We start from the raw sequence: 57671 nt of genomic DNA, 5'->3' as shown, positions 1-57671 counted from the left end.
GCCTGGCTGGCCCGCACGGCCAGGGAGCACGGCCTTCCGCTGAGGGCCGGGCAGATCGTCCTGTCGGGCGCTCTGGGCCCGATGGTCCCGGTGTCGCCCGGCGTCCGGATACGCGCCGAGATCAGCTCGCTGGGCACGGTCACCGCGCTGTTCTCCGCGCGGCCGCAGGAGCGTCACCAGCCCGAGGAGGAGGACGCGTGACACGAACCAAGGTGGCCGTCATCGGATCCGGCAACATCGGCACCGACCTGATGATCAAGATCCTGCGTCTGTCGGACACGCTGGAGATGAGTGCCATGGTCGGCATCGACCCGGACTCCGACGGGCTCGCCCGTGCCGCCCGCCTGAAGATTGCCACCACCCACCAGGGTGTCGAAGGGCTGATCGCGCTCCCCGGTTTCGAGGACATCGGCATCGTCTTCGACGCGACCTCGGCCAAGGCCCACATCGCCAACGCAGCCCGGCTGGCGCCGTACGGGAAGCGGCTCATCGACCTCACCCCCGCCGCGATCGGCCCGTTCGTCGTACCGCCGGTCAACGGGGACGCCCAACCGGACGCCATGAACGTGAACATGGTGACGTGCGGCGGCCAGGCGACCATCCCCGTGGTCGGGGCGGTCTCGGCGGTGACCCCGGTCCACTACGCGGAGATCGTCGCCTCCATCGCCTCCAGGTCGGCGGGGCCGGGCACGCGGGCCAACATCGACGAGTTCACCGAGACCACCTCCCGCGCCATCGAGTCCGTCGGCGGCGCCGCCCGGGGCAAGGCGATCATCGTCCTCAACCCGGCGGAGCCCCCGCTCATCATGCGGGACACGGTGTTCTGCCTCATCGGGGACGCCGACCACGAGGCCGTACGCGCGTCGGTCGAGACCATGGTCGGCCGTGTCGCCCAGTACGTCCCCGGCTACCGCCTCAAGCAGCAGGTGCAGTTCATCCCGGTGGACGGCACCGAACCGGTGCACACCCTGGTGCCGCCGGGCGCGGGTCCGGTGCGCACCCGGGTGTCGGTCTTCCTCGAAGTCGAGGGCGCCGCCCACTACTTGCCCGCCTACGCCGGAAACCTCGACATCATGACGTCGGCCGCCCTGCGGGTCGCCGAGTCGATCGCCCGGCGCGACGCCGTTCCCCCGGAGGGCCGCCCATGACGCACAAGCTGTACATCCAGGACGTCACCCTGCGGGACGGCATGCACGCCGTCCGGCACCGCGTCGACCCCGTCGACGTCGGGCGGATCGTCGCGGCGCTCGACGCCGCCGGGGTCGACGCGATCGAGGTCGCCCACGGCGACGGGCTGGCCGGCGGCTCGCTCAACTACGGGCCGGGCAGCCACACCGACTGGGAATGGATCGAGACGGCGGCGGCACACCTGACCGACGCCGTTCTCACCACGCTCCTCCTGCCTGGCATCGGCACCATCGCCGAGCTGGAACGCGCCCACGCCCTCGGCGTCCGTTCGGTGCGCGTCGCCACCCACTGCACCGAGGCCGACATCTCCGCGCAGCACATCGCCAAGGCCCGTGACCTCGGCATGGACGTCGCCGGGTTCCTGATGATGAGCCATATGGCCCCGGCCGTCGAACTCGCGGCCCAGGCACGGCTGATGGAATCGTTCGGAGCGCACTGCGTGTACGTCACCGACTCCGGCGGCCGGCTCACCATGAACGGCGTGCGCGAGCGGGTCCGCGCCTACCGGGACGTGCTGGACCCGGCCACCGAGATCGGTATCCACGCACACGAGAACCTGTCCCTCTCGGTCGCCAACAGCGTGGTCGCCGTGGAGGAGGGCGTCACCCGCGTCGACGCGTCCCTCGCCGGGCAGGGCGCCGGTGCCGGCAACTGCCCGATCGAGGCGTTCGTGGCGGTCGCGAACCTTCAGGACTGGAAGCACGGCTGCGACCTGTTCGCCCTCCAGGACGCCGCCGACGACCTGGTGCGGCCGTTGCGGGACCGCCCGGTCCAGGTCGACCGGGAGACACTCACGCTCGGCTACGCGGGCGCGTACTCCTCGTTCCTGCGACATGCGGAGAGCGCCGCCGGTCGTTACGGGGTCGATGCCCGCGCGCTGCTCCTGGAGGTGGGCCGCCGGGGGCTCGTCGGCGGGCAGGAGGACATGATCGTCGACATCGCCCTCGATCTGGTGTCGGCGCGGATCCCCACCCGCTGATCCCACGCACGGTATGCCGCCCGTCCCTCCGGCCCAGGGAGCGACGGGCGGCATACCCGGAAAAACATGCCTATTGCATGCGCTTGACCGTGTCTCCCCGGCGCGATCGGCCGCTGTTCCACAAGGCGGCACAGCCGAGCGCGACGGACGGCCGGGCTTCCTACAGTCCACGGCATCAGTCCCCTTGTGGCCCGTATCACTCCGAGACCCGGGCCTGTCGGAGGTGAACCGCTCCATGTCCGAGACCAGCAGCGACGCCGCGGTCGGTACCGTCGCACCCCCAGCCCCGCCGCACGAGCCCAGGGAGAACGTCGCGCGCGTCGCCGTCGCCAGCCTCGTCGGCACCACGATCGAGTACTACGACTTCGCCGTGTACGGCACGGCCGCCGCGCTCGTCCTGGGCCCCGCCTTCTTCCCGTCCACCAGTTCCACGGGCTCGACCCTCGCGGCCTTCCTCACCTTCGCCGCCGCGTTCCTCGCCCGCCCCGTCGGCGTCGTGCTGTTCGGGACGATCGGCGACCGGCTGGGCCGCAAGCGGGCCCTGGTGACCTCGCTGGTCCTCATGGGCATCGCCACGGTCGGGGTCGGCCTGCTGCCGACGTACGAGACCGTGGGCGTCCTCGCGCCGGTCCTCCTGGTGGCCCTGCGGCTGCTGCAGGGCGTCAGCATGGGCGGCGAGTGGGGCGGCGCCGTCCTGCTGGCCGCCGAACACGCTCCGCCGGGGCGGCGCGCGGTGTACGCGTCCATACCCCAGATCGGCGCGCTGCTGGGTTTCCTGCTGTCGAGTGCCGTGATCCTGCCGACGATCGCGGTCGCCGGGCGGGACGGCTTCGCCGCCGGGGCGTGGCGGGTGCCGTTCCTGCTGAGCACACTGCTCATCGTCGTCGGGTTCTGGGTGCGTACCCGGGTCAGCGAGTCACCCGTGTTCAGGACCGGGCCCCAGGGCGACCGCCCTGCCGCCCCGCGGTTCCCGCTGGGCGCCCTGGTCAAGGAGTACCCGGGGCGGCTGCTGCTCGGCATCGGCGCGGCGGCCGGCGGCTCGGCCGTCTACTACCTGACGATCGTCTACAGCCTGTCGTACGGGCCGAAGGCGCTCGGCATCGCACAGAACACGATGCTGGCCGCCGCGAGCGTGGCCGCCGGCGTCACGGCCGCCGCGGTGGTACCCGTCGCCCGGCTGGCCGACAGGGTGGGGCGGCGGCCGGTCATCATGGCCGGGGCGATCGGGTGCGTGGTGTGGGCGCTGCCCATGTTCGGCTCCATGGGGACCGGCAACGGGCTGGTCATCACGGGCGCGTTCACCGTGGGACTGGTGCTGTTCATCCTGATGTTCGCGCCGATCGCGGCCTTCCTGCCGGAACTGTTCCCGGCCCGGCTGCGCTACACGGGGGCCTCGGCGACCTTCATCCTCGCCAACACCCTCGGCGGCGGGTTCGCTCCACTGGTCGCGACCTGGCTGAACTCCCACTGGAAGTCGCCCCTGGTTCTCGGTGTCTACGCGGGAGGACTGTGCCTGGTCAGTCTGCTGTGCGTACTGGCGCTGCCGGAGACGCGCGACCGGGACTTCGCGGCCTGACCGTTCTTCCCGGTGCGTGACTGGGCGCGGTGACCTCGAACGGGGTCACCGCGCCCAGTCACGCACAGAGAACGGTCCATCGGACAGGGGCCAATGGGGCGCTCGGTGTTTCGTACACAGCGGAATTGGCCCCCTCAATTCGGCCCGCACATGGCTCTGTTGCATCATTCGCGCCTTCATTACCTTCATGGCTGAAGGAAGTTCGCATCCGGAGCTCTTCCGGAATGAGGAGGGTCACCGTCATGCGTACCGAAATCGACAGCCAGTCATTTCTCGTATGGAATTCCGGTGCCGGCCTCGTCGCCGAGGAGAATGACAAGGGAATGGTCGTGGCAGATTCCTGGCTCGTCCGGGACGGCCGGGTCCGGAGTCATGAAATGCACTGGGACCGGTTCTCGGACTCGGTCGGCTCCCACGGCGTCGACCGGGGCGAGATCGCCGACTTCCGGGCTGCCGTCACCGCGAGGCTGCCGCGGGCCGGCGCATGGTTCCCCCGGGTCGAACTGCTCGCCGGCCCGTCGCCCAGGCTCGCCCTGCGGCTGCGCCCCGCCCCCGCGCTGCGGGACACCGCCCGGGTCTGGGTGGCCGACGGAGTGGACCCGCGCACGCGTCCCACGGTCAAAGGACCCGACTTCGCGGCCCAGGGCAGGCTGCGCAAGCAGGCCAGACTCCACGGCGCCGACGAGGCGCTCCTGCTCGACGAGGACGGCCACGCGGTCGAGGGAGCCTTCAGCAGCCTGCTGTGGTGGGACCGCGGCGACCTGTGCACCGCCCCTGACGACGGCCGGATCCTGTCCGGCATCACCCGCCGGCTGCTGCTCGACCGCGCCGCCCGGCTCGGGGTCACGGTGCGGCACACGAGGGTGAGCCCCGCCCGCCTCGCCCGCTGCGAGGTGTGGATCACCAGCGCCCTGCACGGCATCCGGGTCGTCACCGGCTGGGCTCCGGGTGGCGCACCGGCGCCGCCCGGCGCCCTCGGGGCGGCCGGCCCCTGGCAGGCCCACCTGGACTCGCTCCTGGCACCACTGCCCCCGGGCTGAGCACCACCGCGTCCCGACTTCCCGGCCTGAACCCCCAACCTCCCACCGCAACCCCCAACACCCCACCCCTGCACCGATGTTCAGCACAGAGTCCCCGCACAGAGTCAAGGAGAGCCGAGATGAAGATCCGATCCCTGCAGCGGCATCTGGCGTCCGTCCGCCGTATGAAGCTGGGCCCTTCGCACCGCGGGCTGCGCGCGCGGCTGGAGTTGGTGTCCGAACGCTCCCTCGGTGTGGGGACCTTCCTCTGGCACACCCTCGACCGGGCCGCGGACCTCGACGCCCCGCTCCTGCACCATCTGCCGCGCGGCGGCGGCGAGAAGGACATCCGCACCTACTCCCTGGCCGATCTGCGGGACGCGACCGAGCGGTACGCGCGCTGGTTCCACGCCGCCGGTGTGGCACGCGGCGACCGGGTCGGCGTCTACAGCGGGGACGGCATCGCCAACTTCGTCCACTTCATGGCCCTGAACAGCATCGGTGCCATCCCCGCCCCGGTGAACCCGAACATGGCGCCCCAGACCGCGGCACGCTACCTGAAGCGGCTGGAGCCGCGTGGCGTCGTCGCCGACGCCGACCGGCTGGAGACCCTGCTGGCGGCCACCGACAGCCCCGAGGGGTTGGGCTTCACCGTCTCGCAGGAGGAGGTGGACTCGGCGGGCCGCGTCGGCCCGCTGCCCGTCGGCTACCCGTACATGCACGGCGACCACGACCCGGTGCTGATCGCGCACTCCTCGGGCACCACCGGCATGCCCAAGGCGCCGATCCTCGGGCACCGCCAGTTCTTCGCGGGCAAGCGCCCCCGCATCCTCACCATGCCGTCCGGCGTCGACGACAAGAACCTGCTGGTGTTCCCGCCGTCCCACGGCTCCGGCCTCAGCTACATGATGATGGCCACCCTGACCGGCGTACCGACCCTGGTGATGGAGGAGCAGCGCGGACCGGCCGTGGCCGAGGTCATGCGCTGGTGGAAGCCGACGGTCGTCATCGCCTTCCCCATCACCTTCGGCGAGCTGGCGGCACTGGGCGTGGAGCCGTCGGCGGCCTCCCGCGTGACCACCTGGCTCAGCACCGCCGACGCCTCGCACGAGGCGCACGTCCGTGAGCTGGTACGGCTGGGCAGGCACCGCGTCGGCGGCAAGTGGCGCCAGGGCTCGCGCTACATCGACGGACTCGCCTCGACCGAGGTGGGCATGGCCGTGTTCCAGAACATCCACGGCCCGGACACCGACGCCTACAAGCGGTGCGTCGGCCACCCGGAACCCATCGTCGAGGAGGCCACCGTCTACGACGAGCACGGCAAGCGGCTGGGCCCGAACGAGATCGGGTTCATCGCGGTCAAGACCCCGACCGAGACCCTGGGCTACTGGAACGACCCCGATCTGACGCACCGTTCGAAGCACGACGGCTTCTGGCTCACCGGCGACATCGGGTACTACGACGAGCAGGGGCGCTTCTACCAGTACGACCGTGCCACCGACGTGATCCACACCGCTCGCGGGCCCGTCTACAGCCTGCCCACGGAGGAGATCGTCCTGAAGGCGTGCCGCCAGGCCGTGGACTGTGTCGTGGCCGCCGCCATCAGCCCCGCCGACGAGGAACTGTCCGAACCCGTCGCCGTGGTCCGGCTGGCCGACCGCTGCGACCTCACCTCGCGGGAGCTGCTGGCCCGGCTCAACGGGGCGCTGCGCAAGTCGGGGGCGCACGAGCTCTCCGCGGTCGTACTGGTCAAGGGCGAGAACGACATCCCGCTCGGCGTGACCGGCAAGGTGCTCAAGCGCGAGGTGCGCACCACCTACGAGAAGGTCCTCCTCTCCGACGACGACCACGGGCTCGACATCGCCCGCACCCGCTCGGCGCGCACCGAACCGAGCGCCCCTGCCCCGGCCTCGCGGCGCCGATCGGCGAAGGCCGCGTAGACCCCGCCCCGCCCCTTCCGCGGCAGTCCCGGTCCTCCCCGCCCGGGACTGCCGCCGGGCAGGGGCCGGGCCGGGTCACGCACCAGTACAGGAGAAGGGACCCTGACACATGATCAGCGTTCTGCCGGGCACCGTGGCGGTCTACGCGGACCTCGCCTGCCCCTGGGCACACGTCGCCGTCGAGCGACTGTGGCGCATCCGCGCCGAGTCGGACCTGGCCGGGACCGTACGGTTCGATCACCGGGCCGTCCTCCTGGAGGTGGTCAACCGGGGCACTCTGCCCAAGCCGGTCATCGACGCCGAGATCCCGGTCGCGGCGGAGATGGAACCCGACGCCGGCTGGCGGCCCTGGACGGAGCCCGACTGGCGCTGGCCGGTGAGCCGGCTGCTCGCGGCGGAGGCGGTGCAGGCGGCGAAGGAGCAGGGGGCGGCGGCGAGCGAAGCCCTCGACCGGGCCCTGCGCAGGGCGTTCTTCGCCGACAGTGCCTGCATCACGATGCGCCATGTGGTGCTGGACGTCGCAGGGTCGGTGCCCGAGGTGGACGCGGCGGCCCTGGGCGAGGCCCTGGACACCGGGCGCGCACGGGCAGCCACACTCGCCCAGGTCGCCGACTTCGCTCCCGGAGGCGCGGTCACCAGCCCGCATCTGTTCACCGCCGACGGCGGCTCCTGGCCCAACCCCGGGGTCGACTACCGGTGGGCGGGCGAGCCCGGCGACAGCGCCGTCGTCCTGAAGTCCGACGATCCCTCGGTCTACCACCGGATTCTGGCGGCGGCGGCGAACTCCGCACGCTGACGAGGGGATCACGACGCCGCCGGCCGGCGTCATGTACGGGCGTCGCCGACCGGTGGCGCTCCCGGCCCGGTGCCCCGGCTCCGCCCGACTGCCGGCGGGCGGGCCGGCCCGGTGCCGAGGCCGGGCTCCGACGTGTCCGTCTGCTTCGGGAGGTTGTCGATGAGCGCTGAGGTGAAGCGCGGCTCGCCCGCGATCCGCTACTGGGATCCGGAGGACGACGCGTTCTGGCGCCGTACGGGGCGGCGCGTCGCGATGCGGAATCTGGCGTTCTCGATACTCGCCGAGCACGTCGGGTTCTCCGTCTGGAGTCTGTGGTCCGTGCTGGTGCTGTTCCTGGGACCGGAGTACGGGCTGTCCCCGGCGGACAAGTTCCTGCTCGTCTCCGTCCCGACCCTGACGGGAGCCGTCCTGCGGATCCCCTACGCGCTCGCCGTGGGCCGGTTCGGCGGACGCACCTGGACCGTGCTCAGCGCGGTCGTCCTGCTGGCGCCCACCGTGCTGGCGGCGGTGTACCTGCGTCCCGGCACCTCGCTGGGCACCCTGCTCATGGTGTCCGCCGTGGCCGGCCTCGGCGGCGGCAACTTCGCCTCGTCCATGGCGAACATCAACGCCTTCTTCCCCGAGCGCCACAAGGGCTGGGCACTCGGCCTGAACGCGGGCGGCGGCAACCTGGGTGTCGCCGTGACGCAGTTGGCCGCCCTCGCGGTCCTGGGAACCTTCGGCGCGTCCGAACCACGGCTGCTGCTGGGGGTCTTCGTCCCGGCGATCGTCGTGGCCGCCGTGTGCGCCGCGCTGTTCATGGACGACCTGCCCGGAAATCGCAACGACACCGACGCGCTCAGGGACGTCCTGAGGGACGCCCACTGCTGGGTGATGTCCTTGCTCTACCTCGGCACGTTCGGCTCGTTCATCGGCTACTGCTTCGCGTTCGGCCTGGTGCTGCAGACGCAGTTCGACCGTACGCCGCTCCAGGCCGCGTCGCTCACGTTCCTCGGGCCGCTGCTCGGCTCACTGACCCGGCCGGCCGGCGGCTGGCTGGCCGACCGGATCGGCGGCGCCAGGGTCACCTTCGGCGTGTTCGTGGCGCTGATGCTCGGTACGGGGGGCGCGGTCGTGGCCTCGCGCACGGACTCGCTCGGTCTGTTCGTCGCCGACTTCATCGTGCTCCTCGCCCTGGCAGGGGCGGGCAACGGATCGACGTACAAGATGATCCCGGCCATCTTCCGGGCGAAGGCACTCCGGGACGGCGCGGCCGACGAGGGCGACGACGGAACCGGCGCCCGGCTGGCGCGGGCCCGGCGGCTGTCGGGCGCGCTCATCGGCATCACCGGAGCCCTCGGCGCGCTCGGCGGTGTCCTCATCAACCTGGCCTTCCGCGCCTCGTTCGCCGGCTGGGGGAGCGGAGTCCCGGCGTTCACCGGCTTCCTGGTCTTCTACGCCGCCTGCGCCACGGTCACCTGGGCCGTCTACCTCAGGCGCCGCCCCCGCCCCCGGACCGCCCACGACTCCCGCCCCGATGCCGTCCTGTCGGTCTGAACCCCGATCCGAGATCCCCGCCCGCACGCCGGTCCGCACCCGGCTCGAAGGAGCAAACATGGCAGTCGCCTCCGACCCCGTCCTCACCTTCCCCCCGGATCAGGTCCCCGATCCGCAGGAGTTCATCCAGGCCGCCATGCGGTGGCACTTCAGCCCGGAGACGGGTTCGCCGTACTGGCTCCGCAGGGCCCGGACCCTGGACTTCGACCCGCGCCGGGACGTACGCACCTTCGACGATCTCCGGCTGTTCCCCAACACGGTCAACGAACTGCGGGACGTGCCCGCCCGGGACCTGGTCCCGCAGGGCTACGGTCCGGCGGCCGAGGTGGTCGGCATCTACGAGAGCGGCGGCACGACCGGTGCCCCCAAGCGCGTCGCCTATCTCGCCGACTGGATGGACCGGTACGTGACCTGGTCCACCCGGCGGATGGACCAGCGCGGCCACCCCCACGGAGCCCACTGGCTGGCCATGATCCCCAGCGGCCCCCATCTGTGGGGAGAGGTCGTGGCCCGGCAGGCCCGCCGCCGGGGCGGCTTCACCTCCACCATCGACCTCGACCCGCGCTGGGTGAAGAAGTGCCTCGCCGAGGGACGCGCCGACGAGGCCGGCCGCTACGTCGAACACCTCCTGGAGCAGGGCCGGTTCCTGCTGGAGACCCAGGACATCGGCGTCCTGGTCATCACGCCCCCGCTGCTGGAACGCCTCGCACAGCACGAGCACCTCGTCAAACTGGTGAACGAGAAGGTCCGGGTCATCATCTGGAGCGGCGCCCACATGGACGCCGACAGCCGGTACCTGTTCCGCACCGAGGTCTTCCCCGACGTCCAGCTGTTCGGGAACTACGGCAGCACCATGATTCTCTGCGGCGCCGTCGAGCGCGCCGACGGCGACGAGGAGTGCGTCTTCGACCCCTTCTCGCCCCATGTCACCTTCTCCGTCGTCGACCCCGGGACGGGAGAGCCGGTTCCCTACGGCGCACGCGGCCAGGTCGTCATGAACCACATCAGCCGAGGCGCCCTGTTCCCGAACAACCTGGAACGCGACGTCGCCACCCGTATCCGTCCCGAGGCCGGACAGCTCGGCGACTCGGTGGCCGACGTCAGCCCCGTCAAGACCTTCGACGACGAGGTCGTCATCGAAGGGGTCTACTGATGAGCGCCCCGACGGGTACGGCGACGCGCGCGCCGGCGGACGCCGCACCGGGCCGCCCGATCCAGCTCGACGCGCTCGGTCCCCGTGGCGCCTTCCGGGCCCGGAACCGGCTGACCGTGGCCGATGTCACCGGGCGGCCGGTCGCGGAACTCAGTCAGGTTCCGAGCCTGTTCGTCCAGCGCGGCCTGTCCGCGCTGCGGGCCGCGCGCCCGGCCGGCCCCGGTGAACTCGCCGAGGTCATCGCCCGGGCGGGGCACACGTTCGCGCACGGCACGGTGGGCGGCCTGTCCGCCCCGGAACATCAGCGCCTGGTGAGTCGGGTCGCCGGTGTGCCGGTCGCGGTGGTGAGGGCCGCCGCCGCCAGGATCGAGCGCGCGGCGGCCGAGGTGGAACGCACCGTGCGCGGTGCCCGCCCCACGGCGACGGCCGGTCACTGGCGGGATCCGCGGACTCGGGGCGGCGGCGCGGTCTGGGCCCGGCGGGGTGACGTCTTCGCCGTGCACGCCGCCGGCAATCACCCGGGCGTGCACAGCCTCTGGCTCGAAGCGCTGATGCTGGGATACCGGGTCGCGGTACGGCCCTCCGGCCGGGAGCCCTTCACCCCGCACCGGCTGGTGACCGCGTTGCGCGAGGCGGGCATCGGCGACGACCGGCTCCTGCTGCTGCCCACCGACCACCACGAGGCCGACGGCATCGTCCGGGGCGCCGACCTGTCCCTGGTGTACGGCGGAGATGCGGTGGTGGAGAAGTACCGGACGCATCCGAACGTGCTGACCCAGGGTCCGGGCCGGTCCAAGATCCTGCTGGCGGACCCGGGCGTGGGCGCCGTGACCGGCGCGGGCGGGGCCGCGGGCAGGTCGTCCGCGCTCGACACGGTGGTCTCCTCGATCCGGGACGAGGGCGGAGTCGCCTGCGTCAACGCCACCGCCGTCCTCGTGGCCGGCGACCCGGGGCCGGTCGCCGAGGCCATCGCCGAGCGGCTGGCCCAGCTGCCCAGCCTGCCGCCGGACGACGACAAGGCCGTCCTGCCCGTCCGCCCCACCGCCGAGGCGCGCGGGCTGGAGAAGTACCTGCTCACCCAGGCGGCCGGCGCTCGCCCGCACCTCGGCGCCGAGGGGATCGCCGACGAACTGGGCGACGGAAGCGCCGCACTGCGGCCCGCCGTGATCCAGCTGGACCGCCCGGACGCACCGCAGCTCGGCATCGAACTCCCTTTCCCCTGTGTCTGGGTCGCCCCCTGGTCGCCCGAGGACGGCATCGGACCGCTGCGCAACACCCTGGTGCTCACCGTCATCGGCCGGGACGGACGGCTCGTCGAGGAACTGGTCGACGAACTGGTCGACGAACCGACCATCGGCAACGTCCATGTCGGAGACCGTCCCACGCACTGGATGGCGCCGGGCGTCCCGCACGACGGCCATCTCGCGGAGTTCCTCATGCGCTCCAAAGCGGTGGTCCGGTGAACGCGGACACGCCCCCGGCCCCCTCACGTCTGCTGCACATCGCCGCCTCCCCCATGGGGGAGCGCTCACAGTCCAGAGCCGTCGCCGAGACCCTGGTCACCGCCTACCGCCGGACCCGTCCCCACGCGACGACCGATGTTCTCGACCTCTGGCGGGAACGCCTTCCCGAGTTCGGCGCGGCGGCGGTCGGGGCCAAGCGGACGGAGGCCGCCGGGGGACGGGCCGACGGCGAGGGCGCCGTGGCGTGGAAGGAGGTCCGGCGCGTCTTCGAACACTTCGACAGCTACGACCGATACGTGTTCAGCGTACCCATGTGGAATTTCGGAATTCCCTATGTACTCAAGCATTTCATCGACGTGGTGAGCCAGGCCCACATGCTCTTCTCCTTCGACCGGGAATCGGGCTACCGGGGTCTGCTCAGAGGCAAGAAGGCGGCGGTCGTCTACACCAGCTCGGTCTACGGGCCGGGTATGCCGACAGAATTCGGCGACGACCACCAGACACCGGCTTTCGACGGCTGGTTGCGGTGGGCGGGGATCACCGACATCTCCACCATTCAGCTGAGAGCGCAGCAGATCGCCGACGACGCCGATGTGCTGCGCCGCGACGCACACGCCCGGGCACAGGAGATCGGCAGAAGATTCTGAGCCGCAGGCCCGCCCCCTCCCGTTTTCGAACAGCGCACGACGCGATGCCGTTCTCGATCCGCAACAGGAGCACCCGCATGCCCGTTCCGCCCCTGCTCGAACCCGTCGGCCCGGCCGACCACGTCCCCGACACCCAGGAGGGCGAGGAGTCCGCGACCGGCCCGAGCGCACCGTCCTGGCATCCGCCCGCCTGGCGGGGCCTGCCGATACGCCAGCAGCCGCAGTGGCCCGATCCCGACGAGGTGGCCGCCGTCACCGACCGGCTCGCCCTGCTGCCGGCCCTCACCACGCCCAGCGACGTCCGCAGCGTCCTCGCGGCCCTCGCCCGGGTGCAGAACCGGGAGGCGTTCGTCCTCCAGGGCGGCGACTGCGCGGAGCCGCTCGGCCCGGCGGCCGTCACCGGCGCCCGGGACAAGCACCGGGTGCTGGGCGCCGTGGCGGAACGCGTCAGCGGCTGCCTGGACCTGCCAGTGGTCACTGTCGGCCGCCTGGCGGGGCAGTTCGCCAAACCCCGCTCGGCCGCCGTCGAGGAGGTGGACGGCCGGCCGCTGCCGGTGTTCCGGGGGCTCACGGTCAACGGGCCCGAGCCGCACGAGGACGCCCGCACCCCCGACCCGTACCGGATGCTGTCCGGCTACTACACGGCGAGGAACGTCCTGCGCGAACTCGGCGCCCTCGCCCACGGGACGGCCAGTTCGTTCGCCCCGCGGGCTTGGGACCCGGCGGCCGCCCGTGAGGTGCCGTGGAACCGGCGCGAGGAGGGCACGCCCGACGGCTCACTGCGCTCGCTCGTCCACGGGTACGGGCAGACCCGCTGGACCGAGGACCGCGGCTGGCTCCACACCGGGCTGTGGACCAGCCACGAGGCGTTGCTCCTGGACTACGAGAGCCCGTTGACCCGCCAGGATCCGGTCACCGGCGAATGGTTCCTGCTCTCCACACATCTGCCGTGGATCGGCGACCGTACCCGCCATGTCGGCGACGCCCATGTGGAGTTCCTGGCGGGCATCGCCAATCCGGTCGCCGTCAAGATCGGCCCCGGCGCGGAGCCCGCCGAGATCGTGCGGCTGTGCGAACGGCTCGACCCGTACCGCAGGCCGGGCCGGCTCACCCTGATCTGCCGGCTGGGGGCCCGGGGACTACGCGGCCGGCTCCCGTCGCTCGTCACGGCCGTACGCGCGGCGGGCCATCCCGTGGTCTGGATGTCGGACCCCATGCACGGCAACACCACGGCCACCGGCACCGGCGTCAAGACCCGTCACCTCAAGGACATGCTGGACGAGGTCACCGACTTCTTCGACGTGCTGCGCGGCCTGGGCGAGTGGCCCGGCGGGGTGCATCTGGAGGCGGCCGCGGCCGAGGTCACCGAGTGTGTGGGCGGCACCCGCGTCACCTGCGAAGCCGAACTGGACGCCGCCTACGAGTCGTTGTGCGACCCGCGGCTCAACAACGAGCAGCTCCTGGCCATGGCGGACATGGTCGTCAAGCTCGCCGTGTGAACCACTCCTCCGACACAACCCCCAGCCGCCGCGCCCTCGGTGAGGGCCGCGCCGTTTCCAGGGAGGCCGCCATGCGAACCCTGCTCGTCGACAACTACGACTCGTACACCTACAACCTCTTCCAGCTGATCGCGCAGGTGAACGGGGCCGAACCCGTGGTCGTGCACAACGACTCACCGGACTGCGCCACGCTCGACCTGAACGACTTCGACAACGTGGTGATCTCTCCCGGGCCGGGCGATCCCACCCGGCCCAAGGACTTCGGCGCCTGCGCGCCGATCATCGAATCCGCCCGGCTGCCCCTTCTCGGCGTGTGTCTGGGCCACCAGGGCATCGCCGCCGGGTCGGGCGCCCGGATCGAGCGGGCACCCGCGGCCAGGCACGGCCACCTCACCGCCGTACGCCACGACGGACGCGAACTCTTCCACGGCCTCCCGCAGGACTTCACCGCCGTGCGCTACCACTCGCTGTGTGTGCGCGAGCCGCTGCCGCCGGAGCTGGAGCCGACCGCGTGGGCCGAGGACGGGGTGCTGATGGGCCTGCGGCACCGGACGCGCCCGCTCTGGGGCGTACAGTTCCACCCCGAGTCCGTCGCCACGGAGTTCGGCTACGAACTGCTCGGCAACTTCCGCGATCTCACCGAGCGGTTCCACCACGAGCGCGGTCGCGCGCGCCGACGTACACCGGCGCGCTCCGCATCCCACCTGGTACCCGTGAAGACCGGCACGCGGCCCACACCCCGGAACGTCGAGCCACGCCCCTACCGCCTGCACACCAGGATCATGGAGTCGGCGGTGGACACCGAGGCCGCGTTCACCCGGCTTTTCGCCGACTCCTCGCACGCCTTCTGGCTCGACAGCTCCCTGATCGACCCGCGGCTGTCCCGCTTCTCGTTCCTCGGCGACGCCTCCGGCCCGCTCTCGGAGATCGTCCGCTACCGCGTCGGTGACGGCGCCGTCGAGGTGACGGCGGCGGGCGGGCAGCCCCAACGCGTCGAGGGCACCGTCTTCGACTACCTCCAGACGGCGTTGCGCGCCCGCCGCGTCGAGAACCCCGCACTCCCCGTCGACTTCTCCTGCGGCTACGTCGGGTACTTCGGCTACGAACTGAAGGCCGACTGCGGCGCCACCACCACACACACCTCACCGACCCCCGACGCGTTCTGGATCTTCTCCGACCGGCTGATCGCGGTCGACCACCAGCAGGGCGCCACTTATCTGCTGGCCCTCAGCGACGGCAGCCCACGCTCCGACCGCGACGCGACGGTCTGGATGGAGAGGACCGCCGCCGGGCTCGCCGCACTGCCGCGCCCCCGGCCCACCCCCGTACCCGACCAGCAGGCCGTCGACAACGCCCTGCTGGAACCGTCGCTGGTGCGCGACCGCGCCCAGTACCTGGCCGACATAGCCACCTGCAAACAGGAGCTGCTCGCCGGGGAGAGCTACGAGATCTGCCTGACCAACGCCGTCCAGGCCCCCCGCCCCGCCGACGGACTGCGCTTCTACCGGAACCTCAGACGCTCCAACCCCGCCCCCTACGCCGCCTATCTGCGCCTCGACGGGATGGAGATCGCCTGCTCCTCGCCGGAGCGCTTCCTGCGCATCACGCGCGACGGCATGGTCGAGACCAAACCCATCAAGGGCACCGCCCGGCGCGGCGCGGACGAGGCGGAGGACGCCAGGCTGCGCCGGGAGCTGACGACGAGTCCCAAGGTCCGGGCCGAGAACCTGATGATCGTCGACCTGCTCCGCAACGACCTCGGCCGGGTGTGCGAGGTCGGCAGCGTCACCGTTCCCCGGCTGATGCGCACGGAGACCTACGCCACCGTGCACCAGCTGGTGTCGACCATCCGCGGGCGGCTCCGTGCCGACGCCGACGCCCTGGACTGCGTCCGCGCCTGCTTCCCCGGCGGCTCGATGACGGGCGCGCCGAAACTGCGGACCCTCGACATCATCGACTCCCTCGAGACCCGGGCACGCGGCGTCTACTCCGGCGCGATCGGCTTCCTCTCCTGCAACGGCACGGCCGATCTGAACATCGTCATCCGAACCGCCGTACTCACAAAGGAGGGCCTGCACGCCGGCGCCGGCGGCGCCATCGTGCTCGACTCCGATCTCGTCGAGGAGTACGAGGAGATGCTGCTGAAGGCGGCCACATCACTGCGGGTGCTGCTCGCGGGCACGTCCGGCCAGGACAGCGCGCCCACGACCGACGGCCCGGCACCGGCACACGCCGCGGAGGGCGGGCTCCGATGACCGGGCGGGCCGGTGCCGTCCGTACGCACTGCCCGTACTGCGCACTGCAGTGCGGGACGGAGTTACGGCCCGACCTGGACGGACCGGCACCGCTCGCGGTGTCCGGGTGGCCGGAGTTCCCGGTCAACCAGGGCGCGCTGTGCGGCAAGGGACAGCACGCCGTCGACCTGCTGGACCCGGCCGGCCGGCTCGGCACGCCACTGGTCCGCGACGGCCGGGGCACACCGCTGCGGCCCGCCACCTGGGACGAGGCCCTCCGGCGCGTGGTCACGGGCATCCGGTCGACGCAGACCGCGCACGGCAGCGACGCCGTCGGAGTCTTCGGGGGCGGCGGACTGACCAACGAGAAGGCGTATCTGCTGGGCAAGTTCGCCCGGGTCGCGCTCCGCACCTCGGCGATCGACTACAACGGCCGGTTCTGCATGTCGTCCGCGGCCGCCGCCGTCAACCGGGCCTTCGGCCTGGACCGGGGGCTGCCGTTCCCGCTCGCCGACATCGCCGGGACCGACTGCGTCCTGCTGGTCGGCGCCAACCCGGCCGACACCATGCCGCCCGCCCTGCGTCACTTCACCCGGCTGGCCGACCGGGGCGGGCGGCTCGTCGTGGTGGACCCGCGCCGCACCCGCACCGCCGCGCGGGCCGACCTGCACCTGCGCCCCCTGCCCGGCACCGACCTCGCCCTCGCCCTCGGCATGCTGCACATCGCGCTGGCCGAGGGGCATGTCGACGAGGACTTCGTCGCCTCCCGCACGACCGGATTCGAGGCGGTGCGGACCACCGCCATGGAGTACTGGCCGGCCCGCGCGGAAGGACTCACCGGCGTACCCGCCCACCAGATACGAGCGGCCGTACGGATGTTCGCCCAGGCGCCCACCGGCATGGTGCTCACCGCCCGGGGCACCGAACAGCACAGCAAGGGCACCGACACCGTCCACGGCTGGATCAACCTCTGCCTGGCCCTGGGCAAGGCGGGCCGGCCGTACAGCGGATACGGCTGCCTCACCGGCCAGGGCAACGGACAGGGCGGGCGCGAACACGGCCAGAAGGCCGACCAGTTACCCGGCTACCGCTCCCTGACCGACCCCGCGGCCCTCGCACACGTCGCCCGTGTCTGGGGCGTCGCCCCCGAGGAACTGCCCGGCCCCGGCACCTCGGCCTACGAGATGCTCGACACCGCCGGTACACCCGACGGGGTCCGGGCCCTGCTCGTCATGGGTTCCAACCCGGTCGTGTCGGCCCCGAACGCCGGCCATGTGGAACGCCGGCTGCGCGCCCTGGACCTGCTGGTGGTCGCGGACGTCGTACGGTCCGAGACGGCCGAACTCGCCGATGTCGTCCTGCCGTCGGCCCAGTGGGCCGAGGAGACCGGCACCCTGACCAACCTGGAGGGCAGGGTGATCCTGCGCCGCAAGGCCGTCGAGCCGCCCGCCCGGGTGCGCACCGATCTGCAGATTCTCTCCGCTCTCGCCGCACGGCTGGGCCGCACCGAGGGCTTCCCCGCCGACCCACGCCTCGTCTTCGACGAACTGCGGGCCGCCTCGGCCGGCGGCCGGGCCGACTACGCGGGCATCAGCTACGAACGGATCAGCGCCGAGAACGGGGTGTTCTGGCCGTGCCCGGCCCCCGGCCACCGCGGAACGCCCCGCCTGTTCCTTGACTCCTTCGCGACACCCGACGGACGGGCCCGCATGGTGCCCGTCCACCACCGGCCGACGGCCGAGACCACCGACGAGCGGTACCCCCTGCACCTGGTCACCGGGCGGGTGCTGGCCCACTACCAGAGCGGGGCGCAGACCCGCCGGGTGGCCGCGTCGAGAGCCGCCGCGCCGGAGCCGTACGTCGAGATCCACCCCACGACGGCCGGTCGGCTCGGGGTGACGGACGGCGAGCCGGTGACGGTGACCAGCAGACGGGGGAGGGCCGTCGCCCCCGCCAGACTGAGCACGGACATCCGCCCCGACGTGGTGTTCATGCCCTTCCACTGGTCCGGGCCGGGACGGGCCAACACCGTCACCAACCCCGCGCTCGACCCGGTCTCCCGCATGCCCGAGTTCAAGGTGTGTGCCGTCCACGTCGCACCGGTGGCCCCGCCCCGTACCCACCCGCCGGGACGGCCGGGTGCGGCGACCGCCGTACAAGCCCTGTGATCATCGCTTCCTGGAGGTACGCATGGGAAGGGAAGACGGCACCGCGCACCGTGTTCTCGTGGTCGGCTGCGGTATGGCGGGAGCGCGTTTCGTCGGACGACTGGCGGCGCTGAACCCCGACGTCCGGATCACCGTCCTCGACGGTGAACACCACCCTGCCCACAACCGCACACTCCTGACCGGCGTCCTCGCCGGCCACCACCGTCCCGAGGACACGGCCCTGCCCCTGCCGCCGGGCATCGACCTGCGAACCGGCGTCCGGGTCGTAGCCGTGCGCCGCGCCACCCGCACGGTCGTCGACTCCACCGGCACCGAACACCCCTACGACGCGCTGGTCCTGGCAACCGGCAGCCGGCCCCGCGACCCCTGGCCACGGTTCCGTCGGGCCTCGGGCGAACACCGTCTCCACACCCTCGACGACTGCCGGCGGCTCATCGCCGACCACGTCGGCACCCGAACCCGCGCGGTCGTCGTCGGAGGCGGTCTCCTGGGCGTGGAGGCCGCCCTCGGCCTCGCCGCCCGCGCCCACCCGGTGACGCTCGTCCACCGGGGCCCCCACCTGCTCCACCGCAGGCTGGACGGCAGGGCCGGAGCGCTGGTCCGCGCTCTCCTGGAGGACGCGGGCGTCACGGTACGCACGGGAACCCCCGCGACGGGTTCGGTCCGCGGCCCCGGAAACCCAGGGATCCTGCTCGGTGACGGCGACACCGTCGGCGCGGACTTCGTCGTGGCCGCCTCCGGGACCCGGCCGTGCGTCGGGCTCGCGCGTGCGGCGGGGCTCCCGGTCGGCGCGGGGGTGAGGGTCGACGACACGCTGGCCAGCGTCGCCGATCCGCGGGTGTACGCCATCGGGGACTGCGCGGAGCACCGCGGGGTCGTGCACGACACGGCCGTGCCGGCCTGGCGGCAGGCCGAAGTCCTCGCGGCGAGACTGTCGGGGCACGACCGGCACGCACGCTTCACGGGAAGCCGCGCCCTCACCCGGCTCATCGCCGGGGACGTCGACCTGGCGGTGTTCGGCGAGGCCACCACCGGCACCGGAGCCGTCCTCCCCGGCGGGGCCGGGACCGATGTCCTCTCGATATCGGACGACCGGCGACACGTCTACAAGAAGATCGTCATCCGGGACGACCGCGTCGTCGGCGGCATCCTGCTCGGCGATCTCGCCACCGTCGACACCGTCCGCCGGGCCTACGAGGCGACCCGGCCCCTGCCACCGGACCGCCTCCACCTGGTCTCGGCACTGGGAGGAGACGGATGAGCGACCGCCTGGTCCTGGTCGGCCACGGCATGGTGGGCCACACCCTCCTGACGGCCCTCGACGCCCGAGGCGCCCTGCGGGACCGCCCGGTCACAGTGGTCGCCGAGGAGTACGTCCCGGCCTACGACCGCATCCAGCTGTCCCGGTACCTCCGCGAGACCGGCCCGGCGGACCACTTGTTCCGGCGCACCGGACCCGCCGGCCTGCTCCTCGGCGGCCCCGGCCCGGGTGACGGCACGGGCATCCGCACCCGCCTCGGGGACCCGGCCGTCGCCATCGACCGCCGCCGACGCCGGGTGACCACGGCCGCCGGCCGCGTCCTCGCCTACGACGCCCTGATCCTCGCCACCGGAGCCCGCCCCCTCGTCCCGCCCGTACCCGGATCCGCTGCCACAGGCTGCTTCACCTACCGGACGGCCGCCGACGTACGGGCCATCCGGGCGCACTGCGACACCGCGGGTGCCGCGGGCTCGGGCGTGGTGATCGGCGGCGGGCTGCTGGGCCTGGAAGCGGCGGGCGCGCTGAGGACCCTCGGACTGACGGTCCATGTCGTCGAGTTCTCCCCCTGGCTGATGCCCCGTCAACTGGACGAGTACGCGGGCTGGACGCTCCGCCGCCACATCGAGAACCTGGGGATCACCGTCCACACGGGCACCCGACTCACCGCCGTCGAGACCGACGCGTGCGACCGGGCCACCGGCGTACGGCTCCAGCCGCCCGACGGCGCACCGCCCCTCGGCGTCGGAGCCGACGTGGTCGTGTTCGCGGCGGGGGTCCGCCCCCGCGACGAACTCGCCCGGTCCTGCGGACTGGCCGTGGGGGAGCGCGGCGGCGTCGTCGTCGACGAGACGTGCCGCACGCGGGACGAGCACATCTACGCCGTCGGGGACTGCGCGCTCCCCCACGACGGACACGCTCACGGACTGCTGGCCCCCGGCAACGCGATGGCACAGGTGGTCGCCGACCGGCTGACCGGCGGCACACGGACCTACACCGGCTGGGACGCGGCGACCCGGCTGAAGCTGCTCGGCGTGGAGGTCGCCTCCCTCGGCGACCGGCCGGAGGAAGCGGCGCCCGGCGCGTACGAGGCCACCCACCTCGACACCCGGGCCGGGGTGTACCGCAGCCTCCGCGTCTCGGGCGAGGGGCGCCTGCTCGGAGGGACGTTCGTGGGGGACACCTCCGGCTACACGACACTGCGCCCCCTCGTGGCCGGCGGCCTGCCGTTGCCCGCCCCCGTCGAGGAACTCGTCGTCCCCGGCGTGCCGCCGGACCGGCCGTCGGCCGTCGGACCGCTCCCGGACGAGACGGTGATCTGCCACTGCCACGACGTCCCGGCCTGCACGGTCCGCTCCGCCGTCCGCGACGGCTGCGCGACCCTGGCGGCGGTACGCCACCGCACCCGTGCCGGCAGCGGCTGCGGCAGCTGCGCGGACACCGTGGCCGCACTGCTCGGTGAAGGGCTCCCCGCCCTCGGCCCCGCCGCGACCACGCCGACGCCTACGGGGAGCCCCGTATGACCGAACGACCGAACCGAGGACCGAACCGACGACCGAACCGACGAGTGGACGGACGGGCGGCCGACCGGACGCCGCTCACCGCCGCGCCGTCCCCGCTCCATGCCCGGCCCGGCCGTCTACCCGTCGAGGCCGTGCCCCGGCCCGTCCGCGCAGGCGGACCGCTCGAACGCGGCCGCGATCCCGCGCACGCCGAGGACCGCCTGCTCGGGCGGGGTGGCGCCGAAGCCGAGGACGAGCGCCGGAACGGGGGCCGTCCCGGTGGAGTAGTAGGAGGAGAGCGGGTAGACGGTCGCCCCGGCATGGCTGCTGAGCCGGGACAGCAGCCGCTCGTTCGTACCAGGGGGGAACCCGGCGACGAGATGGGTGCCCGCGGTCGTCGCCGACATGACACGCACCATGCTGCCGAACTGGTCGCGCAGGGCACGGACGCATCCCTCCCGCCGCTCCCGGTAGGCCTGGCGCATCCGGCGGATGTGGCGGGCGAAGTGGTGCTCCGCCATGAAGTCGTGCACGGCCGCCTGTTCGAGCACGGGCGGCGCGCCGTACGCGGAGTGCTGGGCGGCGGCGACGATGTCGACGAGATCCGGCGGGACCACCGCGTAGGCGAGCCGCAGTGCGGGGAACAGTGCCTTGTTGAGGGTGCCCAGATAGATGACCCGGCCCGCGGTGTCCATGTGTTGGAGCGGCGGGAACGGACTGCCCGAGGTGAATTCCCCGTCGTAGTCGTCCTCGATCACCCAGCCGTCGGACCGCACCGCCCAGTCGAGCAGCTCACCGCGTCTGAACTCCGACATGAGGCAGCCTGTCGGGAACTGGTGGTTGGGGGTCACCAGAGCCATCCGCGCCGAGGGGTGACGACTCTCTCCCGAGGAGATGCACAGCCCTTCGTGATCCACGTCCACCGGGCAGGGCACGACACCGGCCGCCACGAGCGCGGTCCTGGCACCGGGAAACCCCGGGTTCTCGACCATCACCTCGTCACCGGGCTCCAGCAGGACGCGGGCCAGCAAATGGGTGATGGTCCGCGTGCTGTTCGTGATCACCACCTGTTCCGCCGTGCAGGACACCCCCCGGGCCAGGCCCAGATAGGTGGCCACCTCCTTGCGCAGGGGCCAGTATCCGACCGGGTCCTGCGCGTGCAGCAGGGAGTTCGGCAGCCGGGCGGCACGGCGTGAGACGACGCGGGACCACTGCTTGCCGGGGAAGAGGTCCAGCGCCGGTACACCGAGGACGAAGGGCTGGGCGACGGCGGTGGGCGATGTCCGCTGCCGCTCGTCGAACGCGCGGGTGGCCTGGAGCATCAGCTGCGCGGTGCCGGAGAGCTGCGACGTTCGGCCCCGCTCCTCGGGCGGAGTCGGCAATCGGGTGACCTTCGACGTTCTCGCGCTGCTACGTCGTCCCTCGCCGTGGTGGACGGCCACATGGGTCCCCGACCCCACCTGCCCGGTGGCGAACCGTTCCGTCACGAGCCGTTCGTAGGCGACCAGCACGGTGTTCCTGGAGACCCGGAGTTCCTGGGCGAGCGTCCGGGTGGCGGGCAGCCGGACGCCGGGACGGAGTTGTCCGCTGCAGATCGAGTCCTTGAGCCGTTCGTAGAGCTGCTGGTAGAGGGGCTCGGGCAGGGTGCGGTCAAGGGTGAATCCGCCTAGCGGCAGCGCTGTGGACTCTTGCGGCACGGCCTGTGCACCTCCGGGATCATGTGGGGGGAAGGGCCTCGTGGCGCTGTACCTGGACGGGACCACTCGTAGGGGGAGCGGCGGGTGCCAGGCCAGCAGACGGGACAACCGGCGAAACATGCCAGTCACCGTTCCGGAGTGCGGGACACGCCGGTGCCAGGACGTCGCGGCGGCCGGCTCGCGCTCGGCGGGAAACCCCGACCCGCGACCGGCCCCGGTGCCGCGACGGCGCGGCTCGGTTCCTTCTGCCTTTGCCGGGTCGGACCGCGGCGCGGCGGGTACCCGGCAGCGTGCGCAGGGCCGCGCCCGCCTTCGCGTCGACGGCCCGGGCCGCCGTCGTACTGCTCCGGGACCGGGCGGAGTGGCCGGTGGCGCACCTCGGCGGCCGGCGCGGGACTTCGGCGGCCGACGCGCCGTGGAGAAGGCCAGGCGCGCCGGTGAGCAGTGGCGGGGTCATGTGACGGAGACCGGGGACACCGGTGACTGGGACGAAGCGGCCGTCCCCGTCGGCCCGTGGGGAGTTCGGTGAGGCGTCGTGGACGGGCTGCCCACAGGCGGAGTCCGCCGTGCCTCGTGGAAAGCCGTCTCCGACTGGGCCGCATGGTGCAGCTGATCCGCCTGATCTGCGACCGCACCGGCCCGGCCAGGGCCGTGACGCCCGGCTCACGGTCGATCAGGAACCCTTCGTTGACCGGCCCGAGGTCGTCAGAAAGTGAGTTGGCGCCACCGAACGGCAAAAACATCCGCCGCGACCGATGCCGTCGAGCACCGAAGCTGTCCGGTTTGCTCCGAGGAGCACGCCGCCACCCCGGGAAAGCCCAGCTCGCGGATACGGACCTGGATGGCGGAGGCAGGTCCGTATCCGCTCGCAGCGTCACCGCGTCACATGCTCACCGTCGGGCGGGGTCGGGGATGGCGGTGATGGCGTAGTCGGTGTTCGCCGGGTCCGCCGAGTAGAAGTGTGCGTTGGTGACGTACAGCCGGTCGCCGTGGCGGGCGAGGGTGGTCGGGGTGTCGAATCGGGGGTCGCTCACCTCGGCGATGACCGTGCCCTTGGTGCCGCTGTCGTCGAGGTGGAGCACGGTGATCTTGTTCGGCGTGTTGCGCACGACGTAGAGGGTAGTTCTATGGTCCAGCGGTGGCGTCCGAGCCGCTGCGCGGACTCGATTCCCCTGCGGGCGATGCGGTGGCGGATGCCGCGCTGGAGCAACCTCGCGGGCGCACCTTCTGGTTTCTGGTGCTGCCGTACATCCTCGCCCGGGCCGCGACCGGCAGTCGGGCCGGAGGCGGACCGGGCCGCGGCCGGTACTCGGCACCTCGGTGCCGGGTGACTGCCGACGGCCCGCCATGGTGGTCATGGACGGAGCGCGGGCCCGGTCAGAACACGTCGGTGGTCCACACGAGGTGCATATCCCATGCGATGTCCAGGGACTTCTTCGCTCCCTGATACCACGCACGTTGCGCGGTGTCGTCCGGCACGGTGTGAAGGGCCGCAAGCACATCGGCCGGCATCCATGCTCCACCCCAGTGGCCCAGCCAGGTCCCAGGCCTCTCGGCGGGTTCCGGGGTTCGCGGTATGGCGTAGCCCTCGCTCCGGAGAATCTCCAGAGCGGTATCCCGTTGATTCCTCATCAGATGCTGCGGGGAGAAGATCCCGTAGGCATCCGGACTGATGCCGTTCCCGTTCAGGTAGGCCTCCCATGCCGCCTCCGCCGTGGGCTGATCGCGCCAATCGACCACGGGGATCTCCACGGGGGGCCGCGCCGCCCACGGGCCGCCGGTACTCGCGCGCACCTCCTGCGGTGAGGATCCCACCACGACGAATGCGAGCTCGTGGCACGGGACAGGGAGCTCGATGCTCTGTCCTGTCCCGCTGTCCCAGCTGGTCGTCATTCCTGCCGCGATCCGGACGATGTACTCGCCATCGTCAAGCCCTTCATGCGCGTCGAACAGAGCGCCCTCGAGTTTCTCGGCCGGTACGCCGTCCCTGTTGAAGAGCCTCCGGATCGGAGGGCCCCCCGTCGCAGAAACGATCTCGAAGTCGTAGTTGTCCGGGCTGCCCAGGTCGCGGCCGAGTGCGTAGGACGAAACCTGACAGGCAGTACCGTCTTTCACCACGTACGTCTTCCGGGCCAGACCACAGGTGATGAACTTGCGACCCTCAGACGTGGGAACTCTCACCTCCAAGCGCGTCAGCATCAGGTGCAGGCCGTCCCGAGACACCGTCTCCACCCAGTCGGTGTTAATCCACCCGTTGGTCATGCTGCTCTCCCTGCCGTTCGATGCGAGTGGATTCGATGCCCGACCGTGGGCAGGGCACGATGCCGCCCGGCCCGGAGGTGGGCGATCATGGCGTGCCGGACGCCGGACGCCGGACGCCGGACGCGGGACGCCGGACGCCGGTCTCCGGGGTGAGGGGCAACACGACGGTGGCCTTACCGCTGCTCAAGGCACATCTACGGGCTCGTAGAGCACGTCGGTTCTGAGTATTGTTTTCGTACCCTCAAGAAGCGGGGCCGAGTCGTGAAGCGTCCGATGCCAGAAGAGGAGCGCATCACCCGGTTCGGGTCGGTGGGCACTCAATACTTCCTCAGGCTTCGCGAGTCGCGGCCAGTCAGAGAAGTCACGTTGCGCAAAGGGAAGATCGTTCTGTTTATCGGCGATGAACCGCGTTTCTCCGCCCACGGCCTCATACGACAGGTAGACGACCATCGTCAGGAGAGTGCGCTTTCCATCGGGGGCGACATAGGGCGAATCGTAGTGCGGGACAATGAATCCGCCGTGTTCGTAAGTGATGAAGCGCATACGCGGATTGACGGCCGCCGGCCTCCAGGGCCTACCGTCCGAATCCGTCGGATCGTCCGATCCCACTTCGAGCGATAGAAGCGTCCGCAGCCTGCGGTAGAATTCTGCCGCCAGGGACGTGGATTCGGCCGTTGCGCGGAGATGGGCGACCGGATCTCCCTCTGCGTAGTTGGCGGCAATGCCGTCTCGGCCCACCGGGGCAAAGCGCTGGGCGGCCAGTTCGGTCGCGAATGTCCCCACTTCAGCCGGAGTGAGGAAATGGCGAATCACCTTGGCGTTGGCCTTTGGGATCTCCAATTCGATCGGAGCCCATGAGTCATCGGCAGATATTCGGCTCAGCGCATCTTCGGAGAACTCAAAGGGATTTACCGGCATTTCGAACATGATCACTTCTCCGTGCTGAGGCCGTCGTCGATCCCAACGTGGCCGTGGGCCCCACGGCCCGGAACGGCCGCGGGCAGCGCATTGAGATGGACGGCTGGACCGCGGGCCACGTACTTGTGCGCTTCGAGTCTGTGGAGGGACTCGAAGCCCCTGGGGGCAATGCCTGCAGGGAGCGGGGGCCACTGGGCGATTATCGTCACGATGACGATATTAGGTCGGGGTGAGCCCGCAAAGCAAGCAGGACGTATCCGACGCGGCGGAGAGGGCCGGGAGACGGGACGGGGACCGGCTCAGGGGACTACCGAAGCGAGGTCGCCCCACGTGGCACTGGGCCGCTCCGTACCGCAGCGGCTGACGCCATCGAGGGCGTCGACCTTGCCGGGCACCGACCAGGTGCGAGTTCCTTCCGCAGGCACCCTTCGCGCGCTGGGGACGTAATGCCCGCAGTGCCAAGGGAGTTGAAAGAGGCGGCATGCTGGACGGCCGTCGAAGGCCGACTGCTCCGTCCCGCTGACCTGGCCCGCGCGGCCGCCCGGCACGAGGACACCATGGTTCAGGACCTGTGCGCGACAGCGGCGCTCACGGCTTTGGGGGACGAGGATGCCTACGACGAGCTGCTGCCGCCGCTGCTGTCCGCGCGCAATCCGCGTACCCGTTCGGCCGGTGTCACCGCGCTGCGGCGGGCGGGACGGTCGGAGCGGGCGGAGCCGTTCCTCATCGACCGTTCCGCGCTGGTGCATGCTTGTGCACGATATGTCGTACGGCAGCAGGGTGATGACCCGGCGGCCTGGTACCGGGAGCGGTGCACGGCATCGGACGCCCGCGAGTTGCCGCCCGGTGCGGTCATCGGGCTGGCCGAGTGCGGGAACCGCGCAGACGCCGGGCTGCTGCGGCCGCTGCTCGTGCACTTGGCGGCGGGGGTGCGGGCGCTAGTGGTGGCAGGACTGCGGGCACTGGACTGCGCGGATGTGGACCAGTTGCGGCCGCTCCTCGACGACCCTGCCGCCGGTGTCGTCCGCGAGACGGTCGCCGCCCTGCTGCCCTTTGTCAAGGAACTGCCTGCCGACCGGCTGTTGGAGAGCACCGGCTCCGAGCGGCCGAGGCACGTGCGAGTCGGCGCGTTCCGGCTGCTCGATCATGATGCCGCTCGTGGTGGCCGCGGCCTGCTTCGTCCTGGCACGGATCTGCGGCTGCCATCGCGTGCGGACTTCGTGTGCGAGGCGGATGGGACGCGTGAACGCGCCCTGCACCGCCTTGTCGAGTTCCTCGCCGACCGTGACCATCGCCGTAACGCTTCTTGTTCTCCGCTGTCCTTGGCGGTGACCTCGCCGGTCTTGGACGTATCGGGCGAGGTTGGCGACATGACCGTCGGCGCCGAGCTGCTCGCGCACGTCCGCCCCCCACAGCATGCTCTGGACCATCACCCACGCCCCGGCACCGGGCCGTCCGCTCGGTGCCACGGCCCTGTCGACGTCCGGCAGCCACCACCGCCTCGGCGACACCCTGCGGGCGACACGCGTCTTCGCGGGCGCCGCCTTCGATGTGATCATCCTCGGGGAGTACGGCGAGGAAGCGGGAGTCCGCCGCTCCTGACGGCACCCCGCCATCCCTCCCCGGCGATGACGACCACCTCGTCGCCGTCGAACCAGCGCCGACGGTCCGCCTTGGGCGGATTGAGGCGCAGCCCGTACCCGGGGGCCCGGCGGGCGTCGGCGTGGCTGCGGTAGCCGACGGCGCACTCGCCCCGGGCGCGTGCCGCCGCGACGACCGTGGCGAAGGACGTCTCGTGGCCGGTCACGACGTAGTCGGCGGCCGACCGCAGGTGGATCTGCGTGCCGCTGGCCGAGAACAGTTCGTCGAACACGTCCGCCAGGTGATGGTTCTGGGAGATCTGTGCCATCAGCAGCCCGATGAGCTGGCCGCTGATGATCACGTCCGCTCCGGGGCCGAGCGGGGCGAGGGGCCGGTTGCCGTCGTCGGTGAGCTCGGTGACCACCGGCAGCTCCCGGCCGGTGCGCCGTTCGAGGTGGCGCAGGACGAGCAGGGTGACGAGCGTGCGGGTGTCCGGCTCATCGAGGGGCACACCGGCCCGTGGCTCCTGGCCGAGCACGATGACGCTGTCGTAGGAGCCGAGGTTCAGGCCGGCCAGGGTGTCCGGGCGGGTGGTGTCGTCCCTGAGGGCCACACAGGTCCAGTCGGCGCCTTCGCCGTCACTGTCGTCGTCGCAGGCGGCCCGCACCACGGCCTCGTCCTCGTCCGCCGCCACGTCGGCCACCGAACCCGGGGGTGCGTTGCGGCCCCACTCCCGCAGGACGAGGGGTGCGCGGCGGTTCCAGCCCAGCACCAGCAGCCGCTCCGGCCGGGCGTCCGACGGCCGGGGGCCTGCCACGGACCGCTCGTCGACCAGCGGCACGCAGTCGGCGAGCTCGGCGGTGTCGTCGTCGGCGGCGATGACGAGGAGTTGGTCGTCGGGTTCGAGCACCGTCCGCGCGGGCGGGTTCAGCCAGGGCACCCCGCCGCGGATCAGCCCGACCGCGCTGGCGTTGCTGTAGGCAAGCAGCGCCTCGCCGAACTCCCGGCCGGCCAGGGACGGGTGGGCGGCAGCACGATCACCGAGTCGGCGGTGGCCGGACTGGTCAGCGCCAGCACGGACGGGTCGGCCGAGGGACCGCTCCGGCAGATCAGCCGGGTCCGGCCGGTCGGGCCCACTTTGCTCTGCAGGGACTCCTCCATAGCCGTCTTGTCCCGGTCGGCCAGAATCGCCACGGCCGAACGCCGCTGATTGGCGCCCGCCGCGACCAGTTCGCTCACCACTGTGAAGACCTGTTCCGACCAGCCCAGGACCACCACGTGGCCGCGCTCCAGGAGCTTGGAGCGGCCGCGCCGCAGGGCGATGAGCCGCTCGGTGAGCCCGGTCGTGATGAGACCGACGAGGGTCGAGACGTACACCAGGGCGACCAGGGCCAGCAGCACCGACAGCGCCACCCGGGCCGGACTGCCCGTGGTGCCGCCCAGCCGCATCGTCTCCCCGGTCAGGCGCCAGATCGCCGCCACCTTCCCGGAGAGGGTGGCGGGGGCGTGTCCGCTCGTCCACACCAGCGCCGCGCTCGCGGGGAGGACGACGGCCAGGCAGACCAGCACCAGCCAGCCCACCAGGGCCGAGGTGCCGCGCGTCAGGCTCGTGTCGAACCAGTACCGCGCTCGGGCACCCGTTCCGGGCCGCTGTTCCACTGTGTTCCCCCTCCGCGCACAGGTCTGTGGGGGGGGCAGTGTCCTGTCCCGGCCTCGCGCGCCGGGCGGCACCGGGGAGCGATTCATCCCTTCGCCGTAATCGGGGGCAGGCGTCCGCCCCCGCGTGCCCCCGCGCACCCGGTCACGCACCGGTTTGAACGGGGGCTTTCCCTCGCCCGTGTCAAGTCACCACAACCCGGAGCGAACCGGTCCGGCGGGCCCGTAGAACTTGCGGCATGACCGAGCATCACCAGGCTGACGCCGACCACGGCGGCCTGACCAGACGTACGCTCACGACGGCCGCGGGCACGACCGCCGTGGCCGCCTTCCTCAGCGCCGGCAGCGCGGCGGCCCTGCCCGCACAGTCGCCCCCGCGTAATCCCGCCCCGGCGGCGGCCCTGTCCGCCGCGCGCGGCGCGGACTTCGACCGCTGCCTCGCGTCGCCCGGGCCCTGCTCGTCGTCGACGACGGCCGACCCCTCGTCCCCGGTTACCGGCGTGTGCTCAAGGACGGCCTGCCCCGCACCCGGACGGCCAGGGCCAAGAAGGTCCTCGTCATCGGGGCGGGCCCGGCCGGCCTCGTCACGGCCTGGCCGCTCCAGCGCGCCGGACACCACGTGAGCGTCCTGGAGGCCAACGGCAACCGGGTGGGCGGGCGCATCAAGACGTTCCGCCGCGGCGGCCAGGAGAAGGCGGCGCAGCCCTTCGCCGACCCACGCCAGTACGCCGAGGCCGGCGCGATGCGGCTGCCCGACAGCCACCCGCCGGTGATGGACCTCATCGGCCAACTGGGCCTGAAGAAGCAGCCGTTCCACTACGTCGACGTGGACGGCCACGGACGGCCCGCCGCGCACACCTGGATCACGTCAACGGCGTGCGCATGCGCCGCGCCGACTACGCCCGCGCCCCCGGCGCATCAACCGCTCCTTCCGAGTCCCGCGCGCTCACTGGGACACCCCGGCCGCGGCCATCCTGCGCTCGGTCCTCGACCCGGTGCGCGACGAGTTCAGCACGCTCGGTCCGGACGGCAAGCGCACCGACAAGCCGCTGCCCGCACGCATCCAGGGCTGGGCCAGGGTGATCCAGCGCTTCGGCGACCGGTCGATGTTCCGCTTCCTGACCGAGCACGCGGGCCTGGACGAGCGGACGGTCGACCTGATCGGCACCGTCGAGAACCTCACCTCACGGCTGCCGCTGTCCTTCGTGCACAGCTTCACCGGGTCCTCCCTGATCAGTCCGGACACCGCGTTCTGGGAGCTGGAGGGCGGCACCGCCGTCCTGCCCGACGCGCTGCTGGCCAAGGTCCGCGACACCGTGCGGTTCGACCGGCGGGTGACCCGGATCGAGTACTACGACCCCGACCCCGACCCCGACCCAGACCGGGCCGGCAGCGACACCCGGCACGTACGCGCCCGGGGACCCCACGTGTGGGTGGACGCCGTCTCCGAGGGACGGGGCGGCCCGGTCGTGCGCGAGCAGTTCACGGCGGACGCGGCGGTGGTGACCGTGCCCTTCTCCGGTCTGCGGCACGTGCGGGTCAGCCCGCCGATGTCGTACACCAAGCGCCGGGCGGTCACCGAGCTGCACTACGACTGCGCGACCAAGGTGCTGTTGGAGTTCAGCCGCCGCTGGTGGGAGTTCGACGACGCCGACTGGAAGCGGGAGCTGGCTCGCATCGACCCAGGGCTGCACGACGCCTACCGCGCCGGACGGACCCCGGGCGACGGCAGCCTGCTCGGCGCCCACCCGTCCGGCCACATCACCGCGGGCCAGCGCACCCACTACGCTGCGAACCGCGCCGTTGACCGCGACCAGCCGGCCGCGGTCGACGTCGTCGGTGGCGGCTCGGTCTCGGACAACGCCAACCGGTTCATGTACCAGCCGTCCCACCCGGTGCCCGGCAGCGCCGGCGGGGTGGTCCTGGCGTCTTACAGCTGGGCGGACGACGCCCTGCGCTGGGACTCCCTGGACGACGAGGCCCGCTACCCGCACGCCCTGTGCGGGCTCCAGGAGGTGTACGGCCAGCGGATCGAGGTCTTCTACACCGGCGCGGGCCGCACCCAGAGCTGAATGCGCGACCCGTACGCCTACGGCAAGGCGTCCGTCCTGCTGCCCGGCCAGCACACGGAGCTGCTCACGTCCATCCCGGCCCCCGAGGGGCCGCTGCACTTCGCGGGCGACCACAGCTCCGTGAAACCGGCGTGGATCGAGGGAGCGCTGGAGTCCGCCGTGCGCGCCGCCCTGGAGGTCCACCGGGCGTGAACCGCGCCGGGCGCCGCTCCCGTGCGAGGGGGTGGCGCCGCACGCAGTCGCCGTCTTGGTAGAACGCTTCAGCCGCTACCACGATGCCCGACCCGCAAGGCACTCGCTGAACTACTGTCGTATCGAGCTCGAATGGTTCCGCACCCGCATGTGCGGCCCCCTGCAGATCCGCGCGGTCACCTGCCCTCTGCTCCCGGGATCCAACTGCTCGTGGCGCGACGGACTGATCAACCCCGCTGCTTCGGCCATCGGCACGCAGGCCCCCACCGATCAAGCCGCTGCCCTCTACGTACTCACTTCATGCATGCCGTCAGCTGCTTCCATGACAACGATCTCGACCACGCCAGCGTCCTGCAGCGCCCCCGTGTCCGAACACGAGACCTCATCAACTCCCGCACCGACTCCCGCACCGACTCCCATTGCCGATGGTGCACCCCCATCAGCAGTTTGGACTCGGAGGCCGGTTGATCGGAGACCGGCTGACGGGCAGGGCCACGAACATCGAACGTCCAGGATCATGACGTGGGAGGACGATCATGTCGCTTGATCCCACCAGCGAGAGCCAAGCCGACTGGACAGTGAGCTGAAGACCACGTCGAACGTCTCTGGAGCACCTCCTACGGTCGCCTCTCGGCAGCCCCTGCGAGGGTGATCACCAGCCATACACTCGTCCGCATGCGCTATGGGCTCGAAAACATCGCACAGTGGGACGGTCGTATGACCCGGGCCGTCGGCAACCCGCACGAAGTGGCACGGCGCGATGAGCTGGCCGACGCCGGCCGCGACGGCAACTGGCAACGCGTCTTGACCATCCTGAGTTCCAGGGACCAGCGCAGCTGGGTCAACGCCGTGCGTCCGGACGGCAAGAAGCGGTACGCGCCGCTCCACCAGGCCGCGTGGCATGGAGCCCCCACCGGCATCGTGCAAGGCCTCCTCGAGTACGGGGCGTGGCGCACCTTGCGCAACAGCGCGGGAGAGCGGCCCGCCGATATCGCAGCCGCACGCGGGCATCACCATCTCGCCCGCATCCTGGAGCCCGAGGTCAAGCACCATGTTCCCGGCGACGTCCTCGCCGACCTGCAGCGCAACTTGTACGCCCTGATCACCAGGTACGACAAGACCGCCCCGTACTGTGTGCGCCTGCCCCAGCTCGAGGTTCTCACCGAGCTCGATCCGCCCGCGTACTGGATTCGGACAGCCGGCGGAATCTTCATCATCGCGCTCCGCGGGATGGAACTGAACGTCGAGGCCATAGGCAAGATGGACCACGACTCGTCGCCGGTACTTCGAATCACTGCCGACGGCGTTCACGAGCCGTCGGGCGAACCCTGGACAGCCCGCACCCCGGCGGCCGTGACCATCGCCGACCTCTTCGATCCCGAGCCCGCACACTGGGGCCTGCGTGGCGACCCCTACCTCTGGCGCGCTCTTCGTGGTCACTTGTCCGATGCCGACGCCCCGACATCGGTCGATGAAGTCGTCAGTCGTCTGCACACGGCGTTCAGAGAGCTCGTAGGCTTGGACCTCGCCGAGGAGCGGCAGTCTTTCGTGTACCGGGCGCAATACGCCCACGGCGGCACGTCCAGCGGAATGATCTCTCTGGACACGTGGCGAGAGCGCTTGCTGCCCTTGCTCGCGGAGCGTGCGAGGACTCTGCTGGAAGCTTGATCACTGACTGATCGTTTCAGAATGCCTTCCGGAGTCGGCGGAGGCAGATGATCGAGCAGGCGAGTTCGAGTAGACCCTGGTGGAGGTCCGCTCGGCGTTCGTAGCGGATGCGGAGCCTCTTGAACTGGTGGAGCCAGGCGAAGGTGCGCTCGACCACTCACCTGGTGCGTCCGAGACCAGAACCGTGCGGGGCGCCGCGCCGGGCGATTACGGGTTTGATCCCGCGTTTCCGTAGCAGCCGACGGTACTTGTCGAAGTCGAAGTCGTAGCCGCGGTCGGCGAACAGGCGCTCGGGCCTGCTGCGGGGCCGTCCGTGCAGTACGGGTATCGGCGGAATTGCGTACAGCAGCGGGATCGATTCCGTCACGTCGTGACGGTTCCCTCCGGTCAGGGAGACGGCCGGCGGGGTACCGTGCCGGTCAACGATCACGTGGTGCTTGGAGCCTGGGCGGGCGCGGTCAACCGGCGATGGCCCGCCATCTCTCCCTCCTTTCAACGCTCTGATGTGTGAACCGTCGATCGCGCAGTCGTCCATCTCCGGCTTTCCTGCGGTCCGTTGCTCGGTCAGGAGTACTTGATGCAGGCGCGGCCAGACACCGGCCTGGGTCCAATCGCGCAAGCGTCGCCGGCTGGTGACTCCTGAGCATCCGATCAGCGTGACGGGCACGTCTCTCCAGGCCACTCCCTTGCGCAGGACATACACGATGCCCGCCAGTGCCACCCGGTCGGGAGTGCGCACTCGTCCGGGGGATCGGTGCCTGCGCGCCGGTGGTGCGGGCAGCAAGGGCTCAACACGCTCCCACAGGTCATCAGGAACGAGATCGTCAGATGCCGAGCATGGCCGGCCACAGAGGAAGTCTTTTGGCCGCGCCCAGGGCGAGGGCGCCGATGACGGCTCCGATACCGAAGGCTGCCCAGTAGGCGCCGAGCAACCCGGCGCCCGCATCGAGGTCGTCGGAGACGACCGCCAATCCATCAGAAGGGAGGGGGACCTGTCCCCCCAGCGGATTGGAGGGGACGTAGCCGGTCCACCAGGAGCCCTGTTTGAGGCCGCAGAGCGCGTCGGTGTCGTAGGGGGAGGCCAGCCGCAGTCTGTCGGGCGGGAGGCCTTTGCTCTCCCGCCGCCTTTGCCTGCAACCCCGCGAGGTGCAAGAAGCCCTCGACCATGCCCGCCTCCAGCAGGACGATGAGCAGTGGCGAGCCAAGTACGCAACCCGCGCGGGCATCGAGGGAATCATCCACCAGGCCGTCGCGGTCGTCGGGATGAGACGTGCCCGCTGCTTCGGTTTCCAGAAGACTCATCTGGAGCACGTCTTCTCCGCCGCTGCGCTCAACCTCATACGCCCCGATGCCTGGTGGAACGGCCACCCGCTCGACCGCACCCGGGTCAGCCACCTCGCCCGACTCGACCTCTCCCTCGCCGCGTGACCGAATAGGCGAGCAGGATCGTCCCCAGCCACAAGCGTCAGTGATGTTGTCGAGTGCGTCACCCGTGTGAGTGAGTATCCAGTGCGATGTTGATCAGGTTCGCCAGGTTCACCAGGCGATGTATCGAAGCCGGCCATCCCGTTCGGATTTCGTCGAACTATGACTGGTTTTCTCGTACATGGGGTCGCTGTTCGCTGAAAACCTTGGCCGTGTGGTCCTCCAGGGTGGCATGGATGTCTCTCACGGTGCTCGCGCCGAGCGGGCGGGAACGTGGCGGCGGCACATGCGTGGAGGGAAGCCCGACTGCCACACCCTGCGGGGCAGATGGAGACCACCTTGACGCTGCCTTTCCCATCGTGGCCGCTCAGCAGAGCGGCCACCAACCGAAGGACAGAGTATGAAACAGATACTTCCCAAGGCCGGTGTCGTCCTTGGCGCTGTGGCGCTGGCTGCCACCGCGCTGGTGACCGCCGGCCCCGCCAACGCGGCGTATTCCGACTGCCCGTCCGGGGCGCTGTGCGCGTACCTGGGCACCGGCGGCGCGGGTGACCCCGGGACGGTCTACGGCAACAACACCAATCTGCTGCAGTACAACAAGTTCAACAATGCCGAGTCGCTGTACAACAACGGCAACAACTGCGACGTCCGCGTCTACTCCGGTCTGAACTACACGGGTTCGGAAGCCCTGGCCCAGCGGGGCCACGCGTACTCCCCCCTGTACAGCCCGTGGAAGGACAACGTCGCCTCCAACCGCTGGTGCTGAGCCGATACAGCGGGCGGCTCCTTGACCTGGCGCTGATCACCGCGCTGGCCGCAGTCGGTTGCTCCTCCTCCGAGGAGCCCGGCCGCGAGCCCGCAGGCCCTGATGTCCGCCCGCTTTCGGGAGCCACCGCGTTCAGCCACGTCGACTCCGTACGCCTGCATGACCGCGAGGAGCGTGCCGTCGCCGCCTGCATGACCGCCCGTGGCCAGGCATACACGGTGCAGCCCGCGATCGCCTCCGCGCGCGGCGCGGAGACGAACCCGTACGGACTGCTCACCCCGCAGCGAGCGGCGGCGGACGGTTACGGCATCGTCGGCGAATACCTCCACCTGCGGTCCACGCCGCCCCCTACCGACAAGCCACGTACGAAGGCCTGGCAGCAAGCCCTGACCGGAACCGCGGAGCACCGGGTGACGCTGCAGCTCCCGGGCGGGACCGACGTTGAGTACTCCACGGACGGCTGCATCGCCCGAGCGAACGCGGAAGTGTACGGGCCGAAGTGGAACACGCTCGAGCCGCTCACCATGAAGCTGGCGAGTATGGTGCTCGCCACGGTCGAGGAACAGCCGACCTACCGTAAGGCGCTCCGGCGCTGGTCCGCCTGCATGACGAAATCCGGGCATCCGGCAGCGGACCTTCAAGCCGCCCGCGCGCCGCTCAACGCCCGCCTGCCCGCAGCGGCAGAAGACGAAGAGGAATTGCGGGCACTGGGCCGTGACGAGATCGAGGCCGCGAACGCCGACGCCCGGTGCCAGATGGACACCGGGTTGGCCGAGGCCGTCGCGGACGTCCAGCGGAAGGTCGAGCGGAAACTGCTCACCGCGCAGAACCGGGAGACCATCGCGCGCTATCGGCAGGCCAAGGAACGGGCGCTCAACGACGCGGCCGAGTGAGGGAACTCGCTCGGCCCACATCTGGCCGGCCTCAGCTGGCCCGGTGACCAGCCCGGCCTCCCACTGGATCCGAACGCCTCGGCGAACTCGACGTCCGCGAACGGAAGTCCCGGCCGTCGAAGAGGTACCAGACGGGATGCCTTCCACCGCGTCCGATCCGGCCTGCGCCCAGGTCCGCAGCGAGCTCACGAAGACGCGTCCGAGGGCCTCCAAGGCGAAGGTCTCCGCGCAAGCTCCACTGCTGTGTCAGTCATGTGACACCTCTCCCACGGTTGTCGGATCCGCCGCCGGATTGACGGCCCCGCACTGCGCCGGCGGCTATGGGCGGGCGCGAGTTCCAGGGCCGCCGTGCGCATGCAGGACTTCGGGGCTGTCCGGAAGCCGGCTGAACGCCATGAGATCAGCGGGGGTTGGCTGATCTCCTTGTTGGACACGGGACGGACGCTTGTGCCAGCAGGCCGTCGACGAACGCGCGGAGTCCTCGGCGGTAGGTGTCTCGCGCGGCAAGTGCTGCCCATCGGCCGCCGACGGCGGCCAGGCACGGCACCTGGGACGCGTCGAGGCTGCTGAAGGGGGTCTGGCGGGCGAGGGTCCGCTCGTCGCCGTCCTGCCGGCCGTCGGAGTGGGCGCGGACGAGGATTTCTCCGACGGTGTAGTACCAGATGCTGCGGAAGACCTCCACGGCCTGCTCGGGCGAGCATCCTCGGTCGCCGGCTCCGGACAGGATGGCTTCGACCATCCACAGCGCGGATTCGTCGAGGAGGCCGACGAACCCGTCGACGGTGAGGATCTCCGCCGCCCACGGCCAGCCCGCGAGAGCGTCGTGCATCGCCGTGGCGGCCGTGACGATGCGCTCCGGCGGGTCGCTCGGCAGGTCCGGGCGCTCGAGCTGGTCGATGTAGTGGTTGAGCAGGAGGACCAGGAGGTCCTCCTTGTTCTGGATGTGGTGGTACAGCGTCGTCGCGCCGATGCCCAACTCGGCGGCGAGGCGGCGGATGGTCAGCTTCTCCCAGCCGTCCCGGTCGATGAGCCGGCGGGCCGCCGACAGGATCTGCGTACGGGAGGTCACCGGTGGCCGGCCGGTGCGGCCGTGCGACGCGAGGGGGGCGGACGGTTCGGGCATCCCTCCATCATGCCGGGTGGCTGTGCGGGGCGGTGAAACCGGTCGGTCTCCGGCTTTCGAGTTCACAGCAGGGGCTCCTCGCTGCTACTTTCGGAACGTGTTCCTAAAGTAGCAGCGCTCTCCAGGGGAAGGGAGTCCACGATGATGAACGGGACGAAGGAGAACGCGACGGGAAGTCCCGTCGCCCGTCCAGGGCTCACGCTCGCCGCGGTGGCCGTCGTGCAGTTCATGGTGTCGCTGGACCTGTCGGTCGTGAACGTCGGTCTCCCCGAGATCGCCGCCGGCCTCGGCTTCAGCGCCGTCGGCCTGACCTGGGTGATCCATGCCTACGCGCTGACCTTCGGCGGGCTGCTGCTGCTGGGGGGCAAAGCAGCCGACCGCTACGGCCGCAAGCGGGTCCTGCTGTTCGGGCTGGGCCTGTTCGGTCTCGCCTCGCTGCTCGGCGGCTTCGCCCAGGCGCCCGGCCAGCTGGTCGGCGCCCGTGCCGCGCAGGGCATCGGGGCCGCCGCGCTCGCCCCGGCCGCGCTGGCACTGCTGACCGCGACATTCCCGACGGGCAAGGCCCGGGTGAAGGCGTTCGGGGCGTGGAGCGCGATGAACGCCGCCGGTGGCGCCCTGGGCGTCCTGGCCGGTGGTCTGCTCACCGAGTACGCCGGCTGGCGCTGGGTGATGTTCGTCAACGTGCCGATGGCCACCGTGGCCCTGGCCATGGCCTGGCGCGGCATCGTCGACACCCGGCCGACCGGGCGCGCCGGGCGTCCCGACGTGCTCGGCGCCGTCCTGGCGACGGGTGGCCTGGGCCTGCTGGTCTTCGGTGTCGTGCGCACCGATCAGCACGGCTGGACCTCGACGATCACCCTGAGCACCCTGGCGGTCTCCGTGGTGCTGCTCGCCGCCTTCGTCTGGGTCGAGCGGACCACCGCCCGCGAACCGCTGGTCCGGCTCGGCCTGTTCGCCAACCGGTCGGTGGCGGGCGCCAACAGCTACAACCTGCTGGTGGGGGCGGCGATGGCCTCGGCGTTCTACTTCATGTCGCTCTACCTGCAGCGGGTCCTCGGCAAGGGGGCCGCCGAAACCGGACTGATGTTCCTGCCGTTCGCCCTCGGCGTGGTCGTCGGTTCCGTGCTCGCGATCAAGCTCGGCTACAAGGTGGCCCCCCGCACCCTGATGGTCCTCGGCGGCCTGCTCACCGCGCTCGGGTTCGCCTGGTTCGGCCTCATCCGCCCCGACGGCGGCTTCCTCACCGACGTTCTCGGGCCGTCGATCGCCGCAAGCGTGGGTTTCGGCCTCTGCCTCGGACCGCTCGTGTCCACCGCCACCGTCGGCGTCGCGCCCGCGGAGACCGGCACCGCCTCCGGCCTGCTCAACAGCTCCCGGCAGATCGGAGCCTCGCTGGGGCTCGCCGCCCTCGGCACCGCGGCCGAGCACCGCTCCGGCCACTCCGTCACGCCGATGGCCCTCAACGACGGGTACGCCCTCGGTCTGAACCTGAGTGCCGCGCTGCTGGTCGTCGGCGTGATCATCGCGCTCGCCGTCCTGCGGCGGCCCGACGAGCCGGTCGGGGGGCCGGAGAGCGTGCCCGAGCCGGCCGCACCCGAGCGGGCCGCGGGCTGACTCAGGGCATTTCCCGGTTCGCCGGGGCCCGGTCCGCCCGCTATGGCGGAAATTTCTCCACCGAATTCGGCGCGGCCGTGAATTATGCATATCCATGGATGCATGATTCATCTAGGCTGCTCCATGGAAAGTCGGTATCGTAATTTACGTCAGCGACCGATCGATGAGAGGAAATTCAATGATTTCCACCGTCAAGGCCAACGTCATCTGCGCCGTCGTGCACAACCGTGCGGTCGTCCACAATCGCGCGGTGGTGCACAACCGAGCTGTTGTCCACAACCGCTCGGTGGTCAAGTGACTTTGACCTGCTAGGTCAACCTGCCACGGTCCCGGGTGGCACCCGGGACCGTGGCCTTTTGCAGTATCGATTCCGGCGACGAGGACTGATATGTCAGCGGACGGCGTCACCTTGCGACTCGTGGACGTGGAGATCTACGACATCGAGCGGGACCTGTGCTTTCTTGTGACCGTGAACGGCGGGCAGTTCTATATTTCCGCTCCCCCTTCCGAGTTCCGCTCCTGGGCGGCCCGCTGTGACGGGACCAGGACGCGGTCCGAGCTGCTTTCCGGAATGGCACCGGAATACGCCGAGGTGGTCGACGTCCTGCTCCACGACGGATCTCTGCGTCCGGCCCGGGCCACCGAGGACGCCGACCGGGCGGCCGGACTCGCCCGCACCACCGTCCTGCTCACCGGCGTCCCCGAACTGACCGCCCCGATCGCCCACGCGCTCGAACCGGTCGGCTACGCGCGCGTCGAGCCCGCCCCCGGGGACCTCAGCGGCGTCGACACCCGCGACACCGTGCTCGTCGCCGCCTTCGCCCACCCCGCCCACAAGGAACTCGCCCGCCTCGACGAGCTCTGCGCCGGCCTCGGACTGCGCTGGCTGCCGCTGCGCCGGGAACGCGGCCGTGCGCTCCTCGGACCGGCGGTCACACCCGGCCTGACGGCCGACTTCACGGACGTACTGGAGCGTCGGCTCGCCGCCGCGCCCGATCCGCGGGTGGTGGCGGCCGTGCGGGACGCGGACGAACCGGCCGGCGGTCCGCCGAGCGGCGCTGACGCCCGCTGGGTGGCCGCACAGCTCGGCGCGTATCTGGAGCGCTGGGTCGCGGAGGGCGCGGGAGGGGACGAGGTCGAGCTCGACGCGCGCGGCTTCGGCCGGATCCACCGCACCGTGCTGCCGGTACCGACCCGGCCCCGGCCCGTGACACGGGGCGACGCCGAGGCGGACCTGCTCGTGGACGACCAGGTGGGCGTGGTCACCGGTGTCCAGGAACTGGCCCCGCTGCCCGGCATGCCGGCCCGGCTGCGCGCGTGTGCGGTCGACGTCGCCGACATGCGGCGGGTCGCCGACTGGCCCAACGACCGGCAGGCGTTCGGCACCTCATGGTCCGGCTTCGACGGTGCCCGCCGCAGCGCCGTGGGCGAGGCGGTCGAACGCTACTGCGGCAGCCGGCTGCCGCAGGACCGGCTCCGCGTCGGCAGCTACACCGCGCTGCGCAGGGCCGGGGTGCCCGCGCTCGACCCGCGCCGACTGCACCTGTACTCGCGGCGGCAGTACCTCAGCGACGGCTTCCCCTTCGTCCCGCTTACCACCGACTCGGAGTGCGCCTGGGTCGAGGGCCGGTCGTGGACCACGGGGGAGCCGGTGTGGGTGCCGGCCTTCCTGGTCGCCCACGGGGAGCACGACCCGGTCGCCTACTCCGACCCTCTGGTGGCCGGGGTGGCGGCCGGGGTGACGCAGGAGCAGGCCGTCACCTCGGGACTGGAGGAGGTGATCGAGCGGGACACCACCATGCTGTGGTGGGCCAACACGCCCCGCCTGCCCCGGCTTCCGATGCCCGAGCGGATCCATGAGCTGGTCCACGACAGCCTGGACGCCTACGACATCACCCTGATCCATCTCGACAACGAGTTCGACGTCCCGGTGCTTGCCGCGGCCGTGTCCGACCGGGCGAACCGCCGGCTGACCATCGGGTTCGCCGCCCGGCCCGACGCGCTGCAAGCGGCCGAGAAGGCGCTCGCCGAAGGGTTCACCCTGCACCACACATGCCACTACCTCGACAACGACAAGGCGCTGGCGGAGGGCCAGGAGCAGCTGCCGCACCTGGGCAACCTCAAGCCGTACCGCGCGGACCGGCGCTATCTCGACTCCTATCGCGCGGACTTCGTCGACGTCCGGGACCTGCTGTGCCAGCAGCAGCTCCACCTCGACCCGCGGGCCGGGGAGCGGGTGGCCCCCTGGGTTCGGGACCTGCCCACCGGTTCCTGGGACGGGCTCCCGGCGCTCCCGGAGCGAAGCCTGGCGGCCTACCGGGAACGGGTCGAGGCGCGCGGCTTCGAGGTGATCAGCGTCGATCTGACCACCTGTGACGTGGAGGCGGCCGGCTTCAGCGCCGCGCACACCATCGTGCCCGGCCTGGTGTCCAACTTCCCCGCCGGCATGCCGATGTGGGGCGGTGGGCGGATCGCCGACGCGGCCGTCCGGCTCGGCTGGCGGCCGGAGCCGCCGGCCGAGGAGGAGCTCAACCACTTTCCGCTGCCGCACGCGTAGGAGACACCGATGGCCGTCATCGACACACTCGGTCTGCCGAACGCCCGCGGACGCGGGCCGCTGATCGTCGCCCAGGTCGTGGACGCCCTGGGCACCGGCCTCTTCCTGCCGTTCGCCGTCGTGTACTTCCACACGGACAAGGGCATCGCACTGACCACGGTCGGCCTGATGCTGTCGGCCGCCGCGCTGCTCTCCCTGCCCGCCGGGCCGCTGGCCGGCCCGCTGATCGACTGGATCGGGCCGCGGCGGGTGGTCGTCGCGAGCAACCTGGTCCGCGTGCTGACCTTCACCGGCTACGTCTTCACGGACGCGCCGTGGCAGCTCGTCGCGCTGGTCACGGTCACGCTGTGGGGCGAGAGCCAGTTCCGGCCCGCCGCCGCCTCCCTGGTGGCGCAGGTCGCCGACGAGGGGCAGCGGGCGCGCTGGTACGCGATGGAGCGGGCGCTGCGCAATGTCGGGATCGGTACCGGCGGGCTCCTCGGCGGCGCGCTGGTCGGCTGGGGCGGCACCGGCGGCTATACCGCCGTGGTGGTGCTCAACGCGGTGTCCTTCCTTGTCGCGGCCGTTCTGGTCGGGACCTGGCGCCGGTCCGCCGAGCCCGCCGTCGGCGGCCCGACGCCGGCCGCGCACGGTCCGGCCATGCCGCGCGCCGGGTACCGGGAGGTGCTCGCCGACCGGGCGTTCCTCGGTGTCCTGGTCACCGTCGGCGTGTTCGCGCTGTGCGACCTCGCGCTCACCGTGCTGCTGAGCGCCTACGTCATCGACGCGCGCGGGCTGCCCGCATGGCAGCCGGGCACGCTGTTCGCGATCAACACCGTGCTGGTGGTGCTGGCGCAGACCCTGGTGGCCAGGGCGGTCGAGCGGCGCCGCAGGCCCCGGGTGCTACAGACCGCGGCGGCCCTGTGGGCCGTGTCCTTCGCCCTGTTCGCGGCGGTGCCCACCGGCCGGCCGGTGGTGGCGTTCGGCGCCCTCGTCATCGGCATGGTCGTGTTCACCGCGGCCGAGCTGCTCCAGGCGCCCACCAGCAGCGCGCTGACCGTGGCGATCGCCGCCGAGCGGGTGCGCGGGCGCTATCTGGGACTGGAGGAGCTGATGTGGAGCCTGGCCCGGGTGCTGGCGCCCACGGCGTTCACCTGGCTGCTGGTGCGCGGACCGGGGTTGCCGTGGCTCGCGCTGGGCCTGTGCTGTCTCGCCGCGGTCGTGGTGCTGGCCCGGCTGGACCGGGTGCTGCCCGCGCACGCCGTACGGGAGCCCGCCGATGCCTGAACCGAGGGCCGAGGTGTGCCGGCCCGAGGAGTTCCGGGACGTCTACCACCGGGTCTACCGGGAGCCGCCGTACGACGAGGACGAGGCTGCGGCGGACGCGTTCGCCGCGCAGCACGCCGAGCACGCGCGCCTGCCCGGCTTCTCGGTGACGACCGTGCTGGACGGTGGCGCGCTGGGCGGCTTCGCCTACGGCGTGCGCCGGGAGGCGGACTGGTGGCACCCGCGGGCCGTCGCGCCCGCCCCGCAGCGGCTGCGCCGGCCGCTGTTCTACGTCTACGAGCTGGCCGTCGTACGGGAGTTGCGGGGCCGTGGGCACGGGCGGGCGCTGCTGGAGGCGCTGCTGACCGACCGCACCGAGCGATACGCCGTGTTGGCCGCGTCGACCCGGGCGCCGGCCCACGAGCTGTACCGGCGGTGGGGCTGGACCAAGGCCGGTGAACTCGCCGGGCCGCCGCACGGCGTCGAACTCCTCGCCCGCCCTCTGCCGCTGCCCTGAGCGGGCGGTCGGCGCCACGGCGCCGACCGCCCGGCCCCCGTGCGACGCGGGCCGTCCCATGCCCCCGGACGCCCTGGTCACAGGCCCTGGGCACGACTTATGGAGAACGCGTACAGAAAGTCGCCAGACCCCCGGTGTCAGGCTGCTCTGCCGCAGGTCCTTGGGACCCCGACGGACAGAGGGAGGCACGGCGACATGCGGGTGGAGAAGCACGTGGGCGAGGTCGGCGCTCTCGGCATCTCGCGGTACGAGAAGCCGGGACGGCACAACCGACGGACCCACCGGGGCACTTCTGTGCCGAGGGCCGGGGCGCACCATGCTTGAGGGCTGCGTGCCGTGGCCCGAGCCGTGCGCCGACGACTACCGGGCCAGGGGGTACTGGAACGACGAGATTCTCGGCAGCCTGCCCATGTCCGCCCCGGGCGCGCGGGACAGGCCGGCGGTCGTCACCGCCACCCGCACCCTGACCTACGGCGAGATGGACCGGGCGGCGGACCGGCTCGCCGCCGGACTGCGTGGCCTCGGTCTCGGTTCCGGTGACCGCGTCGTAGTCCAACTACCCAACGATGTCGAGCTCTTGGTGCTGTGCATTGCCCTGTTCCGGCTGGGGGCGCTGCCGGTGTTCGCCTATCCCGCGCACCGGGCGGCGGAGATCGTCCACCTCGTCAACAGCGCGGAAGCGGTGATGTACGTCTGCGCGGACGAGGCGCTCGACTGCGATTACCGGATCATCGCCAAGGACGTGCTGGCGGGCGCGGTCACGCTGCGGCACGTGCTCGTGGCCGGCGACCCGGGCCCCTTCGCGGCGCTCGCGGAGGTCGACGGGGACCCGGTGGACCTGCCGGTGCCCGACGCGCGGGAGGTGGCCTTCTTCCTGCTCTCCGGTGGCACCTCCGGGCCGCCGAAGCTCGTCCCGCGCACGCATGCCGACTACGCGTACCAGCTGCGCCAGAGCTCACGGCTGTGCGGGTTCAGGAGGGACACCCGCTATCTGTGCGCGCTGCCCATGGGCCACAACTTCGCCCTGGGGTGCCCCGGTGTGCTGGGCACGCTGCGCATGGGCGGCACCGTGGTGCCGGCCATGGCACCCACCCCCGAACTGTGCTTCCCCCTGATCGAGAGCGCCGGCGTGACGGTCACCTCGCTGTCGCCGCCGCTGGTGTCGCTGTGGCTCGACGCCGCCGAGCGGACCGCGCACCACCTGGGGTCGCTCGAACTGCTCCAGGTCGGCGAGGCCAGGCTCTCCCCCGGGACGGCGCGCAGGGTGTCCGGGGGGTTCGGCTGTGTCCTGCAGCAGGTGTACGGCATGGCGGAGGGCCTGCTCAACTACACGCGGCTCGACGACCCCGAGAACGTCGTCCTCCATACGCAGGGCCGCCCCCTGGCACCGGCCGACGAGACACGGGTGATCCGCGAGGACGGCCAGGAGGCGGGGCCGGCCGAGGAAGGGGAACTGCTGACCCGCGGCCCCTACACGGTGCGCGGCTATTACCGGGCCGAGGAGAGCGACCGAGCTCAGTTCACCGGTGACGGCTTCTTCCGCACGGGCGACGTGGTCCGGCGGACGGCCGCGGGCTACTTCGAGGTGGTGGGGCGCACCAACGATGTCGTCAACCGGGGCGGGGAGAAGGTGCCGGCCAGGGAGGTCGAGCAGTATCTGCTCGGCGACCCTCGCATCGCCCTGGCCGCCGTGATCGGTGTTCCGCATGCGGAGCTCGGCGAGCAGACCTGCGTGTGCGTGGTCCCACGGGAGGCGGAGCACCCCCCTACGCTGTCGGAGGTGCGGGACGGGCTCAGGGACCGCGGCATCGCGCCGTACAAGCTCCCCGACCGGCTGGTGGTGCTCGACCGGATGCCGCTGACGGCCGTCGGGAAGATCGACAAGAGCGCGCTCAGAGCCCGGCTCAAGCACTGACGGGCCATGCACGAATCTTCTTCCTCGTGCTCCCGGACAGCAGAAAGGCCGATTTCCGTACGCGTAGGTGTGTGTTATGCGATACGAACCGATCGGAGGAGTCGAGTGGGCATCGACGTAATGGTTTTCGACGATCTGCATCTGTCCAGGTCCGCACTGACGGCTTTACTGGAACAGCGTGCGGAGATCAAAGTGGTGGGGTCGGTGGACAGCAAGCTGGCGGCGCTGGAGTTCGCCGAGCTGCACAGGCCCGATGTCGTGGTCATCAGCTTCGACGGCAGAGACGCCGAAACGATCGATCTCGCCGAGAAGATCGCGGTCCTTCCCGAATGCCGGACACTGCTGGTCGCCACCGTATGCATCCGGTCGGTCGTCCGCAGGGCCTTCACCGGTGAGATCGACGGAATGGTCCGCAGAAGCGCCCCGCCCCGCCGGTTCTTCGAGGCCGTCCACCTGGTGCACCAGGGCGAGCGCGCCTTCGATGCCGAGCTGACGGTGGCGGCCGTGGCGGGCGGGGACTGTCCGCTGACCCTGCGCCAGTTGTCCGTGCTGGAGCACCTGGACCGTGGCGACACCATGGAGGAGATCGCCGATCGGCTGTGTCTGTCGGAGGGGACGGTGCGCAACTACATTTCGTCCGTGGTGGCGAAGATGGGCGCGCGCAACCGTATTGACGCGCTGCGCATTGCCCGTGATCTGCAGTGGATCTGAGGCGTCCGGGTGCGCGGGCCGCTCCCGGCGTGCCCCGTCGCCGTTCCGGGAGTCACCTGTGTGATGTGCGGTTTGCCCCGCATCACATTCCACAACTCCGTGATGCCGTTTGGCCATATTTTTTTTCCATTCGTCGCCGTGCAAAACGCACGGCGATGAATGTGAAGTGAATCTGTCGCAATGTGATTGTCGGCTGCTAGGTTCGTGGCACTGGTTGCAATACGGCCAGTAATTGCTGACTGGGGAGGTAGGTCGTGCCGCACCAAGCCGCCGTCTCGCAGGTGTCCTGGGAGAAAGTGGCGGATTCCATCGAATTCATTCCCGACCAGTATTCCGACAGAACCCAGCCGGAATCCGTGGCGCGGGAAATGCTCGGCTGCGACGCGGCGGACATCGACACTCTGGTCGAGGGAGGTCTGCCGTTCGAGGACCGCGCCGGGGTGCGTTGCTTCGACGCCAACGACCTCTACAACCTCGGCATGTACTCGGGCAGGTCGACGACGCAGCCGGAGCTCGCCTTCCGCATGCTGTTCCGGTTCGCGGGCCGGCCCGTCGACGATCTCCTGCGCCCGAAGTCCTGGACCTTCCGGGTCCGCATGGAGTGCGTCGACTGCGCCGGCGTGGCGCCCTGGCACCTCGAAGCGCCGGACGTCCAGCGCTTCGGCGGGCGCGTCGAGGAGGTGACGACGCCGACGGCGAGCGCGGGATCGGCCGAGTACACGGCGACGGTCACCACGACCGGCGCGCGCACCCCCCTGGTCTCACCGGTGCTTCGGCAGCTCGTCCACGACTACCTGGACGCCAGCTACCGCTGGCAGATGATCCCCGTCCCCATGCAGGCGGACCAAAGGCTGGTGCACTCTCTCGGCGCCACAAGCTGCATCGCGGCGAGCCTGTTCCTGGCCGAGCGGTTCCGCGCGGCCGGATACCGGGCCGAGGCGAAGCGGGGCTGGTTCTGCGGCGTGCTCGGCGGGGCTCTCGATCTGCCGCACGCCTGTGTCGAGGTCGAGGACGAGGACGGTGCGCTCAGAACCGTCGACATCGCCAAGGCGCAGCTGGCCGCGCGGCTCTCGGCGGACACCCGGGCCTTCCAGGAACTGTGCCTCGGGTCGATCTACAACAAGGTGATCCCTTCCACCGCGTCCTGCAACGAGGCCCTCGGCCTTCACGCATGCGGCTCGCAGCTGCCGATCCGGGTGCGCGCGGACATTCGTGCGATTCGTTGAATCCAATCTTCGGCCACTGCGTCGGGAAAGGCGAGTAAAAATGGCGGTACGCGAAATCGAGCCGATTGTCCTCGACCTGGGTCGGCTGGAGAACCTGGCCGAATCCGGCTACTACAACCCCTACACGATGTTCGACTGGCCCGAGGCCATCGAGCCCGACCAGCCGTGGATGAGCGAGAGCCTGACCACGTTGGCCGGCACACCGATGTGGGACGAGCTGACCCGCGAGCAGCAGATCGCGCTCACCAGGTTCGAGGCGATCAATTTCTTCAGTCTCAACATCCACGGCATCCGCGAGCTGATGAGCGAAGTCGTGATGCGCATCCACGAGCGCCCGTACGCCGATGTGTCGGAATTCCTGCACCACTTCATCGGTGAGGAGAACGAGCACATGTGGTTCTTCGCGCAGTTCTGCCTGCGCTACGGCGGCAAGCTCTACCCGGCGCAGCCGACGTTGAAGGCGGACTCGGTCGAACACCTCTCCACGGTGGCCCGCGAGCTGATCGTGTTCGCGCGCATTCTGATCTTCGAGGAGATCGTCGACTACTACAACGCGCACATGGCGACCGACCAGTCGCTGCCGCCCATCGCCCGTGAGATCAACCGTGTCCACCACCAGGACGAGAGCCGGCACGTCGCGTTCGGCCGGATGATCTTCACCCACCTGCTCGGCCAGGTGGCCAGGCGCGACCCGGACGAGGTGCCGCTGGTCGCCGAGTACCTGGAGAACTACCTGCAGTACAGCATCGCCACGCTCTACAACCCGGCGGCCTACCGCGACGCCGGCATCCCGGATGCCCTGGCGCTGCGGCGGCGCGCGCTGCAGCACCCCGCCCGGTCGAAGGCGCACGACGACGTGCTCAAGCGGACAAGGAAGTTCCTCACCAAGTCAGGCGTCGGCAGGGAAATCATCAAATGACCAGTCCCGTACAGACGGTCCGGGAATTCATCCTCGGACGCAATCCCCAGCTCGGCCAGGTACCCGACGATCTGGACCTCATCGACAGCCGGGCCATCAACTCGCTGGCATTCGTCGAGTTCATCTTCCTGCTGGAGGAGATCACCGGCGAGGCCATCGACCCGGAAGACGTGAATCTGGACGACTTCCGCACCGTCAAGGCGATCGAGGCGCGATTCTTCGAGCAGAAAGCAGCGCGATGACCACAGTGACCGACAACGGCCTGAGCACCCTCGACGGTGGCCAACTGCGTTTGCTGCGGGCCGTCGACTCGGTGTTCCGACGCTTGGCCGACGGCTGGGACGCCCCGGAGTTCCGGTACCCGTTCCTGATGCGGTGCCAGGACCTCGACCGGTTCGACTACTACGACAACTTCCCGCACCTCGGTCTCACCGCCACCCGGCTCGACCCCGAGCGCGTCGGCCCCCTGCTGGCCGAGTCGTCCCGTCCGGTGGACCGGATACCGACCGACGTGATGGAGCCGAGCGGCTTCGCGCTGCCGTCGGCGGCCTGCTATGCGGTCTACGTCGACCTGGCGGGTACGGCCGTCCCCGCCGAGGGCACCACGCGGACCACCGTCGGCACCTGCTTCCGCAACGAGAACCACTACGACGGCCTGCAACGGCTGCTCGGCTTCTCGATGCGCGAGATCGTCCACGTCGGCCCCGAGGACGGCGCGAAGAACCACCTTCAGCGTGCCAAGGACGCCGTGCTCGTCCTCTGCGCCGAACTGGGCCTCGACGTCCGGGTGGAGGTGGCCACCGACCCCTTCTTCGACAAGAACAGTGGCAAGGCGAAGATGCAGCGGCTGTTCCCGGTGAAGGAGGAGTTCGTCGTCGAGGGTCTGGCGATCGGGTCGGTGAACTACCACCGGAACTTCTTCGGCGAGCGATGCGCCATCCAGGCCGGCGACGCCACGGCGCACACCAGCTGCCTGGCCTTCGGCCTGGAGCGCTGGGTGCACACTCTGACCCAGCGGTTCGGGGGCGTCGCCGCCGCCGTGTCGGCGGTCGAGGGCCTGGGCTGATGCGTCGTTCCTTGGCGGAAACACTCGGCGTCGGGGTGAGCCTGCTGCAGTCGGGCATGGGAGGCGTCGCCGGGACGGAGCTCGCCTGCGCGGTGTCCGATGCGGGTGCCGCAGGCTGCGCCGGCGGCTACAAGCTGGTCGGTGACGCGCTGTCGGCCATGCTCACCCGGCTCACCGAGGGGACCGGCCGGCCCGTCGGGGTGAACCTGATCCCGGAGGTGGTGGGGCCGCGGGAACTCGACCGGCAGGTGGCCCAGGTTCTCGACGAGACCCCGGAACGCGTGCACCTCTCGTTCTTCGGTATGCCCGAGGACGCCGTCTTCGAGCGGGTCGCCGCGGCGGGACGGCCGGTCGTGGTCCAGATCGGGACCGTCGCCGACGGCGTCCACGCGGCCGAGCAGGGCGCCGTGGTGGTGGCACAGGGCGTCGAGGCCGGCGGTCATCTGCTCGGCACGGCCCGGCGCGACGAGCTGGTCGGCGCGCTGCGCGCACGCATGCCCGACACCTGCCTCGTCGCCTCGGGCGGGATCGGCTCGCCCGAGGAGGCCGGCAGGGCCGTGGCCGCCGGCGCCGACGGCGTACTGCTGGGCACCGCCTTCGTCGTCGCCACCGAGTCCCGGGCGCACCCCTGCTTCAAGGCGGCGGTGACCGCCGCCGAGGGCAGCGACACCGTGATCACGGATGTCTACGAGATCGGCTGGCCGGGCCGACGGCACCGGGTGCTGGCGACCTCCGCGACCGCCGACCCGGGGCAGGCCAAGAAGTTCATCGGCCGCACGGTGGTCGAGGGGAAGCCCTACCTGGTGCCGCGGTTCAGTTCCGCGGTGCCGACCGAAGCGACCACCGGCCGGATCGATGAGATGGCGATGTACTGCGGCCTGTCCTGCAGTGCCGTCTCCCACGAGGTCCCCGCGGCCGCCGTCGTCGCCGAGTTCGCGCGCGTCCTCCCGGGCGCGGGAGCCAGAAATCAGACAAGGGTGGAGAGCCATGCCAGTGGATGAAGAGACGCAACAGGACCTGTCGTACCACCAGGACGCGCCGCGCGCCCGCACCAGGGACGGGGTCGAGCTCTACTACGAGTCCGTCGGTGAGGGCACGGCCGTCACCTTCCTCAACAACTTCTTCCTGACCGCGCCGTTCTGGCGGGAGTACACCGGGGAGCTGTCCCGGCGCCACCGCGTGGTGACATACGACTTCTGCAACCACGGCGCGTCGACGCGGCTGCCTCAGGAGCCGACCTGGGAGGAGCACGCGGCCGACGTGATCGGCCTGCTCGACGCCCTGGAGATCGAGTCGACGTACCTGGTCGGCACCTCGGCCTCCACTCAGCTTGCCCGGGACGTGGCGCTGGAGTATCCGGACCGGGTCCGGGGGCTGGTGCTGGCGGGCCCGGTGTTCGGTCTGCGCGGGATGCGCCGGCACCGGCAGCTCAACCGGGCCTGGCTGCTGACGCTGAAGAACGAGGGCATCGCCGCGCTGTACAACCACATGTACCCCGAGGTGATCGCCGGCGAGATGAACGAGGAGGGCGGTACGCCGGGCTTCCTGGGGCTCAGGGAGAGCTTCGTGGCGATGAACACCCCCGAGGAGCTCATCAACGGCCTGACCCTGGCCCAGAAGGGCGACACCAGCCCCGAGCTGCTGTCCCGCGTCGTCGCGCCGACCCTGATCGTCCTCGGCGACGACGACATCCTGCTCAGCCCGGGACGCGGCCGCGATCTGGCCGCGCTGTTCCCCAAGGGACGCTGCGAGATCATGTCGAACGCCGGTCACGTGCCCTACCTCGACGACCCCGAGACCTTCCAGACGCTGGTCCTGAAGTTCGTCGAAGAAGCGGAAGCACATGTCTGACCAGGAAGCCGAGGCCGCCCGGCAGCGCATTCGCGGGCTGCTGACCGACCTGTTCGGGAACGACCGCTTCGTCAGCGGGGTGCCGGACGACATGTCGTTGCGCGAGGCGGGCGTGTCCTCCACCGGGCTGGTCGGCCTGCTGGTGGCCATGGAGGACGCGTTCGGCTTCGAATGGGACGACGAAGTGCACCCGGAGGTACTGCGCTCCATCGACTCGCTGGCCGGCCACGTCGTCGCCCTGCGCGGCTGAGGGACCCGGGATGACCGTCGAGCCGGAGCTCCCCAGGGGTGTCGCGGCGGAGACGGCACTGTCCTTCCACCCGGTGCCGTGGCCGCACGGCCCGGCCGAGCAGTTCGCGGCGGGGCGCCGCGCGGCCGGCGCGGCGCTGGCCGCGGCCGGGTCGGCCGACCGGGTTGTGCCCCGCGCCCCCGACGGCCGGCCGGTCTTCCCGCGGGGGTTCCCCGGTTCGATCTCCCACACCGAGCGCCTGGCGGTCGCGGCGGTGGTGCCCGGTGCCCAGGCGGTCGGGGTCGACATCGAGGACACGGCGGTGACGGAGCGCATGGCCCGGTTCGTCTTTCGCCGACGGGAGCGGCAGACCCTGCTCGCGCCGGCCGGGGAGTACAGCCCGGGTGAGCTGTTCGTCGCCAAGGAAGCGGCCTTCAAGGCATTGAACGCCATCGCCGTACTGGGCGACTTCGTGTTCTGGCAGATCCAACTCAGCCGGTCCGGTGACGTGTTGCGCGCCTCGTACGGCGGGGCGTCGGTGCCGGTCCGGGTGCGTTCGCAGACAGATCTCTCGCTCGCCGTGGCGATACGGCGTTGAACTTCACATCTCGCCTCGAATGGGGAACGAACCAATGATCCACGATGTCTTCGAGGTCATCGAAGAACTCTTCCGCGAACGACTGCGCATATCCGAGATCAATCCGGACGTCCCGCTGGTGGACTACGGGCTCGACTCCGTCCGGTCCATCGATCTGGTCATCGAGATGGAGAACACCTTCGGCATACGGATCTCGGACGAGCAGGCGGCGTCGATGCTGACCCTGCGCGACGCCGTCGACCACGTCACCGCGTCGCTCATGGTGCGGCCGGGGCAAGGAGAGAACGCCGCATGAGTGCCGACTCGGATTTCGCGCGGTACGCCCGGCCGGAATTCGCCCGGCTCTTCCGCGCCCTGCATCTGGACGTCACCTACCGGGCCGGCCGGGGCGATCACCTGACGCTGGAGCGGCCGGACGGTGAGGCGGGCTCCGGCACCGGGGACCAGGTGCTGGACCTCGTCGGTGGTGCGGGCTCGTCGCTGTTCGGGCACAACCATCCGGCGCTGGTCGAGGTGGCGCGGCGGTGCCTCGACGAAGAGGTCCCCTTCAACGCCCAGGGAAGCTTCCGTCCGGGCACCGCCGAGCTGGCCCGGCTTCTGTCGGACACCGTCGGCGCCACGACCGGTGCGAGGTACGTGGTGACCCTCGGGAGCACCGGCGCGGACGCGGTGGAGGCCGCGGTCAAGCACGCCACGGTGGAGCGCAGGCGGCGACTCGGCGCACTGCAGGAGGAGTTCGAGCTGATCCTGCGCCGCGTGCGCAGGGAGGGTGCCGGGCACGTCCTGTGCGCGAGCGGGCCCGCGGCCGGGCTGCCGTGCGAGGAACTGCTGACCGAAGGGCTGGAGACGATCGCCGCGATGCGACGGGCCGACCCGCTCTTCGTCTCGCTGAAGAACGCCTTCCACGGCAAGACGACCGGCGCGGGCACGCTGACGCACGGTGGCAACGTGCCCGCGGACCTGCACGTACCGGGCCCCCGGCACCGGCGGCTGCACGACTGGACGCCCCGCGCGGTGGTGACCGCGCTCGACGCGGAACTCCTGCCGGTGTACCCGGTCACGATCGACGCCGACGGTGTGCCGCACTCCGTCGTACGCCATCTGTCGCCGCTCGCCGCCTGCTTCGTGGAGCCCGTGCAGGGGGAGTCCGGCGTGCACGAGGTGCCCGCCGAGACCCTGGCGGCCCTTCGTGAACTGGCCGACCGTCATGGAGCGGCCCTGGTCTTCGACGAGATCCAGTGCGGCATGGCGCGCACGGGCACCTTCCTCGCCTCCGCGTCCTCGGGGGTGGCCGCCGACTACTACCTGTTCTCCAAGTCCCTCGGCGGCGGACTGGCCAAGGTGTCGGCGCTGCTGGTCACCGCCGACCGGTACGTACCGGAATTCGGCCGGCACCACACGTCCACCTTCGCCGACGACGACTTCTCCTCGCGGATCGCGGCCGCAGCGGTGCGCCTGGCCCTCGACTGGCGTGAGCGGATCGGCGACGTGGGCGCGCTGCTGCGGGAACGGCTCGACGAGGTGGCGGCCCGCTGGCCGGACGCCGTCGCCGAGGTGCGCGGACGAGGACTGCTGCTGGGCGTGGAGTTCCGTCTGCCGCGGCCCGAATCAGGGCTCCTGCGCGAGGTGTTCGACTCCGAGTCGCTGGGCTACCTCATCGCGGGCCGCCTGCTGCACACGCACCGGATCCGCGTCATCCCCACCCTGTCGGCGCCGACGACGGTCCGCGTCCAGCCGTCCGCGCTGCTCCAGCCGGCCGACGTGGACCGCGTCGCGGCGGCGTTCGACGACGTCGCCGGGCTGCTCTCGCACGGCGACTACGCCACGCTCCTCGAGCATCTGACCGTACCGCCGGCCGGTGACTGGCAGCCGCGGCAGCATGTGCCGCAGCCTCGCGAGAGCCGGCTGGTCCGCCGCGGTGCGCGCCGGGCCGAGGTGCCCCGCGTCGTGTTCCTCGCCAACCTGGACGTGCCGGGCAAGCTGGGGGCGATGGCGCCGGAACTGGCCCCCTGGTCGGACGAGCAGTGCGCGGCCGCGCTCGACCGGATCCAGGGGGAGCTCGACCCGTTCGAGGTCGTCCGGCACCGCGTCACGTCCGAGACCCGGGGCACCGTCGAGGTCGTCATGGTGGCGGTGCCGTTCACCGCCGCCCAGGCCAATGCCGCGCTGCGGGCCGGTCAAGGGCCGTGGCTGCGCCGGACGGTGCTCGACGGGGTGGAGCTGGCCGTCTCGCTCGGTGCCGACGTCATCGGTCTCGGCGGCCACACGTCGATCGTCACCAACGCCGCCCGGGACGTGGTCGAGGACCTCACCAGGGTGACGTCGGGCAACTCCCTGACCGCCGCCTGCGCCTACGACCTGCTGCGTCTGACGCTGCTGGAGTCGGGGGCGGGTGAGCGCCGCGTGGGACTCGTCGGCGGCGTCGGCAACATCGGCGCGGTGATGGCCGAACTGGTCGCCCCGCACTGCGAGTCGCTGGTGCTGGTCGGCCGGCCGGGCTCGGCGCGGCGGCTGGCCACCGTCACCGACCGGCTCACCGGTGTCACGGACGTGTCGGTCGCCGAGGACCTCGAAGCGCTGCGGGACTGCTCCATCGTGGTGAGCGCCACCAATGCGGCCGACCCAGTGATCCTGCCCCACCACCTCGCCGGCGACCGCAAGGTGCTGGTCTGCGACCTCGCGGTCCCCGGTGACGTGCACCCGGCGGTGGCGGGTCTGTCGAACGTCACCCTGGTCTCCGGCGGGCGCATCCAGCTTCCCGGACTGCAGACGCCCCGCTTCCCGGGCATCACACTGCCGCCGGGGATTCTCTACTCCTGCCTGGCCGAGACGATTCTGCTCGGCTTCGAGCCCACGACGTCGAGCCCGTCGTACGGCGGACTGACCTCGGCCGGCGTGCTGGCAGCCCGGGACCTGGCCGGCCGGCACGGATTCCACCCCGCCCGCATCGTCTCCGACGACGTCTCGGTGCGGCCGTGGGTCGTCGATCAGCTCAGCAGCGTTATCGAGGAGAACATCGGATGACCGTGACAGACCCGTTCCCGAGCGTGTGGCACGCCCTGCTGGCAGAGGCGGAACGCGGCTCCGACGGATCGGCGCTCACGCTGATCCCGGAGCCCGGCACCGAGGACACCCTGCGCTACGACGCCCTGGTCGGCAACGCCGCCCGGTGTGCGGCCGCCCTCGCCGAGCGGGGAGTCGGACATGGCGACCGGGTGCTGCTCTGCCTGCCCACGGGCGTGGAGTTCCTCACCGCCTTCTTCGGCACCCAGCTGCTCGGCGCCGTACCGACGGCGATCGCGGTACCGATACGGTTCGGCGGTGCCGCCGGGTTCGCGGGCCAGATGAAGGAACTGGTGGCGTATCTGCGGCCCGCCGCGGTCGTCACCACGGAAGCCGTCATCGAGGCCCTGCCCGAGCTCGCGGGCGCGACCCTGCTCGACGGTGCCGCACTGTACGCGCGGGCCATCGCCAGTGACGCTCCCTCGCACCCGATCCGACGGCCGGACCTTGACGACACGGCGCTGATCCAGTGCACCTCGGGCTCGACAGGCAGGCCCAAGGGCGTCATGATCTCGCACGCCGCCCTGGCGGCCAACTGCAGGCAGCTGACCGACGCCACCGGGTGGACGCGCGCGGACACGACGGTCAGCTGGGCGCCGCTGTACCACGACATGGGGCTGATCACCGGCGTCCTGTGCCCCGTCTATGTCGGCGGCGGCACGGTGCTGATGCCCCCCACCCGCTTCCTGCGCGCCCCGGGAGAGTGGCTGCGGCACATCAGCACCTACCGCGGTGCCGTCGCCGCCGCGCCGAACTTCGCCTACGGCTACGTCACCTCGCGGGTGCGCGACGAGGAGCTGGACGGAGTGGACCTGTCCTGCTGGCGCATGGCGTTCTGCGGCGCGGAACCCGTCCAGCCCGCCACCGCCCGGCGCTTCGTCGAGCGGTTCTCCCGGTGGGGTCTGCCGCCACGGGCGTTCACACCGGGCTACGGGATGGCCGAGGCCACCCTGGTCATCACCGTCAAGCGGCCCGACGCGCCGTTCCGGTACGACTCCATCGACCGGGAGACCGCCGTCACCGGGGGACGGGTGGTCGACGTCGACCCGCAGAGCCCGACCGCGGTGCAGGTGGTCGACTGCGGCGTGCCCGTGGCCGACGCGGAGGTCCGTGTCGTGGACGACAACGGCGACCCCCTGGGGGAGAACCGGATCGGACACGTCCAGTTCCGCAGTCGCTCGCGCACGACCGGGTACTTCGACCTGCCGGAGGAGTCCGCCGCCGCGACGGACGCGACGGACTGGTGGCGGACCGGCGACATCGGCTACCTGCGCGACGGCAGCCTGCGGATCACCAGCCGGGCCAAGGACCTGATCATCATGCGGGGGGCCAACTACTTCCCCTCGGACTTCGAGCAGGCCGCCGAGACCGTGCCCGGGGTGCGCCTGGGCGCCGTGATCGCGGTGGGGCACCGGCCCGAGGACGCCGACTCCGAGGAACTCCATCTGATCGTCGAGACCGAACTGGACGGCGCGCAGCACGAGGCCCTGCGCCAGGCCGTGCGGGCCGCGGTGAGCTCGCGGACCGGTGTGACCCCGGCCGCGATCCATCTCGTGCCGAAGCGGAGCATCCCCAAGACGACCAGCGGCAAGCTTCAGCGGGCCAAGGCCCGGCACCTGTTCGTCGAGGGCGCGCCCGCCGCCCCGATCCGAGGCGCGAGCGGGGCAGCGCCCCGGTGACAGCCGCGGGCGCCACGGCGCCCGCGACGCCGGCCACCACCCACCTGCCGTGATGCCGCACCCCCGCCCATCCGTCACTCCATCCACCCGCCCCTGACGAGGCGTCGGCACGACGTCCCGGGGTATCGAGCCGTGCACGCGGCAGGAAAGAGGAATTGAGGGTCATGGTCGATTTGCCGCATGCCACCAGTGCTGCTGCGGTGATACGTGAGCACGCGCTCTCGACACCGGAACACACCGCGGTGATCTTCGTGGACGACGTGGAACGACCCGACGGCGCCACCCGGTGGTCGTACGCCGCCCTGGACGCCGAGGCCAGGAGGATCGGCGCCTGGCTGGCCGCCCGCTACCCGGTCGGAACCCGGGTGTTGCTGCTGTACCCGACCGGATTCGACTTCGCCGCCGCGTACGCGGGGTGCCTGTACGCCGGAGTGGTGGCCGTACCCGCCCCGCTGCCCGGCCGCTACCGCCACGAGCAGGAGCGGGTGAGCGGCATCGCCCGCAACGCCGCGGTCTCCGTGGTGCTGACCGACGGCGCGAACCTGCCCGAGGTCCAGGTCTGGGCACGGACCCGCGGGCTCGGCGCCCGGGTGGTGGCGACGGACGGCGGGGCCCTGCCGGACCCGGAGGCCTGGACACCGCGGGAGCCGGACCGACGGACCGTCGCGATGCTCCAGTACACCTCCGGTACGACGGGCGAGCCCAAGGGCGTCGTGCTCAGCCACGGCAACCTGCTGCACAACGTGGACGGCCAGCGCCGCGCCTTCGGACTGACGGCGGACGTGCGGCTGGGCGGGTGGCTTCCGCTCTACCACGACATGGGGCTGCTCGGTCAGCTCCTGCCCGCGCTGCTCCTCGGCGCCACCTGCGTGCTGATGCGGCCCAGTGCGTTCTTGCAACGGCCGCACCACTGGCTGCGGTTGATCAGCGACTACGACATCTGCTCGTCCGCGGCGCCGAACTTCGCCTACGAACTGTGCTGCGCCCGGGTCACCGAGGAGCAGATGGCCGGCCTGGACCTGTCCCGGTGGCGGATCGCCTCGAACGGCTCGGAGCGGATCGACATCGCGACGCTGGACGCGTTCGCGAAGCGCTTCGCCCCCGCGGGGCTGCGCGACGACGCGCTGTGCCCCTGCTACGGCATGGCGGAGGCGACGGTCTTCGTCTCCGCCGCGGCACGGCGCAAGGCGGTGGTCACGACCGTCGACGCCGACGAGGTGAAGCGGCACCGGTTCGTCCCGGCCGAGGCCGGTGTCGAGCTGGTGAGCTG

Annotated in this window: 48 protein-coding genes and 3 pseudogenes (2 of these 51 running past the window's edge); 40 read left to right on the top strand and 11 right to left on the bottom strand. The window is 71.2% G+C overall.

Translation table 11 applies throughout. From position 1 onward, the window contains the following. From SCAB_RS00940 to SCAB_RS00865, 16 genes are all read left to right on the top strand, one after another. On the top strand, window positions 1-201 hold the end of the coding sequence (locus tag SCAB_RS00940) for a 2-keto-4-pentenoate hydratase (protein WP_037723678.1). 630 nt of this gene lie to the left of the window's left edge; the window shows 201 of its 831 coding nt (coding positions 631-831); its start codon lies beyond the left edge, outside the window; it ends in the stop codon at window positions 199-201. Further along, window positions 198-1148 carry an acetaldehyde dehydrogenase (acetylating) gene (locus SCAB_RS00935; RefSeq protein WP_037723639.1) on the top strand — a complete coding sequence of 317 codons (951 nt, stop codon included), beginning with the start codon at window positions 198-200 and terminating at the stop codon, window positions 1146-1148. The genes SCAB_RS00940 and SCAB_RS00935 overlap by 4 nt, the downstream gene beginning before the upstream one ends. Continuing rightward, window positions 1145-2167 (top strand): 4-hydroxy-2-oxovalerate aldolase, encoded by a 1023-nt coding sequence (gene dmpG, locus SCAB_RS00930; protein ID WP_012998162.1) that lies wholly within the window; start codon window positions 1145-1147, stop codon window positions 2165-2167. The genes SCAB_RS00935 and dmpG overlap by 4 nt, the downstream gene beginning before the upstream one ends. 235 nt (window positions 2168-2402) lie before the next feature. Beyond that, window positions 2403-3743 carry an MFS transporter gene (locus SCAB_RS00925; protein ID WP_041668784.1) on the top strand — a complete coding sequence of 447 codons (1341 nt, stop codon included), beginning with the start codon at window positions 2403-2405 and terminating at the stop codon, window positions 3741-3743. 242 nt (window positions 3744-3985) lie between these two features. Beyond that, window positions 3986-4783 (top strand): aminotransferase class IV, encoded by a 798-nt coding sequence (locus SCAB_RS00920; protein ID WP_041670272.1) that lies wholly within the window; start codon window positions 3986-3988, stop codon window positions 4781-4783. Between the two features lie 119 nt (window positions 4784-4902). Further along, window positions 4903-6702: a class I adenylate-forming enzyme family protein gene (locus SCAB_RS00915; protein WP_012998159.1), complete on the top strand. Its 1800-nt coding sequence runs from the start codon at window positions 4903-4905 to the stop codon at window positions 6700-6702. Window positions 6703-6811: 109 nt separating this feature from the next. Beyond that, complete coding sequence (locus tag SCAB_RS00910) at window positions 6812-7498, top strand: DsbA family oxidoreductase (RefSeq protein ID WP_012998158.1); 687 nt, start codon at window positions 6812-6814, stop codon at window positions 7496-7498. A gap of 159 nt (window positions 7499-7657) precedes the next feature. Further along, window positions 7658-9034: a nitrate/nitrite transporter gene (locus tag SCAB_RS00905; protein WP_049875638.1), complete on the top strand. Its 1377-nt coding sequence runs from the start codon at window positions 7658-7660 to the stop codon at window positions 9032-9034. A gap of 58 nt (window positions 9035-9092) precedes the next feature. Beyond that, window positions 9093-10187, top strand: coding sequence for an AMP-binding protein (locus SCAB_RS00900; RefSeq protein ID WP_012998156.1), 1095 nt, complete (start codon window positions 9093-9095; stop codon window positions 10185-10187). Further along, complete coding sequence (locus SCAB_RS00895; RefSeq protein WP_012998155.1) at window positions 10187-11650, top strand: aldehyde dehydrogenase family protein; 1464 nt, start codon at window positions 10187-10189, stop codon at window positions 11648-11650. The genes SCAB_RS00900 and SCAB_RS00895 overlap by 1 nt, the downstream gene beginning before the upstream one ends. Next, a complete protein-coding gene (locus SCAB_RS00890) occupies window positions 11647-12297 on the top strand; it encodes an FMN-dependent NADH-azoreductase (RefSeq protein WP_012998154.1) in 651 nt (216 codons plus the stop codon). The genes SCAB_RS00895 and SCAB_RS00890 overlap by 4 nt, the downstream gene beginning before the upstream one ends. A 77-nt stretch (window positions 12298-12374) precedes the next feature. After that, complete coding sequence (locus tag SCAB_RS00885) at window positions 12375-13796, top strand: 3-deoxy-7-phosphoheptulonate synthase class II (RefSeq protein WP_106437220.1); 1422 nt, start codon at window positions 12375-12377, stop codon at window positions 13794-13796. Window positions 13797-13867: 71 nt separating this feature from the next. Further along, window positions 13868-16051 (top strand): aminodeoxychorismate synthase component I, encoded by a 2184-nt coding sequence (gene pabB / locus SCAB_RS00880; protein WP_012998152.1) that lies wholly within the window; start codon window positions 13868-13870, stop codon window positions 16049-16051. Continuing rightward, window positions 16048-18198 carry a molybdopterin oxidoreductase family protein gene (locus SCAB_RS00875; RefSeq protein WP_012998151.1) on the top strand — a complete coding sequence of 717 codons (2151 nt, stop codon included), beginning with the start codon at window positions 16048-16050 and terminating at the stop codon, window positions 18196-18198. The genes pabB and SCAB_RS00875 overlap by 4 nt, the downstream gene beginning before the upstream one ends. Before the next feature lie 22 nt (window positions 18199-18220). Continuing rightward, entirely contained in the window at window positions 18221-19459 is a 1239-nt protein-coding gene (locus tag SCAB_RS00870) for an NAD(P)/FAD-dependent oxidoreductase (protein ID WP_041670266.1), read from the top strand. Next, complete coding sequence (locus SCAB_RS00865; protein WP_012998149.1) at window positions 19456-20979, top strand: FAD-dependent oxidoreductase; 1524 nt, start codon at window positions 19456-19458, stop codon at window positions 20977-20979. Before SCAB_RS00870 ends, SCAB_RS00865 begins: the two co-directional genes overlap by 4 nt. 116 nt (window positions 20980-21095) lie before the next feature. Here the strand turns inward: SCAB_RS00865 and pdxR are convergent, their stop codons facing one another. The 6 genes and pseudogenes from pdxR to SCAB_RS48170 all read right to left on the bottom strand — a co-directional run bounded on the left by pdxR (window position 21096) and on the right by SCAB_RS48170 (window position 27127). Next, window positions 21096-22655 carry a MocR-like pyridoxine biosynthesis transcription factor PdxR gene (gene pdxR / locus SCAB_RS00860; RefSeq protein ID WP_012998148.1) on the bottom strand — a complete coding sequence of 520 codons (1560 nt, stop codon included), beginning with the start codon at window positions 22653-22655 and terminating at the stop codon, window positions 21096-21098. An 890-nt stretch (window positions 22656-23545) separates the two neighbouring features. Next, a complete protein-coding gene (locus SCAB_RS46825) occupies window positions 23546-23764 on the bottom strand; it encodes a hypothetical protein (RefSeq protein WP_012998146.1) in 219 nt (72 codons plus the stop codon). A 14-nt stretch (window positions 23765-23778) separates the two neighbouring features. Further along, a pseudogene (locus SCAB_RS46140) lies at window positions 23779-23865 on the bottom strand (IS5/IS1182 family transposase); the annotation flags it as partial. Between the two features lie 167 nt (window positions 23866-24032). After that, window positions 24033-24917, bottom strand: a complete 885-nt coding sequence (locus SCAB_RS00850) for a hypothetical protein (RefSeq protein WP_012998145.1) — start codon at window positions 24915-24917, stop codon at window positions 24033-24035. Between the two features lie 183 nt (window positions 24918-25100). Then, on the bottom strand, window positions 25101-25844 hold the full coding sequence (locus SCAB_RS00845) for a 2OG-Fe(II) oxygenase (protein ID WP_231885213.1): 744 nt from the start codon (window positions 25842-25844) through the stop codon (window positions 25101-25103). 929 nt (window positions 25845-26773) lie between these two features. After that, entirely contained in the window at window positions 26774-27127 is a 354-nt protein-coding gene (locus SCAB_RS48170; protein ID WP_049875637.1) for a hypothetical protein, read from the bottom strand. A 124-nt stretch (window positions 27128-27251) separates the two neighbouring features. On the opposite strand from SCAB_RS48170, the gene SCAB_RS00835 reads away from it, so the two are divergent. Further along, entirely contained in the window at window positions 27252-27437 is a 186-nt protein-coding gene (locus SCAB_RS00835; RefSeq protein ID WP_012998143.1) for a hypothetical protein, read from the top strand. Here the strand turns inward: SCAB_RS00835 and SCAB_RS49335 are convergent. Together SCAB_RS49335 and SCAB_RS49330 are read right to left on the bottom strand one after the other, a co-directional pair. Further along, window positions 27391-28404, bottom strand: coding sequence for a hypothetical protein (locus SCAB_RS49335; protein ID WP_408054979.1), 1014 nt, complete (start codon window positions 28402-28404; stop codon window positions 27391-27393). The two genes, SCAB_RS00835 and SCAB_RS49335, sit on opposite strands and share 47 nt — an antisense overlap. Beyond that, the gene (locus tag SCAB_RS49330) at window positions 28368-29075 is read right to left on the bottom strand and encodes a hypothetical protein (RefSeq protein ID WP_012998141.1); all 708 of its coding nucleotides are present in this window, start codon (window positions 29073-29075) and stop codon (window positions 28368-28370) included. Before SCAB_RS49330 ends, SCAB_RS49335 begins: the two co-directional genes overlap by 37 nt. Before the next feature lie 236 nt (window positions 29076-29311). Here SCAB_RS49330 and SCAB_RS00825 point away from each other — a divergent pair. Further along, window positions 29312-31336: pseudogene (locus SCAB_RS00825) on the top strand (FAD-dependent oxidoreductase). Between the two features lie 675 nt (window positions 31337-32011). Continuing rightward, a complete protein-coding gene (locus SCAB_RS44280; protein WP_012998140.1) occupies window positions 32012-33004 on the top strand; it encodes an ankyrin repeat domain-containing protein in 993 nt (330 codons plus the stop codon). Between the two features lie 16 nt (window positions 33005-33020). On the opposite strand, the pseudogene SCAB_RS44275 reads toward SCAB_RS44280, so the two are convergent. Together SCAB_RS44275 and SCAB_RS46135 are read right to left on the bottom strand one after the other, a co-directional pair. Further along, window positions 33021-33809 (bottom strand): annotated as a pseudogene (locus SCAB_RS44275) (IS5 family transposase). A 19-nt stretch (window positions 33810-33828) separates the two neighbouring features. After that, window positions 33829-33975, bottom strand: a complete 147-nt coding sequence (locus tag SCAB_RS46135) for a hypothetical protein (RefSeq protein WP_012998139.1) — start codon at window positions 33973-33975, stop codon at window positions 33829-33831. A gap of 139 nt (window positions 33976-34114) precedes the next feature. On the opposite strand from SCAB_RS46135, the gene SCAB_RS00800 reads away from it, so the two are divergent. The 3 genes from SCAB_RS00800 to SCAB_RS00790 all read left to right on the top strand — a co-directional run bounded on the left by SCAB_RS00800 (window position 34115) and on the right by SCAB_RS00790 (window position 36088). Beyond that, a complete protein-coding gene (locus SCAB_RS00800; protein ID WP_012998138.1) occupies window positions 34115-34432 on the top strand; it encodes a transposase in 318 nt (105 codons plus the stop codon). A gap of 397 nt (window positions 34433-34829) precedes the next feature. Beyond that, complete coding sequence (locus SCAB_RS00795) at window positions 34830-35195, top strand: peptidase inhibitor family I36 protein (protein WP_012998137.1); 366 nt, start codon at window positions 34830-34832, stop codon at window positions 35193-35195. 191 nt (window positions 35196-35386) lie between these two features. Continuing rightward, window positions 35387-36088: a hypothetical protein gene (locus tag SCAB_RS00790; protein ID WP_106437358.1), complete on the top strand. Its 702-nt coding sequence runs from the start codon at window positions 35387-35389 to the stop codon at window positions 36086-36088. A 400-nt stretch (window positions 36089-36488) separates the two neighbouring features. Here SCAB_RS00790 and SCAB_RS00785 read toward each other — a convergent pair whose 3' ends face one another. Beyond that, window positions 36489-37211, bottom strand: a complete 723-nt coding sequence (locus SCAB_RS00785) for a TetR/AcrR family transcriptional regulator (protein WP_012998135.1) — start codon at window positions 37209-37211, stop codon at window positions 36489-36491. A gap of 141 nt (window positions 37212-37352) precedes the next feature. On the opposite strand from SCAB_RS00785, the gene SCAB_RS00780 reads away from it, so the two are divergent. The 18 genes from SCAB_RS00780 to SCAB_RS00695 all read left to right on the top strand — a co-directional run. Then, window positions 37353-38825, top strand: a complete 1473-nt coding sequence (locus SCAB_RS00780) for an MFS transporter (RefSeq protein WP_012998134.1) — start codon at window positions 37353-37355, stop codon at window positions 38823-38825. A gap of 388 nt (window positions 38826-39213) precedes the next feature. Further along, window positions 39214-41382 (top strand): YcaO-like family protein, encoded by a 2169-nt coding sequence (locus tag SCAB_RS00775; RefSeq protein WP_037723796.1) that lies wholly within the window; start codon window positions 39214-39216, stop codon window positions 41380-41382. A gap of 9 nt (window positions 41383-41391) precedes the next feature. After that, window positions 41392-42648, top strand: coding sequence for an MDR family MFS transporter (locus SCAB_RS00770; protein WP_012998131.1), 1257 nt, complete (start codon window positions 41392-41394; stop codon window positions 42646-42648). Continuing rightward, window positions 42641-43144 (top strand): GNAT family N-acetyltransferase, encoded by a 504-nt coding sequence (locus SCAB_RS00765; protein ID WP_037723797.1) that lies wholly within the window; start codon window positions 42641-42643, stop codon window positions 43142-43144. Before SCAB_RS00770 ends, SCAB_RS00765 begins: the two co-directional genes overlap by 8 nt. Before the next feature lie 316 nt (window positions 43145-43460). Then, a complete protein-coding gene (locus SCAB_RS00760; protein ID WP_037723798.1) occupies window positions 43461-45059 on the top strand; it encodes a (2,3-dihydroxybenzoyl)adenylate synthase in 1599 nt (532 codons plus the stop codon). Window positions 45060-45164: 105 nt separating this feature from the next. Next, complete coding sequence (locus SCAB_RS00755) at window positions 45165-45770, top strand: response regulator transcription factor (RefSeq protein ID WP_049875635.1); 606 nt, start codon at window positions 45165-45167, stop codon at window positions 45768-45770. Window positions 45771-46024: 254 nt separating this feature from the next. Next, window positions 46025-46996 (top strand): hypothetical protein, encoded by a 972-nt coding sequence (locus tag SCAB_RS47225; RefSeq protein WP_060888760.1) that lies wholly within the window; start codon window positions 46025-46027, stop codon window positions 46994-46996. A 40-nt stretch (window positions 46997-47036) separates the two neighbouring features. Beyond that, on the top strand, window positions 47037-47915 hold the full coding sequence (locus tag SCAB_RS00745) for a diiron oxygenase (protein ID WP_012998126.1): 879 nt from the start codon (window positions 47037-47039) through the stop codon (window positions 47913-47915). Beyond that, window positions 47912-48157 (top strand): hypothetical protein, encoded by a 246-nt coding sequence (locus SCAB_RS00740; RefSeq protein ID WP_012998125.1) that lies wholly within the window; start codon window positions 47912-47914, stop codon window positions 48155-48157. The genes SCAB_RS00745 and SCAB_RS00740 overlap by 4 nt, the downstream gene beginning before the upstream one ends. Then, window positions 48154-48981 carry a class-II aminoacyl-tRNA synthetase family protein gene (locus tag SCAB_RS47220; protein ID WP_012998124.1) on the top strand — a complete coding sequence of 276 codons (828 nt, stop codon included), beginning with the start codon at window positions 48154-48156 and terminating at the stop codon, window positions 48979-48981. Before SCAB_RS00740 ends, SCAB_RS47220 begins: the two co-directional genes overlap by 4 nt. After that, the gene (locus tag SCAB_RS43585) at window positions 48981-49982 is read left to right on the top strand and encodes an NAD(P)H-dependent flavin oxidoreductase (protein WP_267886380.1); all 1002 of its coding nucleotides are present in this window, start codon (window positions 48981-48983) and stop codon (window positions 49980-49982) included. The genes SCAB_RS47220 and SCAB_RS43585 overlap by 1 nt, the downstream gene beginning before the upstream one ends. After that, window positions 49969-50832: an alpha/beta fold hydrolase gene (locus SCAB_RS00725; RefSeq protein WP_012998122.1), complete on the top strand. Its 864-nt coding sequence runs from the start codon at window positions 49969-49971 to the stop codon at window positions 50830-50832. Before SCAB_RS43585 ends, SCAB_RS00725 begins: the two co-directional genes overlap by 14 nt. Further along, complete coding sequence (locus SCAB_RS00720) at window positions 50825-51082, top strand: phosphopantetheine-binding protein (RefSeq protein ID WP_012998121.1); 258 nt, start codon at window positions 50825-50827, stop codon at window positions 51080-51082. Before SCAB_RS00725 ends, SCAB_RS00720 begins: the two co-directional genes overlap by 8 nt. A 10-nt stretch (window positions 51083-51092) precedes the next feature. Next, window positions 51093-51659: a 4'-phosphopantetheinyl transferase superfamily protein gene (locus tag SCAB_RS43580; protein ID WP_012998120.1), complete on the top strand. Its 567-nt coding sequence runs from the start codon at window positions 51093-51095 to the stop codon at window positions 51657-51659. Between the two features lie 34 nt (window positions 51660-51693). Next, window positions 51694-51954: an acyl carrier protein gene (locus SCAB_RS00710; protein WP_012998119.1), complete on the top strand. Its 261-nt coding sequence runs from the start codon at window positions 51694-51696 to the stop codon at window positions 51952-51954. Continuing rightward, window positions 51951-54683 carry an aminotransferase class III-fold pyridoxal phosphate-dependent enzyme gene (locus tag SCAB_RS00705; protein WP_012998118.1) on the top strand — a complete coding sequence of 911 codons (2733 nt, stop codon included), beginning with the start codon at window positions 51951-51953 and terminating at the stop codon, window positions 54681-54683. The genes SCAB_RS00710 and SCAB_RS00705 overlap by 4 nt, the downstream gene beginning before the upstream one ends. Further along, window positions 54680-56401: a fatty acyl-AMP ligase gene (locus tag SCAB_RS00700; protein WP_012998117.1), complete on the top strand. Its 1722-nt coding sequence runs from the start codon at window positions 54680-54682 to the stop codon at window positions 56399-56401. The genes SCAB_RS00705 and SCAB_RS00700 overlap by 4 nt, the downstream gene beginning before the upstream one ends. Before the next feature lie 164 nt (window positions 56402-56565). Beyond that, window positions 56566-57671, top strand: the 5' portion of a protein-coding gene (locus SCAB_RS00695; RefSeq protein ID WP_049875632.1) for a fatty acyl-AMP ligase. It continues 643 nt past the right edge of the window; the window shows 1106 of its 1749 coding nt (coding positions 1-1106); the start codon lies at window positions 56566-56568; its stop codon lies off the right edge, out of view.

The sequence above is a fragment of the Streptomyces scabiei 87.22 genome, assembly GCF_000091305.1.
Classification (GTDB): domain Bacteria; phylum Actinomycetota; class Actinomycetes; order Streptomycetales; family Streptomycetaceae; genus Streptomyces; species Streptomyces scabiei.
This window is presented reverse-complemented; position numbering and strand designations above follow the sequence as displayed.

Bases quoted from the DNA above. Each gene is read 5' to 3' on its own strand.
- dmpG (WP_012998162.1), top strand. From the start codon at position 1,145: ATGACGCACAAGCTGTACATCCAGGACGTCACCCTGCGGGACGGCATG.
- SCAB_RS00925 (WP_041668784.1), top strand. From the start codon at position 2,403: ATGTCCGAGACCAGCAGCGACGCCGCGGTCGGTACCGTCGCACCCCCA.
- SCAB_RS00920 (WP_041670272.1), top strand. From the start codon at position 3,986: ATGCGTACCGAAATCGACAGCCAGTCATTTCTCGTATGGAATTCCGGT.
- SCAB_RS00915 (WP_012998159.1), top strand. From the start codon at position 4,903: ATGAAGATCCGATCCCTGCAGCGGCATCTGGCGTCCGTCCGCCGTATG.
- SCAB_RS00910 (WP_012998158.1), top strand. From the start codon at position 6,812: ATGATCAGCGTTCTGCCGGGCACCGTGGCGGTCTACGCGGACCTCGCC.
- SCAB_RS00905 (WP_049875638.1), top strand. From the start codon at position 7,658: ATGAGCGCTGAGGTGAAGCGCGGCTCGCCCGCGATCCGCTACTGGGAT.
- SCAB_RS00900 (WP_012998156.1), top strand. From the start codon at position 9,093: ATGGCAGTCGCCTCCGACCCCGTCCTCACCTTCCCCCCGGATCAGGTC.
- SCAB_RS00895 (WP_012998155.1), top strand. From the start codon at position 10,187: ATGAGCGCCCCGACGGGTACGGCGACGCGCGCGCCGGCGGACGCCGCA.
- SCAB_RS00885 (WP_106437220.1), top strand. From the start codon at position 12,375: ATGCCCGTTCCGCCCCTGCTCGAACCCGTCGGCCCGGCCGACCACGTC.
- pabB (WP_012998152.1), top strand. From the start codon at position 13,868: ATGCGAACCCTGCTCGTCGACAACTACGACTCGTACACCTACAACCTC.
- SCAB_RS00875 (WP_012998151.1), top strand. From the start codon at position 16,048: ATGACCGGGCGGGCCGGTGCCGTCCGTACGCACTGCCCGTACTGCGCA.
- SCAB_RS00870 (WP_041670266.1), top strand. From the start codon at position 18,221: ATGGGAAGGGAAGACGGCACCGCGCACCGTGTTCTCGTGGTCGGCTGC.
- SCAB_RS00865 (WP_012998149.1), top strand. From the start codon at position 19,456: ATGAGCGACCGCCTGGTCCTGGTCGGCCACGGCATGGTGGGCCACACC.
- SCAB_RS00850 (WP_012998145.1), bottom strand. From the start codon at position 24,917: ATGACCAACGGGTGGATTAACACCGACTGGGTGGAGACGGTGTCTCGG.
- SCAB_RS00845 (WP_231885213.1), bottom strand. From the start codon at position 25,844: ATGTTCGAAATGCCGGTAAATCCCTTTGAGTTCTCCGAAGATGCGCTG.
- SCAB_RS48170 (WP_049875637.1), bottom strand. From the start codon at position 27,127: ATGGTCACGGTCGGCGAGGAACTCGACAAGGCGGTGCAGGGCGCGTTC.
- SCAB_RS00835 (WP_012998143.1), top strand. From the start codon at position 27,252: ATGCTCTGGACCATCACCCACGCCCCGGCACCGGGCCGTCCGCTCGGT.
- SCAB_RS44280 (WP_012998140.1), top strand. From the start codon at position 32,012: ATGCGCTATGGGCTCGAAAACATCGCACAGTGGGACGGTCGTATGACC.
- SCAB_RS00795 (WP_012998137.1), top strand. From the start codon at position 34,830: ATGAAACAGATACTTCCCAAGGCCGGTGTCGTCCTTGGCGCTGTGGCG.
- SCAB_RS00790 (WP_106437358.1), top strand. From the start codon at position 35,387: ATGACCGCCCGTGGCCAGGCATACACGGTGCAGCCCGCGATCGCCTCC.
- SCAB_RS00785 (WP_012998135.1), bottom strand. From the start codon at position 37,211: ATGCCCGAACCGTCCGCCCCCCTCGCGTCGCACGGCCGCACCGGCCGG.
- SCAB_RS00780 (WP_012998134.1), top strand. From the start codon at position 37,353: ATGATGAACGGGACGAAGGAGAACGCGACGGGAAGTCCCGTCGCCCGT.
- SCAB_RS00775 (WP_037723796.1), top strand. From the start codon at position 39,214: ATGTCAGCGGACGGCGTCACCTTGCGACTCGTGGACGTGGAGATCTAC.
- SCAB_RS00770 (WP_012998131.1), top strand. From the start codon at position 41,392: ATGGCCGTCATCGACACACTCGGTCTGCCGAACGCCCGCGGACGCGGG.
- SCAB_RS00765 (WP_037723797.1), top strand. From the start codon at position 42,641: ATGCCTGAACCGAGGGCCGAGGTGTGCCGGCCCGAGGAGTTCCGGGAC.
- SCAB_RS00760 (WP_037723798.1), top strand. From the start codon at position 43,461: ATGCTTGAGGGCTGCGTGCCGTGGCCCGAGCCGTGCGCCGACGACTAC.
- SCAB_RS00745 (WP_012998126.1), top strand. From the start codon at position 47,037: ATGGCGGTACGCGAAATCGAGCCGATTGTCCTCGACCTGGGTCGGCTG.
- SCAB_RS00740 (WP_012998125.1), top strand. From the start codon at position 47,912: ATGACCAGTCCCGTACAGACGGTCCGGGAATTCATCCTCGGACGCAAT.
- SCAB_RS47220 (WP_012998124.1), top strand. From the start codon at position 48,154: ATGACCACAGTGACCGACAACGGCCTGAGCACCCTCGACGGTGGCCAA.
- SCAB_RS43585 (WP_267886380.1), top strand. From the start codon at position 48,981: ATGCGTCGTTCCTTGGCGGAAACACTCGGCGTCGGGGTGAGCCTGCTG.
- SCAB_RS00725 (WP_012998122.1), top strand. From the start codon at position 49,969: ATGCCAGTGGATGAAGAGACGCAACAGGACCTGTCGTACCACCAGGAC.
- SCAB_RS00720 (WP_012998121.1), top strand. From the start codon at position 50,825: ATGTCTGACCAGGAAGCCGAGGCCGCCCGGCAGCGCATTCGCGGGCTG.
- SCAB_RS43580 (WP_012998120.1), top strand. From the start codon at position 51,093: ATGACCGTCGAGCCGGAGCTCCCCAGGGGTGTCGCGGCGGAGACGGCA.
- SCAB_RS00710 (WP_012998119.1), top strand. From the start codon at position 51,694: ATGATCCACGATGTCTTCGAGGTCATCGAAGAACTCTTCCGCGAACGA.
- SCAB_RS00705 (WP_012998118.1), top strand. From the start codon at position 51,951: ATGAGTGCCGACTCGGATTTCGCGCGGTACGCCCGGCCGGAATTCGCC.
- SCAB_RS00700 (WP_012998117.1), top strand. From the start codon at position 54,680: ATGACCGTGACAGACCCGTTCCCGAGCGTGTGGCACGCCCTGCTGGCA.